Source organism: Actinosynnema sp. NPDC004786 (assembly GCF_053601135.1).
Window position 1 is genome coordinate 1 of sequence record NZ_JBSGBG010000059.1, and the last position, 46,994, is coordinate 46,994.

Annotated in this window: 45 protein-coding genes; 18 read left to right on the plus strand and 27 right to left on the minus strand. The window is 73.0% G+C overall.

The features are described 5' to 3' along the window. Window positions 1-203: 203 nt before the first annotated feature. The 5 genes from ACWEFJ_RS34840 to ACWEFJ_RS34860 all read right to left on the minus strand — a co-directional run bounded on the left by ACWEFJ_RS34840 (window position 204) and on the right by ACWEFJ_RS34860 (window position 7,585). The gene (locus ACWEFJ_RS34840) at window positions 204-1,154 is read right to left on the minus strand and encodes a sensor histidine kinase (RefSeq protein WP_449716355.1); all 951 of its coding nucleotides are present in this window, start codon (window positions 1,152-1,154) and stop codon (window positions 204-206) included. Window positions 1,155-1,354: 200 nt separating this feature from the next. Further along, window positions 1,355-2,041: a response regulator transcription factor gene (locus ACWEFJ_RS34845; RefSeq protein WP_378097451.1), complete on the minus strand. Its 687-nt coding sequence runs from the start codon at window positions 2,039-2,041 to the stop codon at window positions 1,355-1,357. A gap of 326 nt (window positions 2,042-2,367) precedes the next feature. Beyond that, on the minus strand, window positions 2,368-4,269 hold the full coding sequence (dxs, locus tag ACWEFJ_RS34850) for a 1-deoxy-D-xylulose-5-phosphate synthase (protein WP_449716356.1): 1,902 nt from the start codon (window positions 4,267-4,269) through the stop codon (window positions 2,368-2,370). A gap of 74 nt (window positions 4,270-4,343) precedes the next feature. After that, a complete protein-coding gene (locus tag ACWEFJ_RS34855) occupies window positions 4,344-5,573 on the minus strand; it encodes a class I SAM-dependent RNA methyltransferase (protein ID WP_449716357.1) in 1,230 nt (409 codons plus the stop codon). After that, window positions 5,570-7,585 carry an APC family permease gene (locus ACWEFJ_RS34860; RefSeq protein ID WP_378097460.1) on the minus strand — a complete coding sequence of 672 codons (2,016 nt, stop codon included), beginning with the start codon at window positions 7,583-7,585 and terminating at the stop codon, window positions 5,570-5,572. Before ACWEFJ_RS34860 ends, ACWEFJ_RS34855 begins: the two co-directional genes overlap by 4 nt. Before the next feature lie 58 nt (window positions 7,586-7,643). Here ACWEFJ_RS34860 and ACWEFJ_RS34865 point away from each other — a divergent pair, with 58 nt between their 5' ends. Both ACWEFJ_RS34865 and ACWEFJ_RS34870 read left to right on the plus strand, forming a co-directional pair. After that, window positions 7,644-8,330 carry a potassium channel family protein gene (locus ACWEFJ_RS34865; RefSeq protein WP_378097463.1) on the plus strand — a complete coding sequence of 229 codons (687 nt, stop codon included), beginning with the start codon at window positions 7,644-7,646 and terminating at the stop codon, window positions 8,328-8,330. Beyond that, on the plus strand, window positions 8,331-8,987 hold the full coding sequence (locus ACWEFJ_RS34870) for a potassium channel family protein (RefSeq protein ID WP_378097466.1): 657 nt from the start codon (window positions 8,331-8,333) through the stop codon (window positions 8,985-8,987). It abuts the gene before it with no gap. A gap of 493 nt (window positions 8,988-9,480) precedes the next feature. Here ACWEFJ_RS34870 and ACWEFJ_RS34875 read toward each other — a convergent pair whose 3' ends face one another. Beyond that, the gene (locus ACWEFJ_RS34875; protein ID WP_378098066.1) at window positions 9,481-10,245 is read right to left on the minus strand and encodes a DUF3159 domain-containing protein; all 765 of its coding nucleotides are present in this window, start codon (window positions 10,243-10,245) and stop codon (window positions 9,481-9,483) included. After that, a complete protein-coding gene (locus tag ACWEFJ_RS34880) occupies window positions 10,242-10,619 on the minus strand; it encodes an OB-fold nucleic acid binding domain-containing protein (protein WP_378098068.1) in 378 nt (125 codons plus the stop codon). Before ACWEFJ_RS34880 ends, ACWEFJ_RS34875 begins: the two co-directional genes overlap by 4 nt. Window positions 10,620-10,725: 106 nt before the next feature. On the opposite strand from ACWEFJ_RS34880, the gene ACWEFJ_RS34885 reads away from it, so the two are divergent. Continuing rightward, window positions 10,726-11,430, plus strand: a complete 705-nt coding sequence (locus ACWEFJ_RS34885; RefSeq protein WP_449716358.1) for an alpha/beta fold hydrolase — start codon at window positions 10,726-10,728, stop codon at window positions 11,428-11,430. Here the strand turns inward: ACWEFJ_RS34885 and ACWEFJ_RS34890 are convergent. Both ACWEFJ_RS34890 and dut read right to left on the minus strand, forming a co-directional pair. Beyond that, on the minus strand, window positions 11,427-12,056 hold the full coding sequence (locus ACWEFJ_RS34890; protein WP_449716359.1) for a DUF3710 domain-containing protein: 630 nt from the start codon (window positions 12,054-12,056) through the stop codon (window positions 11,427-11,429). The two genes, ACWEFJ_RS34885 and ACWEFJ_RS34890, sit on opposite strands and share 4 nt — an antisense overlap. 5 nt (window positions 12,057-12,061) lie before the next feature. Continuing rightward, window positions 12,062-12,529, minus strand: a complete 468-nt coding sequence (dut, locus tag ACWEFJ_RS34895; protein ID WP_378098076.1) for a dUTP diphosphatase — start codon at window positions 12,527-12,529, stop codon at window positions 12,062-12,064. 24 nt (window positions 12,530-12,553) lie between these two features. Here dut and ACWEFJ_RS34900 point away from each other — a divergent pair, with 24 nt between their 5' ends. Then, window positions 12,554-13,018, plus strand: a complete 465-nt coding sequence (locus ACWEFJ_RS34900) for a DUF3093 domain-containing protein (protein WP_378098079.1) — start codon at window positions 12,554-12,556, stop codon at window positions 13,016-13,018. Window positions 13,019-13,172: 154 nt separating this feature from the next. Here the strand turns inward: ACWEFJ_RS34900 and ACWEFJ_RS34905 are convergent, their stop codons facing one another. Then, window positions 13,173-13,472, minus strand: coding sequence for a DUF4193 domain-containing protein (locus tag ACWEFJ_RS34905; RefSeq protein WP_053717171.1), 300 nt, complete (start codon window positions 13,470-13,472; stop codon window positions 13,173-13,175). Between the two features lie 428 nt (window positions 13,473-13,900). Between ACWEFJ_RS34905 and cei the strand changes: the two genes are divergently transcribed. Then, window positions 13,901-14,620 carry an envelope integrity protein Cei gene (cei, locus tag ACWEFJ_RS34910; RefSeq protein WP_378098082.1) on the plus strand — a complete coding sequence of 240 codons (720 nt, stop codon included), beginning with the start codon at window positions 13,901-13,903 and terminating at the stop codon, window positions 14,618-14,620. 134 nt (window positions 14,621-14,754) lie between these two features. On the opposite strand, the gene ACWEFJ_RS34915 is transcribed toward cei, so the two are convergent. Then, the gene (locus ACWEFJ_RS34915) at window positions 14,755-15,555 is read right to left on the minus strand and encodes an inositol monophosphatase family protein (protein ID WP_378098217.1); all 801 of its coding nucleotides are present in this window, start codon (window positions 15,553-15,555) and stop codon (window positions 14,755-14,757) included. 95 nt (window positions 15,556-15,650) lie between these two features. On the opposite strand from ACWEFJ_RS34915, the gene ppgK reads away from it, so the two are divergent. The 3 genes from ppgK to ACWEFJ_RS34930 all read left to right on the plus strand — a co-directional run bounded on the left by ppgK (window position 15,651) and on the right by ACWEFJ_RS34930 (window position 18,866). Next, window positions 15,651-16,412 carry a polyphosphate--glucose phosphotransferase gene (gene ppgK, locus ACWEFJ_RS34920; protein ID WP_378098220.1) on the plus strand — a complete coding sequence of 254 codons (762 nt, stop codon included), beginning with the start codon at window positions 15,651-15,653 and terminating at the stop codon, window positions 16,410-16,412. A gap of 197 nt (window positions 16,413-16,609) precedes the next feature. Then, window positions 16,610-17,911, plus strand: coding sequence for an RNA polymerase sigma factor (locus ACWEFJ_RS34925; protein ID WP_378098223.1), 1,302 nt, complete (start codon window positions 16,610-16,612; stop codon window positions 17,909-17,911). Window positions 17,912-18,686: 775 nt separating this feature from the next. Further along, on the plus strand, window positions 18,687-18,866 hold the full coding sequence (locus ACWEFJ_RS34930) for a DUF7455 domain-containing protein (RefSeq protein ID WP_378098226.1): 180 nt from the start codon (window positions 18,687-18,689) through the stop codon (window positions 18,864-18,866). Between the two features lie 238 nt (window positions 18,867-19,104). Here ACWEFJ_RS34930 and ACWEFJ_RS34935 read toward each other — a convergent pair whose 3' ends face one another. The 5 genes from ACWEFJ_RS34935 to ACWEFJ_RS34955 all read right to left on the minus strand — a co-directional run bounded on the left by ACWEFJ_RS34935 (window position 19,105) and on the right by ACWEFJ_RS34955 (window position 25,647). Further along, entirely contained in the window at window positions 19,105-20,277 is a 1,173-nt protein-coding gene (locus ACWEFJ_RS34935; RefSeq protein ID WP_378093271.1) for an ROK family protein, read from the minus strand. Window position 20,278: 1 nt separating this feature from the next. Continuing rightward, the gene (locus ACWEFJ_RS34940) at window positions 20,279-21,706 is read right to left on the minus strand and encodes a sugar ABC transporter permease (protein WP_378093273.1); all 1,428 of its coding nucleotides are present in this window, start codon (window positions 21,704-21,706) and stop codon (window positions 20,279-20,281) included. A 52-nt stretch (window positions 21,707-21,758) separates the two neighbouring features. Beyond that, window positions 21,759-22,532 (minus strand): ATP-binding cassette domain-containing protein, encoded by a 774-nt coding sequence (locus tag ACWEFJ_RS34945; protein ID WP_378093275.1) that lies wholly within the window; start codon window positions 22,530-22,532, stop codon window positions 21,759-21,761. Between the two features lie 74 nt (window positions 22,533-22,606). Next, the gene (locus tag ACWEFJ_RS34950; protein ID WP_378093277.1) at window positions 22,607-23,743 is read right to left on the minus strand and encodes a sugar ABC transporter substrate-binding protein; all 1,137 of its coding nucleotides are present in this window, start codon (window positions 23,741-23,743) and stop codon (window positions 22,607-22,609) included. Window positions 23,744-23,934: 191 nt separating this feature from the next. Continuing rightward, entirely contained in the window at window positions 23,935-25,647 is a 1,713-nt protein-coding gene (locus tag ACWEFJ_RS34955; protein WP_449716360.1) for a DEAD/DEAH box helicase, read from the minus strand. Window positions 25,648-25,825: 178 nt separating this feature from the next. Between ACWEFJ_RS34955 and ACWEFJ_RS34960 the strand changes: the two genes are divergently transcribed. Continuing rightward, window positions 25,826-27,055 carry a YihY/virulence factor BrkB family protein gene (locus ACWEFJ_RS34960; protein WP_449716361.1) on the plus strand — a complete coding sequence of 410 codons (1,230 nt, stop codon included), beginning with the start codon at window positions 25,826-25,828 and terminating at the stop codon, window positions 27,053-27,055. Window positions 27,056-27,065: 10 nt separating this feature from the next. Here ACWEFJ_RS34960 and ACWEFJ_RS34965 read toward each other — a convergent pair whose 3' ends face one another. Next, the gene (locus ACWEFJ_RS34965) at window positions 27,066-27,311 is read right to left on the minus strand and encodes a DUF3039 domain-containing protein (protein WP_378093284.1); all 246 of its coding nucleotides are present in this window, start codon (window positions 27,309-27,311) and stop codon (window positions 27,066-27,068) included. Between the two features lie 31 nt (window positions 27,312-27,342). On the opposite strand from ACWEFJ_RS34965, the gene ACWEFJ_RS34970 reads away from it, so the two are divergent. Together ACWEFJ_RS34970 and ACWEFJ_RS34975 are read left to right on the plus strand one after the other, a co-directional pair. After that, on the plus strand, window positions 27,343-28,251 hold the full coding sequence (locus ACWEFJ_RS34970) for a pseudouridine-5'-phosphate glycosidase (RefSeq protein ID WP_378093286.1): 909 nt from the start codon (window positions 27,343-27,345) through the stop codon (window positions 28,249-28,251). Continuing rightward, window positions 28,248-29,132, plus strand: a complete 885-nt coding sequence (locus ACWEFJ_RS34975) for a carbohydrate kinase family protein (RefSeq protein ID WP_449716362.1) — start codon at window positions 28,248-28,250, stop codon at window positions 29,130-29,132. Before ACWEFJ_RS34970 ends, ACWEFJ_RS34975 begins: the two co-directional genes overlap by 4 nt. Here ACWEFJ_RS34975 and ACWEFJ_RS34980 read toward each other — a convergent pair. Further along, entirely contained in the window at window positions 29,114-29,428 is a 315-nt protein-coding gene (locus ACWEFJ_RS34980) for a DUF3099 domain-containing protein (RefSeq protein WP_378093290.1), read from the minus strand. The two genes, ACWEFJ_RS34975 and ACWEFJ_RS34980, sit on opposite strands and share 19 nt — an antisense overlap. Before the next feature lie 95 nt (window positions 29,429-29,523). Here ACWEFJ_RS34980 and ACWEFJ_RS34985 point away from each other — a divergent pair, with 95 nt between their 5' ends. Further along, window positions 29,524-31,023: a PucR family transcriptional regulator gene (locus ACWEFJ_RS34985; protein ID WP_449716363.1), complete on the plus strand. Its 1,500-nt coding sequence runs from the start codon at window positions 29,524-29,526 to the stop codon at window positions 31,021-31,023. A gap of 54 nt (window positions 31,024-31,077) precedes the next feature. Here ACWEFJ_RS34985 and ACWEFJ_RS34990 read toward each other — a convergent pair whose 3' ends face one another. Further along, complete coding sequence (locus ACWEFJ_RS34990; protein WP_449716364.1) at window positions 31,078-32,118, minus strand: LacI family DNA-binding transcriptional regulator; 1,041 nt, start codon at window positions 32,116-32,118, stop codon at window positions 31,078-31,080. A gap of 30 nt (window positions 32,119-32,148) precedes the next feature. On the opposite strand from ACWEFJ_RS34990, the gene ACWEFJ_RS34995 reads away from it, so the two are divergent. The 4 genes from ACWEFJ_RS34995 (at window position 32,149) to ACWEFJ_RS35010 (ending at window position 36,676) form a co-directional block, all read left to right on the plus strand. Further along, window positions 32,149-33,324 (plus strand): MFS transporter, encoded by a 1,176-nt coding sequence (locus tag ACWEFJ_RS34995; RefSeq protein WP_449716365.1) that lies wholly within the window; start codon window positions 32,149-32,151, stop codon window positions 33,322-33,324. Window positions 33,325-33,574: 250 nt separating this feature from the next. After that, window positions 33,575-35,062, plus strand: coding sequence for a DUF7782 domain-containing protein (locus ACWEFJ_RS35000; RefSeq protein WP_449716366.1), 1,488 nt, complete (start codon window positions 33,575-33,577; stop codon window positions 35,060-35,062). Then, the gene (gene dtd, locus ACWEFJ_RS35005; RefSeq protein WP_378093300.1) at window positions 35,059-35,484 is read left to right on the plus strand and encodes a D-aminoacyl-tRNA deacylase; all 426 of its coding nucleotides are present in this window, start codon (window positions 35,059-35,061) and stop codon (window positions 35,482-35,484) included. Before ACWEFJ_RS35000 ends, dtd begins: the two co-directional genes overlap by 4 nt. 202 nt (window positions 35,485-35,686) lie before the next feature. Further along, entirely contained in the window at window positions 35,687-36,676 is a 990-nt protein-coding gene (locus ACWEFJ_RS35010; protein ID WP_378093302.1) for a sigma-70 family RNA polymerase sigma factor, read from the plus strand. A 180-nt stretch (window positions 36,677-36,856) separates the two neighbouring features. On the opposite strand, the gene ACWEFJ_RS35015 is transcribed toward ACWEFJ_RS35010, so the two are convergent. Continuing rightward, window positions 36,857-37,780 (minus strand): phosphotransferase family protein, encoded by a 924-nt coding sequence (locus ACWEFJ_RS35015; protein WP_449716367.1) that lies wholly within the window; start codon window positions 37,778-37,780, stop codon window positions 36,857-36,859. An 86-nt stretch (window positions 37,781-37,866) separates the two neighbouring features. Here ACWEFJ_RS35015 and ACWEFJ_RS35020 point away from each other — a divergent pair, with 86 nt between their 5' ends. Next, entirely contained in the window at window positions 37,867-39,540 is a 1,674-nt protein-coding gene (locus ACWEFJ_RS35020; protein ID WP_449716368.1) for a fumarate hydratase, read from the plus strand. Window positions 39,541-39,562: 22 nt separating this feature from the next. On the opposite strand, the gene ACWEFJ_RS35025 is transcribed toward ACWEFJ_RS35020, so the two are convergent. Continuing rightward, window positions 39,563-40,015, minus strand: coding sequence for an SgcJ/EcaC family oxidoreductase (locus ACWEFJ_RS35025; protein ID WP_378093308.1), 453 nt, complete (start codon window positions 40,013-40,015; stop codon window positions 39,563-39,565). 85 nt (window positions 40,016-40,100) lie between these two features. On the opposite strand from ACWEFJ_RS35025, the gene ACWEFJ_RS35030 reads away from it, so the two are divergent. Then, on the plus strand, window positions 40,101-40,586 hold the full coding sequence (locus tag ACWEFJ_RS35030) for a MarR family winged helix-turn-helix transcriptional regulator (protein WP_449716369.1): 486 nt from the start codon (window positions 40,101-40,103) through the stop codon (window positions 40,584-40,586). Between the two features lie 4 nt (window positions 40,587-40,590). On the opposite strand, the gene ACWEFJ_RS35035 is transcribed toward ACWEFJ_RS35030, so the two are convergent. From ACWEFJ_RS35035 to ACWEFJ_RS35060, 6 genes are all read right to left on the minus strand, one after another. Next, a complete protein-coding gene (locus ACWEFJ_RS35035; protein WP_449716370.1) occupies window positions 40,591-41,898 on the minus strand; it encodes a jacalin-like lectin in 1,308 nt (435 codons plus the stop codon). 84 nt (window positions 41,899-41,982) lie between these two features. Then, entirely contained in the window at window positions 41,983-42,519 is a 537-nt protein-coding gene (locus ACWEFJ_RS35040; RefSeq protein WP_449716371.1) for a hypothetical protein, read from the minus strand. Window positions 42,520-42,601: 82 nt separating this feature from the next. Next, window positions 42,602-43,078 carry a hypothetical protein gene (locus ACWEFJ_RS35045; RefSeq protein ID WP_378093316.1) on the minus strand — a complete coding sequence of 159 codons (477 nt, stop codon included), beginning with the start codon at window positions 43,076-43,078 and terminating at the stop codon, window positions 42,602-42,604. 222 nt (window positions 43,079-43,300) lie between these two features. After that, window positions 43,301-44,419, minus strand: a complete 1,119-nt coding sequence (locus ACWEFJ_RS35050) for a hypothetical protein (RefSeq protein ID WP_378093318.1) — start codon at window positions 44,417-44,419, stop codon at window positions 43,301-43,303. Window positions 44,420-44,433: 14 nt separating this feature from the next. Continuing rightward, entirely contained in the window at window positions 44,434-45,690 is a 1,257-nt protein-coding gene (locus ACWEFJ_RS35055) for a glucarate dehydratase family protein (protein WP_449716372.1), read from the minus strand. Continuing rightward, complete coding sequence (locus ACWEFJ_RS35060; RefSeq protein ID WP_378093322.1) at window positions 45,687-46,589, minus strand: 5-dehydro-4-deoxyglucarate dehydratase; 903 nt, start codon at window positions 46,587-46,589, stop codon at window positions 45,687-45,689. The genes ACWEFJ_RS35055 and ACWEFJ_RS35060 overlap by 4 nt, the downstream gene beginning before the upstream one ends. Window positions 46,590-46,994 lie beyond the last annotated feature (405 nt).

A 46,994-nucleotide genomic window follows, 5' to 3' on the forward strand; every position in this document is an offset into this window, starting at 1 on the left:
GTCACTCATCACTTCAGTGATTCGATCCGGGGCTTGTTGTCCGCCGCGCTCCGTTCCGGTCTCTCTCCGGCCCGTTCCGCGCTGGCAGAGAGAAAGTTACACCCCGTCCAACGCGGAGACAAATCGGGGGTCCAGGGGCACGTCTCCGCAGGTAGTACCCCCTGCGCGGACCCTCAAACCGGATCATGTGTGACCGGGGCCACTCAGACGAGTTTTCCCTGCGGCGTGGACGGCAGGTGCACGACCACCGACAGGCCGCCGCCGGGCACCGCCGAGGCGTGCACCTGGCCCTCGTGGGCGGCGACGGCGGCACGCACGATGGACAGCCCGAGGCCGGTGCCGGTGCGCGCGGTCCGGTCGGTGCCACCCCGGCGGAACGGCTCGAACAGCTCGTCCACCCGGTCGGGCGCGATGACCTGCCCGGACGACGACACCCGCAGCACGGTCCACTCGGGCCCGCCCTCGGTGCGCACCTCGATCCACCCGCCGGGCACGTTGTGCCGCACGGCGTTCTCCAGCAGGTTCCCCGCGATCCGCTCCAGCAACGCCGGGTCGCCGACCGCGGGTGCGGGAGCGGTCAGGAACGACACGCGCAACCGGCGCTCCTCCGCCTCCGGGCGGGCGGCCCGCCACGCGGACTCCACCACGGCGTTCAGGTCGACCGGCTCCCGCACGGCGAGCCCGAGCCCGTCCGTGCGGGCGAGCAGGAGCAGGGCGCTGACCAGCTGTTCGGCCCGTTCGGTCGCGCCACGCACCACACCTGCCATGCGCCGCAGCTCCTCGGCGTCGGCGTCCGGGTCGGCGAGCGTCACGTCCAGCTCGGTCCGGATCACGGCCAGGGGCGTGCGCAGCTCGTGGGAGGCGTTGGCGACGAACCGCCGCTGCGACTCGAACGCGGCCTGCAGCCGGTCGAGCATGGCGTCGAACGTGTCGGCCAGCTCGGCGACCTCGTCGCGGGGGCCGTCCAGGCGCAGCCGTTCGCCGAGCGACTCGGCGGAGAGGCGGCGCGCCGCGTCGGTCACGTCGTGGACGGGTTGGAGCACGCGCCCGGTGATGGTCCAGGCGAGCAGGGCCGCCGCGGCGACGACGCACAGGAACGCGATGGAGCCGGACCGCAGCACGTCGTCGCGGGCCTGCTCGCCGAGCAGGTCCATCAAGGCCCCGGCGTCGACCTCACGTCCGTCGACGATGACGGTGCTGCCCTCGGCGAAGCGGGGCGACGAGGCGATGACCCGGCCGACGAGGAGCCAGCCGAGCAGGAGCAGCAGACCGCTGACGAACGCGACCAGGCCGGTCGCGAGGAGGGTGAGCCGCGTGCGCAGCCCGGGTCCGCGCCTGCGGGCCAGCTCTGGGTTCAGCGTGGGCCTTCCTCGGTGGAGCCCGCGGTGGGCACGCGGTAGCCGGAGCCGACCACCGTGTCGATGATGCCCGGTTCACCCAGCTTCTTGCGCAGCGTCATGACGGTGACGCGGACGGTGGTGGTGAACGGGTCGGCGTTCTCGTCCCACACGCGTTCGAGCAGTTCCTCGCTGGAGACCACCGACCCCTTGGCGGCGAGCAGGACCTCCAGGACGCCGAACTCCTTGCGGGTCAGCTCGACGGGCTGGCCGGCGCGGCGCACCGTGCGGCGGGCCGGGTCCAGCTCGACGTCGCGGGCGGTGAGCAGCGGCGGGGTGGCCGGGGTGGCGCGGCGGGCGAGGGCGCGGACGCGGGCGACCAGCTCGGGGAACGCGAACGGCTTGGCCAGGTAGTCGTCGGCCCCGAGGGACAGGCCGGCGACGCGGTCGTCCACGCCGGCGCTGGCGGTCAGCATCATGACCCTGGTCAGGGCCCCGGAGCTGAGGATCTCCTTGCACAGCTCGTCGCCGGACATGCCGGGCAGGTCTCGGTCGAGCACGACCACGTCGTACCGGGTCACGGTCGACTTCTCGTGGCCGGTCTCGCCGTCGTAGGCCACGTCGACCGCCATACCTTCGCGCCGCAGGCCGCGCGCGATCGCGTCGGCCAGCGGCACCTCGTCCTCGACTACCAGGATCCGCACACCACAAAGGTGCCACACATCCCTGAGAAGCGGCTTAGCGTGCGGCTGTCGGGGTGGGGAAGGGCGAAAAGCGTCCTCGCCGGACGGGCAGATCAGCAGGATGACGGGGTTGGGCGGGCCGGTGCGGTGGCGTCGTGGGTCCGGGTTTCGTGTCATCCCGCCGACCTCCACAAGGGCAACCACACGCGTCAAGGGGGCGGTTCCGGCCTCAAGTGCGGTGAGGCCGGAAGTGCCCCCTTGACACGTGTGGTTGGGCAGGGCCAGGTCGGCGGGATGACACGAAGCCCTCCTGTGTGCGGAGGGCCGCACCGGCCGTGCCCTGGTGGTTACTTCTCGGCGGTCGCGCTCAGCCGGGTGTGGTTCTCGGTGGCGACGACCCACTCGGTGATGCGGCGGGAGACGTCCTGGGCGGTCAGGCCGAGGTCGGCGAGGACTTCGGCGCGTTCGCCGTGCTCGTGGAACGCCTGGGGGATGGCCAGGTCGCGCAGCGGGGTGTCGACCTCGGCGTCGCGCAGGGCGGCGGCGAGGGCCCAGCCGAAGCCGCCGTGGCGGCCGCCGTCCTCGACGGTGACCACGAGGCGGTGGTCGGCGGCCAGGGCGACCAGCTCGGCCGGGACCGGGAAGACCCAGCGGGGGTCCACGACGGTGACGCCGATGCCCTGGTCGGCGAGGCGTTGGGCGGCGGCGAGGCCCAGTTCGCCGAACGCGCCGACGGTGACGAGGAGGACGTCGGTGCCGGAGCGGTGCAGGACGTCGACGGTGCCGACGCGGTCGAGGGCGGGCAGGTCGGGGCCCACGGACGCCTTCGGGTAGCGGATGACGGTCGGGGCGTTGGGGACGCGGACGGCTTCGCGGAGTTCCTCGCGCAGCGAGGCGGCGTCGCGGGGGGCGGCGACGCGGATGCCGGGGATGAGGCCGCAGATGGACAGGTCCCACATGCCGTGGTGGGACGCGCCGTCGGGGCCGGTGATGCCGGCGCGGTCGAGGACGACGGTGACGCCCTGCTTGTGCATGGCGACGTCCATCAGGAGCTGGTCGAACGCCCGGTTGAGGAAGGTCGCGTAGATCGCCACGACGGGGTGCATGCCGCCCATGGCGAGGCCGGCGGCGGAGGTCATGGCGTGTTGTTCGGCGATGCCGACGTCGAAGCAGCGGTCGGGGTAGAGGCCCGCGAACTTGTCCAGGCCCGTCGGGCCGCGCATGGCGGCGGTGATGGCGACCAGGTCGGGCCGCTCGCCGCCCAGGGTGGCGAGTTCGTCGGCGAAGACGTGGGTCCAGGTGCGCTTGGACGGGCCGATGTTCTCCCCGGTGATGGGGTCGATGACGCCGGTGGCGTGCATCTGGTCGGCCTCGTGGTTCTCGGCGGGCGCGAAGCCGTTGCCCTTGCGGGTGACGGTGTGGACGATGACCGGTCCGCCGAAGGACTTGGCGCGGCGCAGCGCCGATTCCAGGGCGGCGGTGTCGTGGCCGTCGACGGGGCCGATGTACTTGAGGCCGAGGTCCTCGAACATGGCCTGCGGGCTGAGGGCGTCCTTGATGCCGCGCTTGGCCGCGTGCAGGGCGGCGTAGAGGGGCTTGCCGACGAACGGGGTGCCCTGCAGGGCGGTGCGGCCGCGTTCCAGGGCGCGCTCGTAGCCGGGTTGCAGGCGCAGCGACGACAGGTGGTCGGCCAGCCCGCCGATGGTGGGCGAGTAGGAGCGGCCGTTGTCGTTGACGACGATGACGACGGGGCGGTCCGTGCCGGAGGCGATGTTGTTCAGCGCCTCCCAGCACATGCCGCCGGTGAGGGCGCCGTCGCCGACGACCGCGACGACGTGCCGGCGCTGGCCGCCGAGCTGGTAGGCCTTGGCGAGGCCGTCGGCGTAGGAGAGGGCGGTCGAGGCGTGGCTGTTCTCCTCGACGTCGTGCTCGCTCTCGGAGCGGGAGGGGTAGCCGGAGAGGCCGCCCTTCTGGCGCAGCGTGTCGAAGCCGTCGCGGCGGCCGGTGAGGATCTTGTGGACGTAGCTCTGGTGGCCGGTGTCGAACACGATCGAGTCGTGCGGCGAGTCGAAGACCCGGTGCACGGCCATGGTCAGCTCGACGACCCCCAGGTTGGGGCCGAGGTGCCCGCCGGTCCGGGAGACCTTGTCGACCAGGAAGCGCCGGATCTCCTCGGCGAGCCGAACCAGCTCCTCGGCCCCCAGACGTTTCAGATCCGCCGGTCCGTGCACGGATTCCAGCAGCGTCACTCGCTCCACCTCGCCCTGTGGTTCGGGTCCCCGACTCGTCCGGTCAGTCTACGGACCACTGGCTGGGACGCCGCTCAGCGAGCGGGCCGCAGGAGCGCGACGCATTCGACGTGGTGCGTCATGGGGAACGCGTCGAATGCTCTGAGCTGGGCCAACTCGTAGCCGTGCGCGGCGAATTCGGCGACGTCGCGGGCGAGGGCGGCCGGGTCGCACGCGACGTACACCACACGGCGGGGGCCGGTGCGGGCGATGGCGGTGACGACGGCCTTGCCCGCGCCCTTGCGGGGCGGGTCCAGGACGACGACGTCGGGCGGGGAGTCGGTGAAGCCGGGTGACGCGAGCACGTCCTCGGTGCGGCCGGGGTGCCAGGAGACCTGGGGCAGGTCGGCGAGGGTGCGCCGGCCGTCGGCGACGGCCCCGGGCGAGGACTCGACCACGGCGACGTCGCCGTCCGGTCCGACCTGGTCGGCGAGCACGGAGGCGAACAGTCCGACGCCGCCGTAGAGGTCCCAGGCGCGGTCGCCGGGTCGGCAGTCGGCCCACGCGCCCACGACCTCGGCGAAGGTGTCGGCGGCGGCCGGGTGGACCTGCCAGAAGCCGTCGGCGCGGAGGTTCCAGGTGCGGCCGGCGGCCCGTTCGGTGGCGGTGCCGCTGCCCTCGCGCCGCCGGGACGGTCCCGGCACGGGGCGGCCCCGGCGCACGACCGGCGGGCCGATCTCGACCAGGTGCGACCGCCCGTCCGCGTCGCGGGTGATGACCAGCTCGGACTTCGGCGGCCAGCGGCGGTCCACGGCGTGGTCCAGCGCGCCCGGGACGGCGATGACGCAGTGGTCGACCGGGATGACGCGGTGGCTGCGGTGGGCGCGGAACCCGGCGCGGCCGTCCGGGCCGACGGCCATGCGGACGCGGGTGCGCCAGTCCTCGGGGCCGCCGGGCAGCGCCTCGACGACGACCTCCCGGTCGATCCCGGCCAGGCGGTGGAGCTGCTCGGCCACGACGGCGGCCTTCAGCTCGCGCTGGGCGTCCCAGGACGCGTGCTGCCAGTCGCAGCCGCCGCACAGCCCCGGCCCGGCGAACGGGCACGGCGGCGTGACGCGGTCCGGCGACGCCTCCAGCACCTCGACGGCGTCACCGCGGCAGTAGGAGCCGCCGGTGTCCTCGGTGATCCGGACGATGACGCGTTCGCCGGGCAGCGCGTGCCGGACGAACACGACGCGGCCCTCGTGCCGGGCCACGCAGTGCCCGCCGTGGGCGACCGCGCCGACCTCGACCTCGATGAGCCGCCGCTCCCACGTCGCCGTCACCTGCCGCTCCCCCGGTCCTCGCGGCCGCGCTTGTCGAGGCCGCGCCGGATCGCGCCGGGCGCGACGCCGTCGTCCCGGTCGGTCACCTTCGACGACGAGGCGAGCTGCCAGGGCACGCTCGTCACCATCACGCCGGGCTGGAACAGCAGCCGGCCCTTGAGCCGCAGCGCGCTCTGGTTGTGCAGGAACTGCTCCCACCAGTGGCCGACGACGTACTCCGGGATGAACACCGTGACCACGTCGCGCGGGTTGTCCGACCGGACCCGCTTGACGTAGTCCAGGACCGGTTTGGTGATCTCGCGGTAGGGCGACTCGATCACCTTGAGCGGCACCTTGAAGTTCTCCTTCTCCCAGTCGCGCACGAGCCGGCGGGTGTCGCCGTCGTCCACGTTCACCGTGACGGCCTCCAGGATGTCGGGCCGGGTGGCCTTGGCGTACGCCAGGGCGCGCAGGGTCGGCATGTGGAGCTTGGAGACGAGCACCATGGCGTGGTTGCGGGCGGGCAGCAGCTTCTGCCGCTCCTGCTGGCGCAGCTCCTCGGCGACCCGGTCGTAGTGCCGGCGGATGGCCGTCATCAGCGCGTACAGGGCGGCCATCGCGGCGATGGCGATCCACGCGCCCTTGGTGAACTTGGTGATCAGGACCACGACCAGCACCGACGCGGTGAGCGCCAGGCCGAACGCGTTGATCGCCTGGGACCGGCGCATCCGCCGCCGCGCGGTGGGGTCCTCCTCGGTCGCGAGCAGCCGGTTCCAGTGCCGGACCATGCCGGTCTGGCTCATCGTGAACGACACGAACACGCCCACGATGTAGAGCTGGAGCAGCCGGGTGACCTCGGCGTCGAAGGCGATGACCAGCAGGATCGCCGCGCCGGCGAGGAACAGGATGCCGTTGCTGAACGCGAGCCGGTCGCCGCGGGTGTGCAGCTGGCGGGGCAGGTAGCGGTCCTGGGCGAGGATCGAGCCGAGCACCGGGAACCCGTTGAACGCGGTGTTGGCGGCCAGCACGAGGATCAGCGCGGTGACGACGGTGATGAAGAAGAAGCCGACCGGGAAGCCGTCGAACACCGCCCCGGCGATCTGGGCGACCATGGTCTTCTGCTCGTAGCCGGGCGGCGCGTTGACGAGCTGGTGGTCCGGGTGCTCGGCCATCTTCACGCCCGTGAGCTGGGCCAGCACGATCAGGCCCATGAGCATGGTGACCGCGATGAGACCCATCATGAGCAGCGTGGTCGCCGCGTTGCGCGACTTCGGCTTGCGGAACGCGGGCACGCCGTTGCTGATGGCCTCGACGCCGGTCAGCGCGGCGCTGCCGGAGGAGAAGGCCCGCAGGACGAGGAACACGAACGCCAGGCCGACCAGGTGGTCGTCCTCGGCCCGCAGCTCGAAGCCGGCGCTCTCGGCGCGCATCTCGTCGCCCAGGACGAAGCCCCGGAACAGGCCGTAGCCGATCATCAGGAGCACGCCGACCATGAACGCGTACGTCGGGATGGCGAACGCGCTGCCGGACTCGCGGATGCCGCGCAGGTTGATCGCGGTGAGGAGGACGATCGCGGCGACCGCGAACTCGGCCTTGTGGGTGGCGACGAACGGGATGGCCGAGCCGATGTTCGCGGCGGCGGAGGAGATGGAGACGGCGACCGTGAGGATGTAGTCGACCAGCAGGGCGCTCGCCACCGTGAGGCCCGCGCGGCGGCCCAGGTTGACCGTGGCGACCTCGTAGTCCCCGCCGCCGGAGGGGTAGGCGTGCACGTTCTGCCGGTAGCTCGCGACGACCGTGAGCATCACGACCACCACCGCGACGCCGACCCACGGGGCCAGCGCGTAGGCCGACAGACCCGCCACCGACAGCACGAGGAAGATCTCCTCGGGTGCGTAGGCCACGCTCGACATCGCGTCCGAGGCGAAGACCGGCAAGGCGATGCGCTTGGGCAGCAGGGTGTGGGCTAGGCGATCGCTGCGGAAGGGCCTGCCGACGAGGAGGCGCTTGGCCGCGGTTGCGAGCTTGGACACGGGTCGAAAGCGTAAGGGGTGTCCTCCCCTGGTCGGAGTAATCGTGGGTAGGTTCTCCGTGGAGAACGTTCAGGAGGCTTTCGTGCACGTGGTGATCATGGGCTGCGGCCGGGTGGGCTCGTCCCTGGCCAAGGCCCTGGAGCGCCTGGGCCACCAGGTCGCGGTGATCGACAAGGACGGCCAGGCCTTCCGCCGGCTGGGCTCCGACTTCCACGGTCAGCAGGTCGTCGGCAACGGTTTCGACCAGAAGGTGCTGATCGAGGCGGGTATCGAGCGGGCGGGCGCGTTCGCGGCCGTGTCCAGCGGCGACAACTCCAACATCATCTCGGCGCGGGTGGCCCGGGAGACGTTCGGGGTGGAGGCGGTGGTCGCCCGCATCTACGACGAGAAGCGCGCCGCGGTGTACGAGCGGCTGGGCATCCCGACCGTGGCGACCGTGCCCTGGTCCACCGACCGCTTCCTGCGGATGCTGCTGCCCGAGGGCACGGCCACGGCGTGGCGCGACCCGTCGGGCAGCGTGGCCGTCCTGCCGCTGGGGCTGCACGAGGACTGGGTCGGGCGCACCGTGCGCGACCTGCAGGAGGCCACGGGGTGCCGGGTGGCGTTCGTGATGCGGTTCGGCACCGGTGTGCTGCCCGATTCGAAGACCGTGCTGCAGGCGGACGACCAGGTGTACGTGGCCGCCCTGTCCGGCACCGTGACCGATGTGGCCGCGGCCGCGGCCCACGCGCCCGAGGAGAGCTGAGTGCGGATCGCGATTGCGGGTGCCGGTGCGGTGGGCCGGTCCATCGCGGCGGAGCTGGTGGCCGACGGGCACCAGGTCATGCTGATCGAGCGGGACCGGGCGCACTTCGAGCCGCACACCGTGGAGCAGGCCGAATGGGTGCAGGCGGACGCGTGCGAGCTGTCCTCGCTGGAGGACGCGGGCATGCAGCTGTGCGACGTGGTGATCGCCGCGACCGGTGACGACAAGGTCAACCTGGTCGTGTCGCTGCTGGCCAAGACGGAGTTCGCGGTGCGGCGCGTGGTGGCGCGGGTGAACGACCCGGCCAACGAGTGGCTGTTCACCGAGTCGTGGGGGGTGGACGTGGCCGTGTCGACGCCGCGCATCCTGTCCGCGCTGGTGGAGGAGGCGGTGACGGTCGGGGACGTGGTGCGGCTGATGACGTTGCGCCAGGGTCAGGCGAACCTGGTGGAAATCACGCTTCCGGGTGACACGCCGCTGGCGGGGTCGCCGGTGAACGGCCTGGCGCTGCCGCGTGACGCCGCGCTGGTGACCATCCTGCGGGGCGGTCGGGTGATCGTGCCGACGCCGGACGACACGCTGGAGGGTGGCGACGAGCTGCTGTTCGTGGCGGCGGCGGACGTGGAGCGCGAGATCCGGTCGGCGCTCGGGTACTGACCGGACGCGCACCGGCCGGGCGGGGGCTCGGGGTGGTCGGGCGCGGGGGTGTTGGGCGTGGGGGTGTTGGGCGTGGGGTCCGGGCGGGGCTCGGGCGGGTGGTCCGGCGACGGGTTCCCGAAGCGTTCGCGCCCGGGGTCGCCGGTGGGGGCGGGATGGCCGAGGTGGGCTGGCGCTGTCGGTGCGAGGCCGGGCGGTGCGGGGACCAAGCGGTGTGGAGACCGGGCGGTATGAGGCCGGGCGGTGTGGGCGGCGGGTTGGGTGGCCGATGGGTGGCGTGGTTGTGGATAAGTGCGGTCGTGGCTGGTCACGGCCGGTTTCGGCGTGCGCGGGTGACCGGTTTCGTCGGTGGTCGCCGGCAGAATAAAAGCAGGGGTCCCCTGGGCGGGGACCCCTGCGGCGCGTTCGGCGCGGTGAGTTCGGTGCGGTGCGGTCGAGGTGAGGCGTTCGAGCCGAGGCGTGGCGGCCGGTCGGTCGCCCGGCGCGGCAGGGCCTACCGGTCGTCGGCCCGCGCGGTCTCGGGGCGTTGGTCGGTGGAGGCGTCGAGCAGCTCGTCGTAGATGTTGCGCTCGCCCCGGGCCTCGGCCTGGGCGCGGAGCCGCTCCTCGGCCGCCCGGTTCTCCTCCTCCTCGCGGGCGAGGGTGGCCTTCAGGCGCTTGTCCGACCGCCGCACGGCCCACACCGTGACGACCAGCGCCACCGCCATCAGCGGGTAGCCCATGGCCAGGCGCGCGGCCGCCAGCCAGCCCACCGACGCCTCGTCGTACAGCCACCGCTGCACCACGAACCGGGAGCAGAACACCAGCGCCCAGACCAGCGTGGCGATGTCGTAGTCCCGGACGCTCGCCCGGTCCCGCCGCCACGCCGTGCCCTGGCCGTTGAGGAACGACCAGATCACCCCGGCCAGCGGCCACCGGACGGCGATCGACAGCAGGAACACGCCGCCGTAGACGAGGCTCTGCCAGATGCCGAACAGGAAGAAGCCCTTGGCGTCGCCGGTCCGGTAGGCGATGAACGCGGCGATGCCCACGCCGAACACCGCCGAGACCGCCGGCTGCACCGAGCCCTTGCGCAGGGCCAGCACGATGCCGATCACCACGGCCGACGCCAGCGCGCTCCAGATCGCCGGCATCAGCCCGGCGAACGCGTTGACCAGCACGAACACCACGACCGGCAACGAGGAGAACAGCAGGCCGCTGACGCCGCCCATCTGCTCCAGCATCGTGGGCTGCTTCTCGGACTCGTTCGCTTGGGTCATGAAGCGTTCTGCAACTCGTAGTAGGGGTTGTAGAGCACCTTGCGCCCGTCCCGCACCGCGATCCTGCCCTTGGCCTTGATGGTGCGGCCCGGCTCGATCCCGGCGATCCGGCGCCGGCCCAGCCAGACCAGCGTCACGCCCTCGGTGCCGTCGTACAGCTCGGCCTCCAGCGTGGCGGCGGCGTCCCGCGGGCACAGCTCCACGCTGCGCAGCCTGCCCAACACCGTCACCTCCTGACCGGACTTGCAGTCGCACGCGCGGACGGCCCCGACGGCCTCGACTTTTCGGGACAGGTCGTCGGCGTCCAACTCGCTCACGTCGGTGGTCAGCCGACGCACGAGGCGGCGCCAGTAGCCACCCCCAGTACCAGTCATCCCCGACTCCATGGAATGCGCGGGGCCTCGACGACGAAGCCCGTCCAACAGCCAGCGTAACCGGGTGCACTCGAACGGGTATCCGACTGGGGGAGGATCTGACGCCATGCGATCGTCACGCGCCGTTCTGCTGCCGGGCACCGCGTCCGACGAGGTGTTCGTCGCCTCCGTCTTCGCCGGTCCGCTGGCCGACGCCGGGATGGCGCTGGTCACGCCCGCGTCGCGGGACGTGCGGGGGCACGTGGCGGCGCTGGACACGGCCTGGGGCGGCACGCCGCTGGTCGTGGGCGGCGTCTCGCTCGGCGCGCACGTGGCGGCGGCGTGGGCGGTCCGCCACCCCGAGCGGTGCGCGGGGCTGCTGGTGGCGCTGCCCGCGTGGCACGGGGACGCGGGTGGCGCGCCGGCCGCGGCGGCGGCGCGGGCCAGCGCCGCGCTGGTGGGGACGGCGGGCCCGGAGGCCGCGCTGGCGGGCGTGGACGGGTGGCTGGGCGCGGAGCTGCGGCGGGCCTGGCCCCGGTACGGCGCGCGGCTGGAGGGGGCGCTGCTGGAGGCGGCCGGGTCGGCGGCCCCGACGCTCGCCGAGCTGCGCGGGCTCGCCGTGCCGGTGGGGGTCGCGGCGTGCACCGACGACCCCGTTCACCCGGTCGAGGTCGCTCGGGAGTGGGTAGGGGCGCTGCCTCGTGCCTCTCTGCGCACGACGACGTTGGCCGAGCTGGGCGCGGACCGGGAGTCCCTGGGCCGCGCCGCGCTCGACGCCTACCTCGACGCCGCCGCCTCCGACCCCGGGCGGGCGGGGCGGACCGGACGCTAGCCCTGCTGCTGCTGGGCCTGGATGTGCCGGGCGATGGCCTCGGGCAGCTCGATCGGCAGCGGCGTGCGCACCGGCATCGGCTGGTCGCCGCGCACCACGACCGTGCCGCGCATGACCGCGTACAGGGCTTCGGTCGCCCGCAGGCCCTGCTCCTCGGTGGGGGCCGCCGCGATGCCGCGCAGCATCCACCGGGGGCCGTCCACCCCGACCACCCGCAGGTGCACCTCGTTGTTGCGGGCGGTGATCTCCTCGCCCCACTCGCCGTTCTCCCGGAGGATCCGGAAGCCGTCGGACTTGAACTGGGCGATCATCTCGCCGCTGACCTCCGGCCACAGCCGGTCGGACCGGGGCGCGGCGAACGCGCTGACGGTGAGCTGCCCGACGGTGGTCAGCAGGTTGACCGCGTGCACCGCGCCCTTGTCGTCCAGCTGCACCTGCAGCTGCGCGCCGTCGGGCACGGGCAGCCGGATCGAGCCCAGGTCGAGCCGGTTCAGCCCGTCGTCGGGCGCGCGCGAGGAGTCGAACGGCCCGTCCTCGACGTCCTCGACGTCGTCGAACTCGACCTCGGGTTGCGCCGTCCCCCGGTTCGCGGAGTGCCTACCGCGCTTGCGGCGCTTTCCGAACATCGCCTTCACCCCTCCGTCCGGGCGAGCACGTCGTGCCCGCCAGTAGAGCCGTAGCCTCCCGCACCGCGCACGGAGTCGGGCAGCTCGTCGACTTCGCGGAACACCGCGTGTTCCACCTTCTGCACCACCAGCTGGGCGATCCGGTCGCCGCGCGACAACACGACGGGTTCCCGCAGGTCGTGGTTCACCAGGCACACCTTGATCTCGCCCCGGTAGCCCGCGTCGATCGTGCCCGGGGTGTTGACCACGCTCAGGCCGACGCGCGCGGCCAGGCCGGACCGGGGGTGCACGAACCCCGCGTACCCCTCGGGCAGGGCGATCGCGATGCCCGTGCCGACCACCGCGCGCTCCCCCGGTTCGATCACCACGTCGGTGGTCGTCACCAGGTCCGCGCCGGCATCACCCGGTCGGGCGTAGGCCGGGGGCGGGACGGCAGGATCGAGCCGGGACAGCAGGACCTCGACGCTGGGCACGGCGCGCGAGACTACCCTGGGGGCGTGAGCGAGACTGCTGTGACCGCCCCCATCGCGTTCCGCGAGCGGTTGTACGTGCCCTGGTGGGGTTGGCCGCTGCCGCTGGCCGCGGCCGCGCTGCTGGCCGCGGAGATCCACATGGGGTTCCCCGGCGTGCGGTCGTGGCTGCCGTACCTGATCACGGTGCCGCTGGCCGTGCTGCTGATCGTGCGGATGGGTTCGGCGAAGGTCGAGGTGTCCGGCGGCGAGCTGCGGGTCGGCGCGGCGCACGTGCCGCTGGAGCTGCTCGGCGAGGTCGAGGTGTTCGACGCGAAGGAGAAGCGGCGGGCGATGGGGCCCAACCTGGACCCGGCGGCGTTCGTCACGCACCGGGGGTGGGTCGGGCCGATGGTCCGGGTCGAGTTGCGCGACCCGGCGGACCCGACGCCGTACTGGCTGTTCAGCGTGCGTTCCGCGGAGGAGCTGGCGGCCGTGCTGCGCGCGCGGTGACCGCTCCCGGCGGCGGGCGCGGCACCGCGCCGCCACGGCGACCGGGCGCCACCCCCGGCGGAAAGGGTGAGCGCCCCGGTCTGGTCGTAGGTGTCGGTCTGCTCGGTGGGACTCGGATCGGTGGTGGTCGTGCGGGTTCGTGCGCGGCCGTGCGTCAGGCGCAGTCGCGGCAGATGTACTGGCCGTTGACTTCCTCGGCCAGCCTGCTGCGGTGGTGCACCAGGAAGCACTTCGAGCACGTGAACTCGTCCGCCTGCTTCGGCAGGACCTTGAACGTCAGCTCCTCACCGGACAGGTCGGCGCCCGGCAGCTCGAAGTTCTCGGCGGTCGCGTCCTCGTCGATGTCGACGACCCCGGACTGCGTTTCGTTGCGCCGCGCCTTCAGCTCCTCGAGGGAGTCCTCAGCGAGTTCGTCCGCCTCGCTGCGACGCGGTGCGTCGTAGTCGGTCGCCATACTTCTTTCACCCCTGCGGTCAACGGAGACTGTTCGTGTCGCTGGTTAACGCACCAGCGCCCCTGTTTGTGCCCCCGTCCCCAGTGACGGAGGTCTCGCTCGTGCGGCCGGGCGCCAACCCCCTGTTCGTCGACGCTTCCGGTGTCCGGCGGTGCGCGGAGCGCCGAGAGGGTAGCTCATTGATCCGGGGGTCGCGCAGCGGGTTCCCCCTAATTGAGCAGACGGGTGACAGGCCCTTCCCACGCTGGCCGGATAGGCTGGGACGCGCACCACTCACCCGCCGCTCCCGTGCTCCACCGCCCGACCAGGGCGATGACCGTCCGCGACCGGGTGATCGCGCCCCGCGACAACCCGGCCCGAGACGCGGGACCGCGGGACGCGGCCTAGCCTGATCACTGTCAACACTGGCCCAGGGGAGGTCGACGGACGTGGGACCCGGTACGGGGAGCAGCGGGTCGACGCGGTACCGGAAGCGGCGGCCGTGGCCGGCGCTCGTCCTCTTCCTGGTGCTCGCCGTGACCACGGTGGTGGTGTGGAACCGCGTGCTGTCGGAGGCGGGCGACGTGGACGCGGCGATCCGGTGCAACCCGCCCGGCGGCGCGCCGTCGCCGTCCCCGGGCGCGCCCGCCGCGCCGGCGGCCGAGCCGACCCCGGCGTTGGGCACGGTGCTCGCGCACGACGCGCTGGACCGCACCGACCCGGTGCCGGTCGGCGAGGTGCAGTTCCGGGTGTTCAACGCGAGCACCCAGCGCAACCAGGCGCGGTTCGTCGCGACGACGTTGGCCGAGCTGGGCATGAAGCAGGCGGCCGAGCCGGACAACGACCCGGTGTACCCGGCGCAGGACATGAGCTGCCGCGGCCAGATCCGCTTCGGCGCGCCCGGCGCGGGCGCGGCGCGGACGTTGAGCCTGGTGGAGCCGTGCCTGGAGCTGGTGCGCGACGAGCGGCAGGACGCGACGGTGGACGTGGCGATCGGGCAGAAGTTCAGCGAGGTGAAGCCGAACAGCGACGCCCGCAAGGTGCTCGACCAGCTCGCCGAGTGGGCGGCGCAGCAGCCCGAGCGACAGGGCGGTCAGGCAGCCGAGGGCGGCACGCCGCTGTCGCTGAACCCGGAGCACGTCAAGGGCGCGCGCGACGTCCAGTGCTGACCGGCCACACCCGTGTGTCGAACCTCCAGCGCCCGTGTGTCGAACGTTCAGGACCTGTGAGTTCCACGTTCCGGATGGGGAATTCGGGGGTCCTGGAGGTTCGACACACGGGGCCCGGCGGTTCGACACACGGGTCAGACCTTGGCGAAGCCCGCTTCGACCAGGGCGGTGAACAGGGCGTCGGCGATGCCCGGCGCGGCGGCGAAGGTGACGTCCGCGCCCAGCTCCGGAGATTCACCCGGCAGGTGGACGACGGCCCCCGCCTCGGCGGCCAGCAACGCGCCCGCCGCCCAGTCCCACCGGTTCAGGCCGTGCTCGGCGTAGGCGTCCAGCCGGCCCGCCGCCACCGCGCACAGGTCCAGCGACGCCGCGCCGGCCCGCCGCATGTCCCGCACGCGGGTCGCCAGCCCGGCCCACGCGTCCGCCTGCCGCTGCCGCCGCTCGGCCCGGTAGGCGAAGCCGTAACCCAGGAGGGACACGTCCAGCCGGGTGACGTCGGAAACCGCCAGCCGCCGCCCGTCCAGCCACGCCCCGCCGCCGCGCGCCGCCGTCCACACGCGGCCGCTCGCCGGCTCGACCACCGCGCCCGCCACCGACTCGCCGTCGACCTGCGCGGCGACCGACACGGCGTAGTGGGGGATGCCGTACAGGTAGTTCACGGTGCCGTCGATCGGGTCGACGACCCAGGTCAGGCCCTCCACGGCGGCGCTGCCGCCCTCCTCCTCCCCGATCACCGGCTCGCCGGGCCGCAGCTCGGCCAGCCGCCGCCGGACCAGCCGCTCGCACGCGCGGTCGGCCGCGGTCACCACGTCGGTGATGCTGCTCTTGGTGTCGACATCGGTCACGGCGGCTTCGCGCGTGGCCACGGCCAGCTCGCCGGCCTCCCGGGCCACGAGCACGGCGACGTCGACCAATGAGCGCGGATCGAAACGCAACTGTTCCTCCTGCGTCACTCTCACGGGACTATCGGAGAACCGCAGGCTAATGTCTGCGGCCACGGTTACTGAATCGAGTAGGAAGGGCCACGGGGATGGGCATGACCCGCGGGTTCGGCGTGGACATCGGCGGTTCCGGCATCAAGGGCGGTCTCGTGGACCTCGAAGCGGGGGCACTGGACGGTGAGCGCCTGCGCATCACCACGCCGCAGCCGTCGACGCCGGACGCGGTCGCCGACGTGGTCGCCGAGATCGTCGAGAAGTTCAACTGGGACGGTCCCGTGGGCGTCACCCTGCCGTGCGTGGTGAAGCACGGTGTCGCGCACTCCGCCGCCAACGTGGACAAGGCGTGGATCGGCACGGACGCCGCCGCGCTGTTCGCCGAACGCCTCGGCCGGCCCAAGGACCAGGTCGTCGTCCTCAACGACGCCGACGCCGCCGGCATCGCCGAGATGCGGTTCGGTTCCGGTGTCGACCGGGACGGCCTGGTGGTGCTGCTGACGTTCGGCACGGGCATCGGCAGCGCCCTGTTCCTGGACGGCCGGCTCGTCCCCAACACCGAGTTCGGCCACCTGGAGGTCGACGGGCACGACGCGGAGAAGCGCGCGGCCGCCTCGGTGAAGGAGGACAAGGGCCTGACCTGGGCCGAGTGGACGCCCCGCGTGTCGCGCTACATCAACGTCCTGGAGAACCTGATCTGGCCGGACCTGGTCATCGCGGGCGGCGGGGTCAGCAAGAAGGCCGAGAAGTGGCTCCCGCTGCTGGAGGTGCGCACCGAGGTGGTGGCCGCCGCGCTGAAGAACGACGCGGGCATCGTCGGCGCCGCCGTGGCCGCCGCGCAGGGCCTGCGGCACTGAATTCACCCTCGCCCGACCTGCGGGAACGCGTGCCGGAACGTCTCGGATGACGCCGGGGGGCAACGGCACGCGATTCTCGTCGTTACAATGGAACGGTGCCCCGCTGACGAACGATCCGGCGGGGGATCCCCCGTACTCAGGCGACCGAGGTTCGCGCCCTTCGGTCGGCCTTGATCGACAGTCGCGAAAGGGCGTACGTGGCAGCCGCGAAGACGACTCAGGCAGCTAAGGCTGACGCCGAGGAGACGCCCAAGGCCACCTCGGCGAGGAAGGCCCCGGCCAAGAAGCCGGCGGCGAAGACCGCCGCGTCGGGCAAGACGGCAACGCGGGCGCCGCGCAAGACGGCCGCCAAGGCCGCGGCCGCCGCGCCCGGCAAGGTGAAGAAGGACGGCGACGAGCCCGACGACCTCGAGGTCGCCCCGGACGCCGAAGACCTGGTCGACGACGTCGAACTGATCGACGAGCCGGTCGAGGAGGAGCCCGCCGAGGAGGAGGCCAAGCCCGGCGAGGGCGACTTCGTCTGGGACGAGGAGGAGTCGGAGGCCCTGCGGCAGGCCCGCAAGGACGCCGAGCTGACCGCCTCGGCCGACTCGGTCCGCGCCTACCTCAAGCAGATCGGCAAGGTCGCCCTGCTCAACGCGGAGGAGGAGGTCGAGCTCGCCAAGCGCATCGAGGCCGGCCTCTACGCCGCCGAGCGGGTGCGCCGCGCCGAGGACGAGCAGGAGAAGCTGACCCCGCAGCTGCGCCGCGACCTGCGGTGGATCGTGCGGGACGGCGAGCGGGCCAAGAACCACCTGTTGGAGGCGAACCTCCGCCTGGTCGTGTCGCTCGCCAAGCGGTACACGGGTCGCGGCATGGCGTTCCTGGACCTGATCCAGGAGGGCAACCTCGGCCTGATCCGCGCGGTGGAGAAGTTCGACTACACCAAGGGCTACAAGTTCTCCACGTACGCGACGTGGTGGATCCGCCAGGCGATCACCCGCGCGATGGCCGACCAGGCCCGCACCATCCGCATCCCGGTGCACATGGTCGAGGTCATCAACAAGCTGGGTCGCATCCAGCGCGAGCTGCTCCAGGACCTGGGCCGCGAGCCCACGCCGGAGGAGCTGGCCAAGGAAATGGACATCACCCCGGAGAAGGTGCTGGAGATCCAGCAGTACGCCCGGGAGCCCATCTCGCTGGACCAGACGATCGGCGACGAGGGCGACAGCCAGCTCGGCGACTTCATCGAGGACTCCGAGGCCGTGGTGGCCGTGGACGCGGTGTCGTTCACGCTGTTGCAGGACCAGCTCCAGTCGGTGCTGGCGACGCTGTCGGAGCGCGAGGCGGGCGTGGTGCGGCTGCGGTTCGGCCTCACCGACGGCCAGCCGCGCACGCTGGACGAGATCGGCCAGGTCTACGGCGTGACGCGGGAGCGGATCCGGCAGATCGAGTCGAAGACGATGTCGAAGCTGCGGCACCCGTCGCGGTCCCAGGTGCTGCGCGACTACCTGGACTGAGCACTTCCCCCGGGACCCCTCGACCCACGCGGTCGGGGGGTCCCGGGCTTGTGCGCACCCTCCCCCGCACCGCACCGCACCGCCCTCCCCCGCGCCGCCTCACGGCGTCCGCACCGCCCTGCGCCGCTGACAGGCGTCCGCACGGGCCCTACGGCGTCCGCGCCCTACGGCGGTCCGGGAGGCTCGTAGCCGGGGTCCCGCAGCGGGCGGCCCTCGGCGGGGCGGCGTGTCGGTCGGGCGGCCCTACGGCGGCCTGGGCGGCTCGTCGGCGGGGCGGCCTCACGGGTTGGGCGGCTCGTCGGCGGAGCGGTCCGTTGGCGGGGCGGATCGGCGGGCGGTCCGGTGGTCGGGCGACCTCCGGCGGGCCGGAGAACGGTCCGTGAACCGGACGGATCATGTCCGGATCGTGGAACCCGGACCCGTGTTCGCTCTGGGCTGACCAAAGTGTTACCGATCACATCGCGGGCCCCGCGACGCCCACCTTCCGGAGCAACGGACGTGCGTCGAACGCCGTATTCGCAGGTCGGAAATCCGTTGACACGACAGCGGAACGTGAGCGCGGGCCGGGCGAACCGGCGCAAGAGGCAGGTTCCGACCACCCGGGCGCCGGGTAAATGGGGAGTGACGCGGGTCGCCACGACCCAGGGAACACTGACTTACGCCCGTGCGTCTGCAAGAGTGGAAGCAGCGAACACGGCGCACCCGCCAGATGCGAAGTGGTCGCAGCTAGGTGTGAGGGCACCGATCCCCGGTGCCGGGACGGAGGGAGATTTCCATGACTACCACGCTCACCCGCCCCGCGTTGACCGCTGCCGACCGCTGCGACCGCTGCGGGGCTGCTGCCCAGGTTCGCGCCGTGCTCCCCTCCGGGGGCGAGCTGCTGTTCTGCGGGCACCACGCCCGGGAGCACAGCAGCAAGCTGCGCGAGCTCGCTGCCGAGTTGCAGCAGGGCTGAACACCACGGGTCCCGGCAAAGGACCCGTAGCACCCTAGCCGTCCGGGGCGGGGATCCGACGAGGATCCCCGCCCCCCTCATTTTTCCGGTGGGCGCACGCACCGTGCGGCCGGCGACACGGGACGTGAACGCCGGCGGTTCCCGCAGGGAAAACCACCTCGGGCGGAGCGCGACGATGCGGGACGCCCCGCGCGGCCACCGGGAAGGGACCCGGGCGCGCGGGACGCCCCGCGTCGGGTCAGATGTCGTCCAGCACCGGCTCGAAGGCCAGTTCGGCCGCGCCGACGAGCTTCGCGTCGCGGCCCAGCGGCGAGGAGACGATGCGGGTGCCGCCGACCGCCCGGGACACCAGCGAGCGCTTCTGCACGCTGTGCCGCAGCTGGTCCACCAGCGACTCCGGCAGGGCGGTGAACAGGTCGCCCAGCACCACCAGCTCCGGCCCGAGCATGTTCACCACGGTGATCAGGCCCATGGCGAGCCACTCGGTGAACTCCCCCAGCCGGTGCGCGACGCTGTCCGGCGACCCGGCCAGCGACCGCAGCTCCGCCACCACGGTGCCGCGCGGCGCGTCCTCGGGCAGCGCCAGTGCCCGGCACAGGGCCGCCTCGCCCACCTCGGTCTCCCAGCAGCCGTGGCAGCCGCAGTAGCAGCGCCGGCCGCCGGGGCGGACCACCATGTGCCCCAGCTCGCCGACGTAGCCGCCGGTGCCGCGCAGCGGGCGGCCGCTGGAGATGACGCCGCCGCCGATGCCGACGTCGGCGGAGATGTAGACCATGTCGGACGCGCCGCGGGCCGCGCCGCGCACGTGTTCGGCCAGGGCGCCCAGCTCGGCGTCGTTGCCGACCTGGACGGGGACCTTGAGCACCGACGACAGCCGGTCGCCCAGCGCGACGTCGGTCCAGTGCAGGTTGGGCGCCTCGTGCACGAGCCCGTCGGAGCGGCGCACCACGCCGGGCACGGAGACGCCCACCCCGACCGCGCTGACGTCCAGCTCGTCGGCCAGGAGCTTGGCCGAGTCGGCGATGTGCGTGATCACCTCGCCGGGGTCGCGGGTGCGGTGGTGCAGGTTCCACGAGTCCCGGCCGAGGATGTCGCCGCCGAGCCCCACCATGGCCATCGCCACCTGCTCCACGCGGATGTCGATGGCCATGACGACGGCCGCCTGCGGCTGCGGCAGCACCAGCAGCGACGGGCGGCCGGCGCCGGAGCGCTGCGCCGGCACCCGTTCGGCCACCACGCCGGATTCGGCCAGGCCGTCCACCAGGGCTTTGATCGTGCTGCGGTTGAGGCCCAGCTCAGCCGCGAGCGACGCCCTGGTGGAGGGCCCGTCGACGTGCAGTCGGCGCAGCAGCGCCGTCCTGTTGTGCCTGCGTACCTCGTCGGGTCGGGCTCCCGCGGTGGGTGTGCTCACGTCAGCGGGCGGCGGTTGCCGCCCGGCGGCGGGACAGCGCGTCGACGCTCGCGGCCAGCAGCAGCACCAGGCCCGTCACGATGAACACCACGGCGGCGGGCTGGTTGAGCAGGCCCATGCCGTTCTGGATGATCGCGAGCACCGCGCCGCCGATCACCGCGTCGCGCAGCTTGCCCTTGCCGCCGAACAGCGACGTGCCGCCGATGACCGCCGCGCCGACCGCCATCAGCAGCGTGTTGCCGCCACCGGCGTTCGGGTCGACCGAGCCGACCTTCGACGAGTAGATGATCGCGCCGACGGCCGCCAGGGAGGAGGCGATCACGAACACGCTCATCCGGATCTGCGCGACGTTGATGCCGGCGCGCCGGGCCGCTTCCTTGTTGCCGCCCACCGCGTACACGTGCCGGCCGTAGCTGGTGCGTTCGAGCACGAACGTGCCGATGACCAGCAGCAGGAGCACGATCGGCACCACGAACGGCACGCCGGTGATGACCACGAGGCTGCTCTGGGACCGGTTGAGCGTCAGCGCGTAGGTGGCCACGGCGGCCAGCACCACGACCACGCCGACCTTGACCAGCACCATCGGGGTGGGCAGCGCGACCAGGCCCTTGCGCAGCCGGCTGAAGTGGCGGCTCAGCACGACGGCGGCGTAACCGCCGGCGGCGACGACGAACAGCGCCCAGGAGCCCGCGGTGCTGAGGTTGCCGTTGGCCACGCTGAAGATCACGTCGTCGCGCAGGCCGAGCGTGCCGCCCTGGCCGATGAGCTGGAGGATCACGCCGCCCCACGCCAGGAACAGCGCGAGGGTCACGACGAACGACGGGATGCCCACGCGGGCGACCAGGAAGCCGGTGATGCAGCCGATCGCGGTGCCGACGCACACGGCGAGCAGCATCTCGACCCACGGGTTGGCCGGCACGCCGATCAGCGCGATGGCCAGCGCCACGACGGACAGCGCGGCGCCCGCCCAGATCCGCATCAGCGCGGCGAGCACGGCCGCCAGCGCCAGCAGGGCGCAGAACAGGTAAAACACGGTGTCGCCCATGCCGCCGAGCAGGTTGCCGCCCTTGATCAGGTGCAGCGCCATGACCGAGGCGCACACGCCGGACGCGGTGCCGGCGGACAGGTCGATCTCGCCCAGGAGCAGCACGAACACCAGGCCCATGGCGATGGTGACGATGCTCGCGCCCTGCTGGAGCAGGTTGGCGATGTTGCCCAGGGTCAGGAAGCTGTCGGCCAGCGAGCTGAACACGATCAGCAGCACGACGACGCCGAGCAGCGCGGGCAGGGAGCCGAGTTCGCCGCCGCGCAGGCGGGCGACGTAGTCGCGCACCGCTTCGCCGGTGGACTGGGAGGTGGTGTCGATGCCGAAGTCGGAGATCGCGCCCTGCGGTGTGTCCGGGGCGGTCTCGCTGGTGGTGTTGGTCATGCTGCGTTCCTCGTCGTGGGGAGCTCTACGCGGGCATCAATCCGGGCGGGCATCAGATGGTCGCGTTCTCGGGTCGGGCGATGCCCAGGTCGCCGGAGCGGCCCGCGGTGATCAGCTCGACGACCTGGCCGTGGGTGACGTCCTTGGTGTTGACCTCGGCCGCCATCCGGCCCAGGTACAGGCAGGCGATGCGGTCCGCGACCTCGAACACGTCGTTCATGTTGTGGCTGATCAGCACGACGCCCAGGCCCTGCTCGGCGAGCCGGCGCACCAGGTCGAGCACCTGGCGGGTCTGCGCGACGCCGAGCGCCGCGGTCGGCTCGTCCAGCAGCACGACCTTGCTGTTCCACAGCACGGCCTTGGCGATCGCCACGGTCTGCCGCTGGCCGCCGGACAGCGACGCGACCTGCGTGCGCACCGACTTGACCGTGCGGACCGACAGCGAGGTCAGCGTCTTGCGGGCGGCCTGCTCCATGTCCGCCTCGTCGAGCATGCCGAACTTGCCGCGTTCCCGGCCCAGGAACATGTTCTGCACGATGTCGAGGTTGTCGCACAGCGCGAGGTCCTGGTAAACGACCTCGATGCCCAGCTGCGCGGCGTCACGGGGGCCGTGGATGTGCACTTCCTCGCCGTTGAACACGACCTGACCGGAGTCGGTCGGGTGGATGCCCGCGATGCACTTGACCAGCGTCGACTTGCCCGCGCCGTTGTCGCCGACCAGGGCGGTGACCTGGCCGGGGTACACGGCGAAGTCGATGTCGTGCAGGACGTGCACCGGACCGAAGCTCTTGTTGATGCCGCGCAGCTCGAGGATCGGCTCGCTCACTGGATTTCCTCTCCAACGATGGGCGCGCCGGAGCGGGGTGCGTCTCCCACACCCCGCCCCGGCACGAGCCTGGATTACTTGATGCCGAGCTCGGCGCAGACGGTGGCCAGGTCGCCGCCGCAGATCTCCGTCGCCTTGACGAAGCCCGCGTCCACGACGGTCTTGACCTTGTCCTTGGTGATCAGCTGCGCGGGCAGCAGGACCGACTTGACGTCGCGGTTGCCGGTGGTGTCCTTGGTGACGCCGGTGGCGAGCGCGTCGGCGGCCGCGGTGTCGTTCTTGGCCAGCGCCGCGGCCAGCTTGGCGGTCGCGTCGGCCTGCTCGTTGATCGGCTTGAACACGGTCATGAACTGGTCGCCGCGCAGGATGGCCTGCAGGCCCTCCGGGGTGGCGTCCTGGCCGGTGACCGGGACCTTGCCGTTGAGGCCGTACTTCTTCAGCACGGTGATGACCGCGCCGGCGAGGCCGTCGTTCGCGGCGACGACGCCGTCGACCTTCTGGCCGTTGCCGGTCAGGATCTGCTCGAAGGTGGTGCCGCCCTTCTGGTTGTCCCAGTTGTCGATCGGCTGGGACTGGACGAGCTTCAGGTCGCCCGACTCGTACTTCGGCTTCAGCACGTTCTGCTGGCCGTTGTAGAACAGCGTGGCGTTGTTGTCCGTCGGGGCGCCCTCGATCTCGATGATCTCGGCCGGCTTCTTGCCCGGCGCCAGCGCCTCCAGGCCCTGCACCAGGCCCTGGCCCTGCAGCTCGCCGACCTTCACGTTGTCGAACGAGACGTAGTACTTCGAGCTGCCGCCCAGGTTCAGCCGGTCGTAGTCGATGACCGGGATGCCCTGCGCCTCGGCCTTCTTCGCGACCGTCGCGCCGATCTCGCTGTTCGGCGTGGCGATGATCAGGACCTTGACGCCGGCGTTGATCATGCCGTCGGCCAGGGTGGAGAACTTCTGCACGTCGCCCTGGGCGTTCTGGATGTCCGCCTGGAGGCCCTCGGCCTCCAGCGCCTTCTTCAGCAGCGGCTTGTCGAAGCCTTCCCAGCGCGCGGAACTCGCGGTCTCGGGGAGGATGACGCCGACCTTCGCGCCGGACGAGCCGCTGTTCGTGTTGGTGTCCGAGGTGGTGCTCCCACCACCGGACGTGTTGGCGCCACATGCCGTCATGGCCACGGCCAGGCCGGTGCCAAGGGCGATGAGAGCGAGGCTCTTGCTGCGCATCCGCCATCCCTTTCACGCAGGAGCGTAAATGTTGTGGCGCACAACGTATGCCGTGACATGCGGTGACCGGAAGCACACTTGACCGGTAAAGTAGGCACGATGCGCTAACGACGAGGTAACCGAACGGACATACGGTTACGCCTAATGCAGTAGCAGGTTACGTCCGGTGACAACCGCGGTCACAACGAACATCACCAGGAGCGCAGCGTCGCGATCCGCTCTTCGAGCTGCTCGATGCTCGCCATCGCCGTCGGCGGGCCGCCGCAGTACTCCCGCAGCTGGTTGTGGATCTTGCCGTGCGGCTTCTTGGTGCGGTGGTGGTGCATGGCCACCAGGGTGTTCAGCTCCTTGCGCAGTTGCGCCAGCCGCTCCTGCACGCTCGCCGTCCGCACGGGCGCGGGCGGCGGCGGGGCGGCGACCTGCCGCTTGCCCGCCTCGATGAGCTGCTTCTCCTGCCGCTGCCGCAGCAGCTCGCGCACCTGGTCGGGTTCGAGCAGGCCCGGCAGGCCCAGGTACTCCTGCTCCTCCTCGCTGCCCGCGAACGCGGCCGTGCCGAACGACGAGCCGTCGTAGATCACCTGGTCCAGCTCGGCGGACGCGCCGAGCGAGGTGAACGCCCGCTCCTCCTCGCCCGGCTCGTCCTTGACCTGGTTGGCCTGGGACAGCAGCTCGTCGTCCCAGCCGTCCTTCTCCCGGTGCGGCTTGCCCAGCACGTGGTCGCGCTGCTGCTCCAGCCCGCTGGCCAGGCCCAGCAGGACCGGCACGCTGGGCAGGAACACGCTGGCCGTCTCGCCCTTGGCGCGGGCGCGCACGAACCGGCCGATGGCCTGGGCGAAGAACAGCGGCGTGGAGGCGCTGGTGGCGTACACGCCGACGGCCAGCCGCGGCACGTCCACGCCCTCGGACACCATCCGGACCGCGATCAGCCAGCGGTCGGTCGAGGCGGCGAACTCGGCGATCCGGCCGGACGCCTTCGGGTCGTCGGACAGCACCAGCGTCGCGTCGTGGCCCGTGGTGCGCTTCAGGATCTCGGCGTACGCCTTGGCCACGGTCTGGTCGGTGGCGATGACCAGGCCGCCCGCGTCCGGCATGCCGCCCTCGCGCAGCTGCGTCAGCCGCAGGTCGGCGGCCTTGAGCACGGACGGCATCCACTCGCCGGTCGGGTCGAGCGCCACCCGCCAGGCCCGCGCGGTCTGCTCCTGGGTCAGCGGCTCGCCGAGGCGGGCGGAGAACTCCTCGCCCGCGCTCGTGCGCCACTGCGCCTCGCCGGAGTAGGCCAGGAAGATCACCGGCCGGACCACGCCGTCGCGCAACGCGTCGGAGTAGCCGTAGGAGTGGTCGGCGCGGCTGCGCTGGACGCCGTCCGGGCCCGGCTCGTAGCTGACGAACGGGATCGGCGAGTCGTCCGACCGGAACGGCGTCCCGGTCAGGCACAGCCGCCGCACGGCGGGCGTGAACGCCTCGCGGATCGCGTCGCCCCACGACTTCGCGTCGCCGCCGTGGTGGACCTCGTCCAGCAGGACCAGCGTCTTGCGGTTCTCCGTGCGGACGCGGTGCAGCGTCGGGTGGGCGGCGACCTGGGCGTAGGTGAGCGCGACGCCGTGGTAGTCGCGGGAGGTCACCGCCATGGTGTTGCGGAAGTTCGAGTCGATCGCGATGCCCGCCTCGGCCGCCGCCTTCGCCCACTGGTGCTTCAGGTGCTCGGTGGGGGTGACGATCGTGACGGCCTCGATCGTGCGGTCGGCCAGCAGCTCGGCCGCGACCCGCAGGCCGAACGTGGTCTTGCCCGCGCCGGGCGTGGCGACGGCGAGGAAGTCCTTGGGCTTCGCGGCCAGGTACTTCGTCAGCGCGCGGCGCTGCCAGGCGCGGAGGGGACGGGTCGTGGCGACTTGCGGTTGCGACAACCTCGAACCCTTTCTGCGCTGATCAGCGGCGGTGCCGCGGTGCCGGTGCGGCGGTGGACACGCAAATGCCCTCGGTGCGGGCGACCGTCGAGGGCAGGCACAGCCTACCCGCTGCGGCGGCGGCGCACCGTCGCCGATGCCGCGAAATCACCCGCCATGCACCATGCTTGATGTTGCGATGGGCTCGCCTAGGGACGACAGGACGCGCAGCACGGGCCGCAAGGGGCCCCTGCGGCTGTTGGCGCGCACGTTGTCGAAGGCGTGGGACGGCAGCATCTTCTCCGAGGCGGCCGAGGCGGCGTTCTGGCAGGTCCTCTCCTTCCCGCCGCTGCTGCTGGGGCTGCTGGGCAGCCTCGGGTACCTCGGCGACTGGTTCGGGCCGGAGGTCGTCAGCGCGGTCAAGGACCGGATCATCTCGACCTGCCGCACGATCTTCAGCCAGGACGTGGTCAACGGGGTGATCGTGCCCACCGTCGACCAGATCCTCACCACCGGCAAGGGCGAGATCGTCTCGGTCGGCTTCCTGATTTCGCTGTGGGCGGGGTCGTCGGCGATGTCGTCGTTCGTGGACGCGATCACCGCGGCGCACGACCAGTACGGGGTGCGCAACGAGGTGTGGCAGCGGATCTTCGCGCTGCTGCTGTACCTGGCGAGCCTGGTGCTGCTGATCATCGGCCTGCCGGTGCTGGCGCTGGGGCCGGACCTGCTGCCCGGCCTGTTCCCGGGGTCGTGGCGGCCGACGATCGAGGCGTGGCTGAGCGGGTTCTACTACCCGGTGATCGCGGTGCTGCTGGTGCTGGCGCTGGCGACGCTCTACAAGCTGTCGCTGCCGAACAAGCTGCCGTGGCACCGGCTCGTGCCGGGGGCGGTGCTGGCGATGGCGGTGTTCCTGCTGTCGTCGGTCGGGCTGCGGCTCTACATCCAGTGGATCACGACCACCGGCTACACCTACGGCGCGTTGGCGACGCCGATCGCGTTCCTGCTGTTCGCGTACCTGATCGGGTTGGCGATCACGATCGGCGCGTACTTCAACAGCGCGATGCAGGAGATGTGGCCGGCGAAGATGACGCGGCGGCAGCGGCGGCGCTGGCAGCGGCTGGAGATCGAGCGGGCGGCCGAGCGGGTCAGGTCGGACGAGGAGCGGCAGTCCCGGTCGGGCGGCCCCGCGGAACCCCGGCTGCACACCGCGCCGTCGCCGGCGGACGCGAACCGCACGATGCCGTTGCCGGTGGAACGCCGGAAGCGGGACGCACCCGAGACCGTGCCGGTGGAGCGGCCGACGACCGGCGGCCCGCAGCCGGGCCCGAACGCGGGCGGGACCACGCCCGTCGAGCGGCGGGTGGTGCGGGAGACGCCGGTGCGCGGGCACGGGTCGGGCCCCGGCGGGTCGGGGCCGGGGCCGTCCTAGCGGGGGTCGGTCAGTCGCCGCCCTTGGGCAGGCTGTCGTAGATCTTCTTGCATTCCGGGCAGACGGGCGAGCCCGGCTTCGGCGACTTCGTCACCGGGAACACCTCGCCGCACAGCGCCACCACGTGCGTGCCCATCACCGCGCTCTCGGCGATCTTGGCCTTGCGCACGTAGTGGAACATCTTCGGCGTGTCGTCACCGGTGTGGTCCGTGCCTTCCGGCCGGGTCTCCACGTCGGGCAGAGTCTGCGTGCTCACGCGCCCAGCGTACCTGGGATGATGGCCCCTCGTGAGCACGCCGAGCGTCACCGAAGAGGTCCGATCCGCCCTGGCCGAGAACCGGCCGGTGGTCGCGTTGGAGAGCACGATCCTGTCCCACGGGCTACCGCCCGGCCGCAACCGCGAGGTCGCCGAACGGCTCGAAGGCGTGGTGCGCGCCGCGGGCGCGGTGCCGGCCACGATCGCCGTGCTCGGCGGCGTCCCCCGGATCGGGTTGACCCCCGCCGAGCTGGACCGCGTCTGCGACCCCGCCCACGACCTGGTGAAGCTGTCCCGCCGGGACCTGGGCGCGGCGTACGCGCTCAAGCGCGACGGCGCGACGACCGTGGCGAGCACGGCGGCGCTGGCGCACGCGGCGGGCATCGGGGTCTTCGCCACCGGCGGCCTGGGCGGGGTGCACCGGGGCGCGCGGGAGACCTGGGACGTGTCCGCCGACCTCGACGTGCTGGCCACGACGCCGGTGCTGGTGGTGTGCTCGGGCGTGAAGTCGATCCTGGACATGGGCGCGACGCTGGAGCTGCTGGAGACCCGCTCGGTGCCGGTGATCGGCTACCGCACGGACCGGTTCCCCGCGTTCTACCGCCGCGAGTCGGAGTTCGGCGTGCCGTGGCGGGTGGACACGCCCGCCGAGGCCGCCGCGGTGGTGGCCGCGCACCGGACCGCGCCCGGCGAGGCGGGCGTGCTGCTGGCGAACCCGATCCCGGCCGAGTTCGAGATGGACGCCGGGCTGCACGACCGGCTGCTCGCGGAGGGCCTGGAGCTGCTGCGCGAACGGGACGTGCACGGCAAGGAGGTCACGCCGGTGCTGCTGGAGCACTTCCACACGGCCAGCGGCGGCGTGAGCCTGGACGCGAACGAGGCGCTGGTGGTGTCGAACGCCTCCCTGGCCGCGGCGGTGGCCGTGGAGCTGGCGGCGTGACGGGGATCGTCGTCGTCGGCGACGCCGGGCTGGACGTGGTGGCCCGGCACTCCGGGCCGATCGTGCACGGCGGCGACTCGCGCGCGTCGGTGACCATCGAACCCGGCGGCGCGGGCGCGAACACGGCGGTGTGGCTGGCCGCGTGCGGCGCGTCGCCGGTGCTGGTGGCGCGGGTCGGCGCGGACTCCGCGGGCCGGCAGGTGCACGCCGAGCTGACCGCGGCCGGCGTCCGGTGCGCGTTCGCCGTGGACCCCGGGGCGGCCACGTGCTGCGTGGTCGTGCTGGTGGACGACACGGGCCAGCGCAGCATGCTGCCCGACCGGGGCGCGAACGCCCGCTTCTCCCCCGGCGACCTGGACCGCGGCCTGCTGCGCGACGCCTCGCACCTGCACCTGTCCGGGTACGTGCTGCTGGACGCGTCGTCGCGGCCCGCGGGGCTCGCGGTGCTGCGGGCGGCGCGGGAGGCGGGGTTGACCACGTCGGTGGACCCGCAGTCGGCGGCGTTGATCTACGACGGGTTCCTGGACGACGTGCGCGGGGTGGACGTGCTGCTGCCCAACACCGAGGAGCTGGTCGCGCTCACCGGGTCCGCCGAGCCGGCGTCGGCCGCGGCGCTGCTGGACGTGGTCGGCGCGGTGGCGCTGACCTCCGGGGCGGACGGGGCGAGCTGGGTGGACCGGGGCGGCGTGGTGTCCGTGCCGGCCGAGGACGTCGAGTGCGTGGACTCCACCGGCGCGGGGGACGCGTTCGACGCCGGGCTGCTGGCGGCGTGGCTGTCCGGGGCGTCGCGGCGGGACGCGCTGCTCGGCGGGGTGCGCGCGGCGGCCCGGGCGGTGTCCGCCGTCGGCGCGCAGCCGGCGGGTCAGCCCTCGATGACGTGATGCCCGCGCGCCTCGAGGGCGCGGTGCTCCTTGACGAACCGGCTGGCCTTCTCCGCCTTGCGGGGAGGCCGGTCGTTCGCGATCAGCACGGCCATCCACGGCAGCGGGACGGACAGCACGATCAGCGCCAGCGCCAGCCACCAGGTCTGGTAGAAGACCATCGCCAGGACGAGGCACGGGATGCGCGCGCCCATCATGATCGCGTACTTGCGCTTGCGCGCGGCGTGCTGCTCCTCGTAGGAGGGAGCCGCCTCGGTGATGAGCACCGGAGTGCCGTCGCGCTCGGGACTGGCCATGACTCCATACTCCCACCACGCGGACCGGACCGACACCTCCCGGTCCGCCAACTCACACGGGCGCGCGCCGGTGCCCGTGACCTTAGGATCCCGCTGTGGTCGCCCTTGATCGCCTGGTCGACGTGCTCGGCAGCCTCGGCACGCACCTGAGCTGCGCGCCGAGGGGGCGGGACGTCGAGCTGCGCGGGGTGGCGCTGCACGACCCGGCCGAGCAGACGCCCGCCGCGCCGGACGACGTGCTGCTCGGATTGGGCGTGCCCACGCCCGCGGCGGCGGCGCGGCTGGTCGGCGGCACGCCGGCGGCGGCGGTCGTGCTGCACGGGGCCCCGCCGCTGGACGAACGGGTGGTCGCGGCGGCGAAGCGGTCCGGCGCGGCGGTGCTGCTGGTGGACCCGTCGGTGCCGTGGGGCCAGCTGGCGAACGTCGCGCAGACCCTGGTGCTGGGCGGGCAGGGGTCCGGTGACCTGTTCGCGGTGGCGGACGCGATCGCGGCGGTGGTCGGCGGCCCGGTGACGATCGAGGACCAGCAGTCGCGGGTGCTGGCGTACTCGTACCGGCAGCAGGACGTGGACCCGGTGCGGGTCCAGACGATCCTGGGGCGGCGGGTGCCCGAGGAGGCGCGGCAGGCGCTGGACGCCTACGGCGTGTTCACGCACCTGGCCCGGTCCGACGACCCGCTGTTCGTGCCGAAGCTGACCGACCGGCTGGGCGGGCGGCTGGTGGCGGCGGTGCGGGCGGGGCGCGAGCTGCTCGGCTCGGTGTGGGTCGAGGTGGACGACCCGGTCGACGCGGCGCGCGAGGACGCCCTGGTGGACGGCGCGCGGACGGCGGCGCTGCACCTGCTGCGGGCCCGCGCGTCGGCGGACCTGGAGCGCCAGGCCGAGGCGGACCTGGTGATCGAGGCGTTGGAGTCGGGGCTGCCCGCGAACCTGGCCCGGCTGGGGCTGCCGTCGTCCGACCTGCGGGTGATCGCGGTGCAGGCGCACGCCGGCGAGGGCGAGCACGGGGCGGCGCTGCTCGCGTTCTCCCGGGCGACGGCGGGGTTCGGCTGGTCGCGGCCGGGGCGGTCGGCGTTGTTCGGCAACGTGCTCTACACCGTGCTGCCGTGCGGGGAGGACCCGGCGGCGGCGGTGGAGTGGGTGCGGGCGCTGGGGCGGGAGCTGCCGGCGGAGGCCGTGGTGCAGGCCGGGATCGGGGGGCGGGCGGACGCCGCGTCGCTGCCCGCGTCGCGCGGCGAGGCCGACGAGTGCCTGGCGCTGTCCGGCGGCGAGCCCGTGGTGTACGACGGGGCGTGGGCGCGGGTGCTGCTGCGGCGGTTGGCGGGCGTGGCGGAGGCCGGGCGGCTCCCGTCGCGCGGACCGGTGGCGGACCTCGTGCGGCACGACGCCCGGCACGGCACGCAGTACGCGGTGACGTTGCGGGCGTGGTTGGCGGCGCAGGGCGACGCGCGGGAGGCCGCGCGGGCGCTGTCGGTGCACCCGAACACGTTGCGGTACCGGATGCAGCGCATGGCGGCGGTGACGTCGCTGGAGCTGGACGACCCGGAGCAGCGGCTGGCGCTGGCGATCGCGCTGGCGATCACGCCGCCGGCCTGACCGTCCGGGCCTCCCGGCGGCCCGCGCGGTCCGCCGCGGCCGTGGGATCCGCCGTCACCTCGTGCTGGTCCGGACCGTGGCCGTCCACTCGGCCGCACCGCCCGGACCGCGGTCGCCGAGCGCGATCAGCGCGCAGGCGCGCCCCTGGTCGAGCAGCGACTGCGTGATCGTGGTGAGCCCTTCCCGCAGGGCGTCCGGCCCGTCGTCCCAGCCGGCCACGGCGACGTCCGCCGGCACGCGGAGCCCGCGCCGCCGGGCCGCGTCGAGCACGGCGAACGCCAGTTGGTCGCTCATCGCCACCACCGCGTCCGTGTCGCACGCGTCGAGCAGCAGGTCGGCCAGGGCTGCGGCCTCCTCGCGGTCGTTGCGGGCCACGACGGCCACGGGCAGGCCGGCCGGGTCGCGGCCGGCGTCCCGGCAGTGGTCGTACACGCCCTGGAGGCGGTCGCGGGTGACCGGGAACGCGACCCGCGCGGCGTCCGGTCCCGTCTCCAGCCGCGGCTTGCGGTCCCGGTCGAAGGGGAACGCGAGGACGCTCGGGCGGCGCGCGCCGGGGAACGTGCGGGCGGCCAGCTCCCGGGCCGACGCGCGGTTGTCGATGCCGACCACCTCCGCGCCGCCGACCGCCGGACCGCCGTGCACCGCGACCGGTTTGCCGAGGCCGCCCACCACGTCGAGCACCGGGTCGGTGTCGACGGTCGTCCAGACGATGTAGCCGTCGACCGACGCCGACCGCACCCGTTCGACGTCCTGCTCCTCCCCGGTGGTCGGGATGAGGTTGAGCCCGATCCCGCGTTCCCGGCAGACCTCGGCGACCCCGGTCAGGAACCGGCGGGCCTGGGGGTCCTCGAACGCGTACGCGAGGTGTTCGCCGAGCACCACGCCGATCGCGCCGGTGCGGCGGCGGCGCAGGGAGCGCGCGGTCGGGTCCGGTCCCCGGTAGCCGAGCGCGGCGGCGACCTCGCGGACCCGGCGCAACGTGTCCGGCGCGACCCGGTCCGGCTGGTTGTAGCAGTACGACACGGTCATCGGCGAGACGCCGCTGCGCCGCGCCACCTCCGCCATGGTGACGCGCGGCGCGCCGGCGCTGGACATGGGCACAGCTTATCTGTGTATCGTTACACAATGCGGATGGTCTCCCGGACCGGTGTGGCGCTGACCGCGTTGAGCACCGCCTGCTTCGTCTCCGTGACGTCGGAGAACCTGCCCGTGGCGCTGCTGCCGCAGCTGACGGCCGGTTTCGGCGTGTCGGAGTCGGCGGTGGGGCTGCTCATGACGGGGTACGCGGTGGTCGTCGCGGTCTCGGTGGTGCCGCTGGTCGCCGCGACGGCGGGCTGGGACCGCCGCACGACCGCGCTGGGCGCCGTGGCCGCGGTCGTGGCGTCCAACCTGCTGCTGGCCGTCGCGCCCGGTTACGGGGTCGCGGTGGCCGCCCGGCTGGTCGCGGCCGTGGGGCACGGCGTGTTCTGGTCGGTCGTCGCGCCGATGGCCGCGCGCCTGGTCGGGTCCGGGCGATCCGGCCGCGCCACGGCGGTGGTGTTCGCCGGGAACTCGCTGGCCTTCCTGGTGGGGCTGCCGCTCGGCTCGTGGCTCGGCACGACGCTCGGCTGGCGGCTGACCGTGCTGCTCATGGCGGTCGTCGCGGCGCTGTCGGCGGTGGCGATCCGGCTCACGGTCGACCCGATGCCGGCGGACGCCCCGGCGCGACGCCGGTCGCCGGCCCGGGAGGTGCTGTCCGACCGGTCCCTGATCCCGGTGAACGTGGTGACGCTGGTCGTGGTCACGGGCCACTTCGCGGCGTTCACCTACATCACGGCGATCATCGCCGACTACGCGCACCTGACCGGTTCGGCGACGTCGGCCCTGCTCCTCGCCTACGGCGCGCTGGGCCTGGTCGGGCTGGTGCTGATCGGGCGGCACGTCGACCGCCGGCCGCTGGCCACGGCGCTCGCGGTCACCGGCGGGCTCGGCGCGTGCCTGCTCGTGCCGCTCGTCGCGGGTCCGGGCGTCCTGGCCGGCGGGGCCGTCGTGCTGTGGGCCGCGCCGGCGGGCGGGCTGGCCGTGGTGCTCCAGGCCGCGGTCCTGCGCGCGGCGACCGACCGGCCGGACCTCGCGTCGGCGGTGTACGTCGTGGCGTTCCAGGTCGGCATCGCCCTGGGCGCGTGGGCCGGGGGCGTCTTCCTCGACCGGGGCGCGCTGCCCGCCGCCCTGGCCACGGCCGTGGTGTGCGGCCTGGTCGCCGCCGTCGTGGCCGGCCGTTCCGCCGCGTTCAACCGCGTGCCCGCCGACCACCTCCGGTGACACCGCGCCCGACCGCTCCCCCGCACCCGCCGACCGGGGCCTCGGGTTCCACCGGTGTGCCGGGCCGTTCCGCCCCGCGCCCCCGGTGCCCAGCGACCGCCCCGCCGTAGGGCCGCGTGTCGCCGACAGCCGCCGCCTGCCCCGCGACCGGCCGACCACTGAGCCCTGCGCCCGCCGACCGGGCCTCCGCGGCCGCGCGTCGGGTGGGGTCGGCCCGGCAGAGGCCGGTGGGGCGCGAGACCATGACCGGGTGCTCCCTGATCTTTCTCCCGACCTGACCGCACGGCTGCGCGAGGCGTTCCGCGCCGCCGACTACGACGCGGACGGGGTGGTCGACGCGCTCGGGTCGCAGGCCCACGCCGCCCTGAGCCGGGGCGAGCCCGAGGCCGCCCGGCGCGCCACCCGCGACGCCGGCGCGCTCGGCACCCTGGTCCGGCTGTTCCTGCTCGGCGACACCGAGCCCGAGGCGGCCGTCCGCGCCGCGCTGCCCGACGTGGACCTGGACACCGCCGTCAAGGCGGAGGTCCTGCGCGGCGACGGGGACGGGCTGCGGGCGGGGCTGGACATCCGGCCCTACGGCGACGACGAGGGCTCCTGGTGGGTCGTCGCCGACCAGGACGCCGACCAGCGCGGCGGCCCCGTGCCCGCCGACCACGTGCTGGGCGTCGGCCACGCGTCCATCAGCCTGGCCCGCGCCACCTCGCGCCGCCCGGTCGGCACGCTGCTCGACCTGGGCACGGGTTGCGGCGTCCAGGCCCTGCACGCGAGCCGGCACGCCGACCGCATCACCGCCACCGACCTGTCCGAACGCGCGCTCGCCCTGGCCGCGGGCACGTTCCGGCTCAACGAGCTGGACGTGGAGCTGCGGCGGGGCGAGTGGTTCGGCCCGCTGCGCGGCCGCCGGTTCGACCAGGTCGTGTGCAACCCGCCGTTCGTCGTGGGGCCGCCGCGCGTCGACTACGTCTACCGGGACTCGGGCCTGGCCGGCGACGACGCGAGCGCCCTGGTCGTGCGCCAGATGCCGGCCTTCCTGAACGAGGGCGGCGTGGGCCAGCTGCTGGCGTCGTGGCTGCACCGCCGCGGCGAGGACTGGGCCGACCGGGTCACGTCCTGGCTGCCGCGCGGCGGCGTGGACGCGTGGTTCGTGCAGCGCGACGTCGCCGACCCCGCCCTCTACGTCGGCACGTGGCTGCGCGACGCGGGCGTGGACCCGCGCGGCGCCGAGGGCCGGGCCAAGGCGTCGGCCTGGCTGGACTGGTTCGCCGAGAACGACGTGGAGGGCGTCGGCTTCGGGTTCGTCACGCTCCGGCGCACCGACACCGAGCACGCCGAGGTGGTGTGCGAGGACCTCCGCCACGCCTTCGACGACCCGCTGGGCCCGGAGTCCGCCGCCTGGCTCGACCGGGTGGCCTGGCTGCGCGCCACCGACAACGACCAGCTGCTGGCCACCCGGTTCACCGTGCCGGACGGCGTGCTGCTGGAGGAGGTGTCCGCGCCCGCCGAGGAGGGCTGGGAGGCGGTCGTGCGCCGCCTGCACCGCACCGACGGCCCCGGCTGGCAGCACGAGCTGGACGAGACCGCGGCCCGGCTGCTGGCCGGTTTCCGGGGCGCGCTGCCGCTGTCCGACCTGGTCACGCTGCTCGCCTACGCCCAGGACCTGGACGCCGACGCGCTCGCCGCGGCCGCGCTGCCGGTGGTCCGCGAGCTGGTCCGGCACGGCATGGTGGTGCCGGCGTGAGAGCGGTGGTGGCCCGCGTCACCGAGGCGTCGGTGACCGTGGACGGCGAGGTGGTCGGCGCGATCGACGAGCCGGGCCTGCTGGTGCTGCTGGGCGTGCACGTGGACGACGACGCCGACAAGGCGCGCGTCATGGCCCGGAAGCTGCACGAGTTGCGCATCCTGCGGGACGAGGAGTCGTGCGCCACGACCGGCGCGCCCCTCTTGGTTGTGAGCCAGTTCACACTCTACGGCGAGACGCGGAAGGGGCGGCGGCCGTCGTGGACCGCCGCCGCCCGGCCCGCGCACGCCGAGCCGTTGGTCGAGGAGGTGGTGTCGGAACTGCGCCGGAAGGGCGCGCGAGTACAAACCGGACGGTTCGGCGCGATGATGTCCGTCCGGAGTGCGAACGACGGTCCGTTCACCGTGTTGGTCGAACTCTAGATCCTTCTCAGGCAATCCTCAGGATTCCCCGCGCAACCGCTGTGACGGCAGTGACGTCTTGAGGTCGTGGGAAGCGGGAACCATTTCGGCACGGTTCGCGTTTCCACCAGTGTCAGACACCGAAAGGTGAGCCGCGCAGCGCAGCGCGGAGCGTGCGACACGACCGCACTGCCAGCCCGCGACACAAGGGGGAGGGAGCTCCATGACCGTCCCGAAGGTCCTCGACCGTCAGGTCGGGAACGAGACGACCACGAGCGCCGAGTTGGACCTCGACGCCCAGGGACCGGCCGCAGACCTGGTTCGGGTGTACCTGAACGGGATCGGCAAGACAGCCCTGCTGACGGCGGCCGACGAAGTGGAACTCGCCAAGCGGATCGAGGCGGGCGTCTTCGCGCAGCACAAGCTCGAGACCCATCCCGAGCTGCCGGAGGAGCGTCGGCGGGAACTGCGCGCGCTGATCCGCGACGGCCACGTCGCAAAGAACCACCTTCTCGAAGCGAATCTCCGGCTGGTCGTTTCCCTGGCGAAGCGATACACCGGGCGCGGAATGCCGCTGCTGGATCTGATCCAGGAAGGCAACCTGGGCTTGATCCGCGCGGTGGAGAAGTTCGACTACACCAAGGGCTTCAAGTTCTCGACCTACGCGACCTGGTGGATCCGCCAGGCGATCACCCGGGGAATGGCGGACCAGGGCCGCACGATCCGGCTGCCCGTCCACCTGGTGGAGCAGGTCAACAAGCTCGCCCGGATCAAGCGCGACCTGCACCAGCAGCTCGGCCGCGAGGCGACCAACGAGGAGCTGGCCAAGGAGTCGGGCCTGTCGCCGGAGAAGGTGGTCGACCTGCTCGACCACGCCCGCGACCCGGTGAGCCTGGACATGCCGGTCGGCACCGAGGAGGACGCCCCGCTGGGCGACTTCATCGAGGACTCCGACGCCACGGACGCCGAGAGCGCGGTCATCTCCGGCCTGCTCCAGGACGACCTGCGCCGGGTGCTGGCCACGCTGGACCCGCGCGAGCAGGCCGTGATCCGGCTGCGCTACGGCCTGGAGGACGGCCAGCCGCGCACCCTGGACCAGATCGGCAAGCAGTTCGGCCTGTCCCGGGAACGGGTCCGGCAGATCGAGCGCGAGGTCATGTCGAAGCTGCGGCAGGGCGAGCGGGCGGCCAAGCTGCGCGCCTACGCGAGCTGACGCGGCGCGAACTGACGCGATACAGCGGGAACGTCACCGCGGTGCGGGATTGACTTGTGACGCCGGTCACGGCACGGTCGTGCGTTGAGCCACGCGACACCTCCGCCCCATTCCGCGGGGGTGTCGCACGCCGAGGAAGGTCGGGGCGGTCGGGGGCCGGCCCGGCCTTCCGCGTCCCGCCTACAGGCCCAGGTACTCCGCGAGCTTCTCGCGGAAGAACCGCACGTGCGCCTCGCGCTCCTCGCCCGCGTACCCGCGCGGCACGCCCTCCACGATCATCACCAGGCACAGGTACGCCCGGTAGAGCGCGATCCGGGTCTCCTCGGCCGCGGTGAACCCCTCGACGCCGTAGCCCGCCAGGTAGTCCGCGTCCAGGTCGGTGAACAGCGCCACCGTCGCGATCTCGGCCAACGGGTCGCCGAACAGCGCCCGCTCCGGGTCGATGATCCCCTCGACGTGGCCGTCGGCGAGGAAGATGTTCGCCTCCCACAGGTCGAAGTGCACCAGCACGGGCTCGGTGACCTCGTCCAGCAGGTCCGCGCGGGCGTCGAACGCGGCCCGGACCCCGGCCGGCAGCTCCACGCCGAACCGCCCGGCGTCGGCCAGCACCGCGTCCACCATCGCCGTGAACGCCTCGCGCCACGTCGCCCCGTTCGGGCCCTGGACGTAACCGAAGACGTCGCCCCGGATGCGGTGCAGCTCCCGCGCGATCGCGCCCAGCTCGCGCCGCAGCGCGCCGTGCTCCGCGTCGCTCAACCGCGCCCGCGCCGACGACCACGGTTCGCCCCGCAACGCGGTCATCAGCAGCAGGCCGTCCTCGTGCAGCAGCACCTCCGGCACGGGCAGCCCGCGCGCGGCCATCAGCTCGAACGCCAACGCCTCCGTGCGCATCAGGTCCCGTTCGTAGGTGAGCAGCGGCACGTCCGGGGGCGGCGCGACCTTCAGCACGGTCTCGCGGCCGTCCGCCGCGGTGAGCCGGTAGGCGGTGTTGAACATGCCCTCGGTCAGCTCGACGTGCGCGACGAGCGGGACCCCGAGGGCGCGGCGGACGAGGGCGTCGAGTTCGGCTTCGGCGAGCCGGCGCTTGGTGAGGCTGTCGACCACGACGCGAATCACATCACGCCGCCGGGACGCGGGGGCGCGATCGGTATAAGTTCGGCGGAACCCGAAGCGCGCAAGGGAGCCGCGACGTGACCCCGCCGAACCTCCTGGCACCCACGTTCCAGTACACCGACGTCCTGCCGCTGGCCCAGGACAACCACACCGACTACCGGCTCGTGACGCCGGACGGCGTGTCGGTCGTCGAGGCCGCCGGCCGGACGTTCCTCCAGGTCGAGCCCGCGGCGCTGACGCTGCTGGCCAAGGAGGCCATCCGGGACATCCAGCACCTGCTGCGGCCCTCGCACCTGGCGCAGCTCCGGGCGATCGTGGACGACCCCGAGGCCAGCGGCAACGACCGGTTCGTGGCGATGGACCTGCTGCGCAACGCGTGCATCTCGGCCGGCGGCGTGCTGCCCATGTGCCAGGACACCGGCACGGCGATCGTGATGGGCAAGCGCACGGAGTCCGTGCTGACCGGCGGCACCGACGAGGAAGCCCTGTCGCGGGGCATCTTCGAGGCGTACCAGGAGCTGAACCTGCGCTACTCGCAGATGGCCCCGGTCACGTTCTGGGACGAGCGCAACACCGGCACCAACCTGCCCGCGCAGATCGACCTGTTCACCGCGCCGGGCGTGGAGCCGAAGTACGAGTTCCTGTTCATGGCCAAGGGCGGCGGGTCGGCCAACAAGACGTTCCTGTACCAGGAGACCAAGGCGCTGCTGAACCCGTCGCGGCTGGCGAAGTTCCTCGACGAGAAGCTGCGCTCGCTCGGCACGGCCGCCTGCCCGCCGTACCACCTCGCCGTGGTCGTCGGCGGGCTGTCGGCCGAGCAGAACCTGAAGGTCGCCAAGCTCGCGTCCGCCCGCTACCTCGACGGCCTGCCCACCGAGGGCTCGGCCGCCGGGCACGCGTTCCGGGACGTCGACCTGGAGCAGCAGGTGCTGGAGCTGACCCGGAACTTCGGCATCGGCGCGCAGTTCGGCGGCAAGTACTTCTGCCACGACGTGCGCGTGATCCGGCTGCCGCGGCACGGCGCGTCGTGCCCGGTCGGCATCGCGGTGTCCTGCTCGGCGGACCGCCAGGCCAAGGCGAAGATCACCCCCGAGGGCATCTTCCTGGAGCAGTTGGAACGCGACCCGGCGCACTTCCTGCCCGACGTGACCGGCGAGGACCTGTCCGACGAGGTCGTGAAGATCGACCTGACCCGGCCGATGGCCGAGATCCGCAAGACCCTGTCGAAGCTGCCGGTGAAGACCCGCGTGTCGCTGACCGGGCCGCTGGTGGTGGCGCGCGACATCGCCCACGCCAAGATCAAGGAGCGCCTGGACGCGGGCGAGCCCATGCCGCAGTACCTCAAGGACCACCCGGTGTACTACGCCGGGCCGGCCAAGACGCCCGAGGGCTACGCCTCGGGGTCGTTCGGCCCGACCACGGCCGGGCGGATGGACTCCTACGTCGAGCAGTTCCAGGCCGCCGGCGGGTCGCTGGTGATGCTGGCCAAGGGCAACCGGTCCAAGCAGGTGACGAACGCCTGCCAGGCGCACGGCGGGTTCTACCTGGGCTCGATCGGCGGCCCGGCGGCCCGGCTGGCCCAGGACTGCATCCGCAAGGTCGAGGTGCTGGAGTACCCCGAGCTGGGCATGGAGGCGGTCTGGAAGATCGAGGTGGAGGACTTCCCGGCGTTCGTCGTGGTGGACGACAAGGGCAACGACTTCTTCGCCGAGACCTCCGCCCCGACCCTCCAGATCTCGTTCCGGAAGTAGCCCCCGCCGGGTGACCGGGACGTCACCGCCGTGACGCCGCCGGCACGAGACCGGGCGCGGCCTTGAACGAGACGGCCTCCATGAGCGGCCTGCGCTTGGTGTTGTGGAACGCGGCGATCCGCCACCGGCCGTCGCCCTCGCGCACCAGGACGTAGGTCTGCACCTTGCCCGGCTTCGCCGGCGGCCGGCCCTTGTAGGTGTCGCCGCGCCCGGTGACGATCGCGGTGTCGGGGGTCGGGAAGCGGACGTCGAGCACCTCGTCGGCGAGGCGGGTGCCGCGGAGGAACTTCGACCACAGCGTCCGGTGGCTCTCCGCGATCTCGTGGCGGCCCTGGTAGTGGGTGCCGACGTAGGTGACGTACGTGGCGTCTTCGGTGAACAGCGCGCCGTAGGCGTCGGCGTCGTGGGCCGCCCATGCCTCCACCAACGCGTCGATGACGCCGCTGACCGCGGCCCGGTCGTCCTGCTGCTGCATGATCCCTCCAGTTGGCTATACTGCGACAGATGTTGCACGGCTGCAATATCTGCACACATGCAGATATTAGGGAGGGGCGACCGGGATGGCAAGTGGCGCGGAGCAGGAGCGGCACGTGGTGTTCCGCCGGTACCTGGACGCGGTGGGGCTGCACGGCATGGCCGGCGCGGAGGCGGCCGGCCTGCACGCGTCCGAGTGGTACGCGTTCAGCCTGATCTCGCTGGACGGCCCGCTGACCTCGGGCGAGCTGTCCGCCCGGACGGGCCTGACCACGGGCGCGACCACCCGCCTGGTGGACCGCCTGGAACGCGCCGGGTACGTCCGGCGCGTCGCCGACCCGGCCGACCGCCGCAAGGTGCTCATCGAGGCGGTGACCGACGCGGCGGCCGGCATCGAGGACGTCGTGGGGCCCGCGCGTCGCCGCATCGCCGACGTGCTGGCCCACTACCGCCCGGAGGAACTGGACGTGCTGTTCGACTACTTCGCCCGCGCCGCGCCGGCCTACCGGGAGGCCACCCGGGAGATCCGGGAGGCGACCGCGCGGGCGCGTCGGACCGGCGCGGGCGGGTAGCGGGTCAGCTCCGGGTGTAGATCACGCCCAGCCTGTCGACCTCGGTCCCGGACCGGCCCGTGAAGCCCGCGATGTGCCGGCCGTCGGGCGCGGTGACCGTGACGGCGTCCGCGGTCGGCGTGCCGGCGGCGACCGTGCGGCCGCGGTCGGTGGTGATGCGGACGGAGAACACGCGGGTGCGGCCGTCGCGTTGGCCGCGGGTGACGGTGGCCGAGGTCAGGCGCTCCCCCGGTTCGAGGGTGAGCGTCGTCGGGGTGCCGCCCGCGCCGCCGTGGCCGAGCGCGGTGCCGTCGGCGAGCGTGAGGCCCACGCGGTCGAGGCGCGCGCCGCCGCTCAGGGTCACCTCGCGCACGGCCGCGCCGGGCGTCACGGCGTCGACGTCGGTGAACGGGGTGCCGCCCGGGCCGCCGACCTGGTCGCTCATCCGCAGGTGGTCGGCGAGCCGCCAGGTGAACTCGACGGCGTGCGGGTAGTGGTCGGACAGCGGTTCGCCCTCGGGGTCGAGGAAGGCGGAGTGGTCGTTGCGGTAGGCGGTGGCGGTGAGGTCGACGAAGGCGTTGTCGCGGTAGAAGACCTTGTCGACGACCTCGCAGGCGGTGGTGACGTTGTGCGGGTCGCAGGTGAGCGCGGGCGTGCCGGCGGCGGGTTCGACGCCGCCCCGGACCAGCTCGACCCAGGCGTCGGTGAGGCCGCGGGGATGGACGAGGTCGCGGATGTTGTCGCCGGCGCGGGTGTAGCGGGTGTTGGTGTCGCCCATGACGATCACCGCGTTGCCCGCCGAGTTCCGGGCCACGTACTCGGACAGCTGGGTGATGTTCGCGCGGCGGGCGGCCAGGTCGGCGTCCGTGCTGCCGGCGTTGGCGTGCACGTTGTAGAGGTCCACGTGCACGCCCTCGGCCAGGCGGAGGCGGGCGAACGTGAAGCCCTTGGGGGTCAGGCAGTCCGTGCCGTTGCACCGGTTCCACTTGACCCGCGTGAAGTCCTCGTACGGGTGGGCGGAGAGGGTGTTGAGGCCGTCGCCGAACGGCACTCCCCCGCTGGTCGGCGTGCGGTGCGGGTGGTCGTCCGCGGCGTAGAGGGCGGCGTGGTGGTTGAAGTCCTCCTGGACGTTGACCACGTCGTAGCCGAGGACGCGCGCGCCGATGAGCGGCGTGTTCCTGGCCGGGTCCGAGCCCGAGAGCGGTTCGGGGAGGCCGGCGACGTTGTAGGTCAGCACGGAGAACCGGCCGCCGGTGTCATCGGCGGACGCGGTGGGGGCGACCAGTGCGGTGACGCCCGCTGCCGCGAGCACGATGCCGAGGAGTCGTCTCACGTCACCGCAGTGTGGTCGTCCCGGCCCGCGCCCGGAACCGCTGACGCGAATCTTTTTCAGGTGTTCACCCGGTCAGCCGACCCGTCACGCGGTGTCCTCGCGGGCTTCCAGGACCAGGCGGCGGGAGCCGAGCGGGGCGTCGAGGGTGACGTTCAGCGGCACGGCGCGCAGCTCCTGCGTGCACTGGCCGCCGTCGGGCGGCGGGTAGTAGGTCGTCACGAGCGTGATCAGGACCTGGTCTCCGGACTGGGCCGTCACCTCGGCGCTCGCCGTCTTGCAGCCGCCCCCGAGGCCCATCACCTGCACCGTGCGGCCGTCCGCCGACGTCCAGGCGTGCCGGTCGTAGGTGTCCGGGAGCGTGCCGCCGTCCACCCGGTCGGGGGGCACCTCGGCGGCGCCGGCCAGCGGGGCGGCGGTGGTCTGCGGCGGTGGGGCGGTGGGCCGGTCGGTGGTCCCGGTGCCGGTGGCCCCGGGGGATGACAACGTTGTCGGGGCAGCCGACGTGGTGGTGGTCGGGGAGCCGGTGGACGACGGGCCGAACGGGGCGTTGCCGGTGGCGCCGCTGCTGCACCCGGCGAGCGCGAGCAGGGCGAGGGCGACGGCGACCTTGACGTTCCTCATAGCTGGAGGACGGTACCCGGCGGCCGGGGGTTGCAGGCGGTGCCCGGCCGACCCGGGGGCGGGCCGACCGGGCTCCGGGGGATTACTTCTGGTCCTGCCGGGTGCTGAGCACGACCGTGCGGTCGCCCAGCGGGGCGTCGAGCTTCACGGTGAGCGGCGGGTAGCGGATGTCCATCGTGCAGACCGGCTGGTCGGCGGGCGTGGTCTCGACCAGGACCAGCTTCACGGTCTCGGCGTTCTGCTCGGCGACCTCGACGCTCGCCTTGCCGCAGCCCGCCTCCTGCGCGATGACGCCCAGCACGGACCCGTCACCCTCGGTCCAGGTGGTGGTGGGGTTGCCCTCGGGGACGGCGCTCGCGTCGACCCGGTCCGCGGGCACCTCCACGCCGCCCGGCGGCACGGGGCTCTCGAACTCCGGTTCCCCGCTCGGCGAGGTCGGCGCGGCGGACGTGGTCAGCGTCGGCCCACCGTCGCCCGAACCGACGGGCGTGGACGTTGCGCAGGCGGCGAGCACGACCAGCAGCACACCCGCGCCGACAGCGGTTCCCAGGCTTCTCATGCCCAGAGGACGGACCGACCCACCACCGCGGTTGCCCACCGTTCTTCACAATTACCCGTTCAGGCGACAAACCCGCGTGTCCTACGTTCGCGTCGCGCGTGTCCTACGTTCAGAACAGCCATGGTGAACGTTCGGAACGGCGGCCCGCCGACCTGAGTGTTCAACATGGGGTACCGGAACGTAGGACACGCGCGTTCTGGACGTAGGACACGCGCGGGGGTGTTAGGTGAGGGAGTGGTGCAGGGTGGTGATGGCGTGGCGGAGGGCGGTCAGGCGGGCGGTGGAGGCCAGGCCCGCGTGGTAGAGGTGGAACTCGCGCACGCCGGCCTCGGCGTAGGCGAGCCACTCCTTGGCCAGCTCGTCGCCGTCCGCCGGCCTCGGCGGCAACGCCAGCACGTACGCCGCGGTGCGCACGTCCGACTCCGCGCGCAGCGCGCGGATCGCGGGCAGGGACGCGTCCACGCCCGGCCAGCACGTCACCGTGAGCACGTCCACGTCGGCGTCCACGCCCCCGGCCACGGTGGCGAACGGCCCGGTGCCCCACGGGTCCGCCGTCGCGTGCACGACGACCCGCGTGCCCGGCGCGGTCCGCCTCACCAACCCCACCAGCTCCCGCCGCAGCGAGCGCGAGAGCCCCGTGCGCACCTCGCGCACGTGGTCCGCCCGCTCCCCCAGGGCCTCCTCGACGCTGCCGACACCGTTGTCGACCCCCGCCCGCACGGCCGCCCGCAACCCCTCCGGGTCGTCGTAACGCGCCGCGCACGCCCCGCAGAAGCACAACGACAGCAGCTTCTGCTGCACGGGCGACCAGTCCGCCCCGTCGGTCTTCTCGTGGTGCCCGCCGTGGAAGAACCCGAGCGGCCCGCACGCCTCCAGCACGATCCCGTCCGGCCGACCCAGCTCCAGCACCTCGGACACCAGCGTCCGGGCGTACTCGACCACGTCGTCGTTCGACGGGCACAACGCGTACGGGTACAGGTCGCCGAACGCGTTGCGCACCGCCACGTCGGGGTGAGCATCGCCCAACCGGCTGCTGTGCGTGAGCACGGTCCACGCGTACACCGGCAACCCGGCCGCCTTCAGGGCGTCGGACGCCGCGCGGTACGAGTCACCGTCCACCCAGGACGGTTCGACGGGCGCGAGCCGCTTGTCCCGCCACACCTCCTCCCGGACCGGCAGGTAGAACGCGGCGTGCCGGGCGTCCACCATCCGCCGAGTCGGGTGGAACGGCGTCGCGGCCCGCACCGTGTGGTAGGACGCGGCCAGGGCCACGGCGTCCACACCGAGCGACGCGACCCGCTCCACGGCGGCGGGGTCGCCCACGACGTCCCAGGGGTACAAGTGCGCAACGGTGGTCACCACCGGGGCCGCTTCCTCTCGTAGGACGGGTCGTGCTTCCTCATGTAACCGGTGTCGTCGCGCTGCACGAGCCCGCACGTCCGGTAGTTCTCCGCGAGCCGCGCGAGCGCGTCGCGGTCCAGCTCCACCCCGAGCCCCGGCGCGGTCGGCACGGGCACCGCGCCGTCCACGAACGTGAACGGGGTGGTGATCACGTCGTCCGCGGCGTTCCACGGGTAGTGCGTGTCGCACGCGTAGTTCAGGTTCGGCGTGGACGCGGCGAGGTGCGTCATCGCGGCCAGGCTGATGCCCAGGTGCGAGTTGGAGTGCATGGACAGGCCGAGGCCGAACGTCCGGCAGATCGCGGCCAGCTCCTTGGACCGCGACAGGCCGCCCCAGTAGTGGTGGTCGGACAGGATCACCTGCACCGCGCCGACCTCCACCGCGCGGGAGATGTGCTCGAACGCGATCACGCACATGTTCGTCGCCAGCGGCATCGGCGCGCGTGCGGCGACCTGCGCCATGCCGTCGATCTCCGGGGCCGGGTCCTCCAGGTACTCGACCACGCCGTCGAGCGCCTCGGCGACCTTGACCGACGTCCCCGGCGTCCACGCCGCGTTCGGGTCGAGCCGCAGCGGGTGGTCCGGGAACGCCTCGCGCAGCGCGTGGATCGCCTCGACCTCCCGTTCCGGCTCGTACACGCCGCCCTTGAGCTTGATCGACCCGAACCCGTGGGCGTCGATCAGCATCCGGGCCTGGGCGACGACGCCCTCGGCGTCCAGCGCCTCGCCGAACCCGTCGGGCGACGCGCCGGGGTGGCCGGCCCACTTGTAGAACAGGTAGGCGCTGTAGGGCACCGCGGACCGCACCGCGCCGCCGAGCAGGTCGCTCACCGGCCGGCCGAGGGCCTTGCCGCGGATGTCCCACGTCGCCACCTCGAACGGCGAGAACACACGGTCCACAGTGGACTCGACGGTGAGCGGGCCGGTCAGCCCGTGCCGGTCGGAGCCGGCCTCGCCGCCCAGCGCGGTCGCGATCCGGGCGTGCATCTCGTTCAGCGCGTGGACGTCCAGGCCGATCAGGGCGGGCGCGGCCGTGCGCATCCGGTTGAGGTGGCCGATGTCGCCGTAGCTCTCGCCGAGGCCCGAGATCCCCTCGTCGGTGTGCACCTCCACGACGGTGCGCAGCGCCCACGGCTCGTGCACGCCGACCGAGTTCAGCAGGGGCGGGTCGCGGAAGGCGACCGGGGTGATGACGATGTCGGTGATCCTCATGCGGCCAGCCCCCGTCCCGCCGCGACGATCTTCTCCAGTTCGGACAGGTGCTCGGGCGTCGGGTCGAGCAGCGGCGCGCGCACGCCGCCGACGTCCAGCCCGGTGGCCCGCACCGCCGCCTTGATCAGCGACACGGCGTAACCGGGCACCTTGTCGCGCAACTCCACCAGGGGCTTGTAGAACTCCAACAGGTACCGGTTGACCAACGCGTCGTCACCGCTGTGCACGGCGCGGTAGAAGCCGAGCGAGATCTCCGGCGCGAAGCAGAACACCGCCGACGAGTACAGGTCCACGCCGATGCCCCGGTACGCGGGCACGGTCAGCTCCGCGGTCGGCAGGCCGTTGAAGAACTGGAACGGCTTGTCGACCGACGAGCGCACCGCGAGCACGATGCGGTGCATCAGGTCGATGTCGCCGAGCCCGTCCTTGAACCCGACCACGGTCGGCAGCGACGCCACCTGCACCGCCGTCTCCGGCGTGAAGATGGCGTTGTTGCGCTGGTAGACGATCAGCGACAGGTCGGACGCGCCCGCCACCTCCGTCACGTACCGCACCAGCCCCTTGGCCGGGTTGGTCACCAGGTACGGCGGCAGGAGCAGCAGGCCGTCCGCGCCGACCCGCGCGGCGGACCCGGCGATCCGCCTGGCCGTCGGCACCGGGCCGCCCACGCCCGCGAACACCGGCACGCGCCCCGCGGTCGCCTCGACCGCCGTCGCCACCGCGCGTTCGACCTCCGCCGGCTCCAACGCGTGGAACTCGCCGGTGCCGCAGGCGACGAACACGCCGCCCGCACCCGCCGCCACCCCTCGCTCGACGTGCTCGGCCAGCACGTCCTCCGCGAGCCCGCCGTTCGCGTCGAACGGCGTCACCGGGAAGAACAGCACCCCATCCAGTTGCATACCCAGACCTTCATCCCTTGATCGCTCCGGTGGTGATCCCACGCAGGAAGGACTTGTGCTGCGGTCCGCCGAACGCGGGTCGGCACGAGGGGCGGCGGATCCGGGCGAAGATCCTCGGGCTCCCCGTGCCTGCCGCGGTCGCCGCCTCGCCCCGGGTGGGGCGAGGGCGGGCAGCACGGCTGCCCGACCGCGGGTTTCCTCGTGCGCCGACGCACAGGCGGCGAACGCGTCGACGACGAGGCGAATGGAGCAGCAGGGCATCATCGGCGCTGATGAGCGTGTCCCCGCCGACGTGGCACCGGGGGTCCCGGTGCGGTGCCGTGGCCCAGGACAAGGTGGCGCTGTGGGACGTCGCCGACCCGCGGCGGCCGGCCGAGCGCGGCCGGATCAACGGCCTCACCAAGG

Coding starts and splice junctions, on each gene's coding strand:
- ACWEFJ_RS34890 (WP_449716359.1), bottom strand. CDS start 12,056: ATGTTCGGAAAGCGCCGCAAGCGCGGTAGGCACTCCGCGAACCGGGGG.
- ppgK (WP_378098220.1), top strand. CDS start 15,651: ATGGGCATGACCCGCGGGTTCGGCGTGGACATCGGCGGTTCCGGCATC.
- ACWEFJ_RS34940 (WP_378093273.1), bottom strand. CDS start 21,706: ATGACCAACACCACCAGCGAGACCGCCCCGGACACACCGCAGGGCGCG.
- ACWEFJ_RS34885 (WP_449716358.1), top strand. CDS start 10,726: ATGCGATCGTCACGCGCCGTTCTGCTGCCGGGCACCGCGTCCGACGAG.
- ACWEFJ_RS35045 (WP_378093316.1), bottom strand. CDS start 43,078: ATGAGAAGCCTGGGAACCGCTGTCGGCGCGGGTGTGCTGCTGGTCGTG.
- ACWEFJ_RS34840 (WP_449716355.1), bottom strand. CDS start 1,154: ATGGACCTGCTCGGCGAGCAGGCCCGCGACGACGTGCTGCGGTCCGGC.
- ACWEFJ_RS35025 (WP_378093308.1), bottom strand. CDS start 40,015: ATGCAGCAGCAGGACGACCGGGCCGCGGTCAGCGGCGTCATCGACGCG.
- ACWEFJ_RS35055 (WP_449716372.1), bottom strand. CDS start 45,690: ATGAGGATCACCGACATCGTCATCACCCCGGTCGCCTTCCGCGACCCG.
- ACWEFJ_RS34950 (WP_378093277.1), bottom strand. CDS start 23,743: ATGCGCAGCAAGAGCCTCGCTCTCATCGCCCTTGGCACCGGCCTGGCC.
- ACWEFJ_RS34980 (WP_378093290.1), bottom strand. CDS start 29,428: ATGGCCAGTCCCGAGCGCGACGGCACTCCGGTGCTCATCACCGAGGCG.
- ACWEFJ_RS35060 (WP_378093322.1), bottom strand. CDS start 46,589: ATGCAACTGGATGGGGTGCTGTTCTTCCCGGTGACGCCGTTCGACGCG.
- ACWEFJ_RS35010 (WP_378093302.1), top strand. CDS start 35,687: ATGACCGTCCCGAAGGTCCTCGACCGTCAGGTCGGGAACGAGACGACC.
- ACWEFJ_RS35030 (WP_449716369.1), top strand. CDS start 40,101: ATGGCAAGTGGCGCGGAGCAGGAGCGGCACGTGGTGTTCCGCCGGTAC.
- ACWEFJ_RS34990 (WP_449716364.1), bottom strand. CDS start 32,118: ATGTCCAGCGCCGGCGCGCCGCGCGTCACCATGGCGGAGGTGGCGCGG.
- ACWEFJ_RS34905 (WP_053717171.1), bottom strand. CDS start 13,472: ATGGCGACCGACTACGACGCACCGCGTCGCAGCGAGGCGGACGAACTC.
- ACWEFJ_RS34960 (WP_449716361.1), top strand. CDS start 25,826: ATGGGCTCGCCTAGGGACGACAGGACGCGCAGCACGGGCCGCAAGGGG.
- ACWEFJ_RS35040 (WP_449716371.1), bottom strand. CDS start 42,519: ATGAGGAACGTCAAGGTCGCCGTCGCCCTCGCCCTGCTCGCGCTCGCC.
- ACWEFJ_RS34875 (WP_378098066.1), bottom strand. CDS start 10,245: ATGACCCAAGCGAACGAGTCCGAGAAGCAGCCCACGATGCTGGAGCAG.
- ACWEFJ_RS34930 (WP_378098226.1), top strand. CDS start 18,687: ATGACTACCACGCTCACCCGCCCCGCGTTGACCGCTGCCGACCGCTGC.
- ACWEFJ_RS34995 (WP_449716365.1), top strand. CDS start 32,149: ATGCGGATGGTCTCCCGGACCGGTGTGGCGCTGACCGCGTTGAGCACC.
- ACWEFJ_RS34880 (WP_378098068.1), bottom strand. CDS start 10,619: ATGACTGGTACTGGGGGTGGCTACTGGCGCCGCCTCGTGCGTCGGCTG.